Source organism: Haloflavibacter putidus (assembly GCF_006546625.1).
Lineage (GTDB): Bacteria > Bacteroidota > Bacteroidia > Flavobacteriales > Flavobacteriaceae > Mesonia > Mesonia putida.
Genome location: NZ_VIAR01000011.1, coordinates 1 through 57,671, shown reverse-complemented (window position 1 = coordinate 57,671; position 57,671 = coordinate 1). Strand labels below are relative to the sequence as shown.

Sequence of the window (57,671 nt, the reverse complement as noted above, 5' to 3'; positions counted from 1 at the left end):
TTTTGATTCTCTATTTCCAATTCCGTTCGGTAGCTACTTCGTTAATGGTGTTTTCTAGTATTGCCGTAGCTTTTGCCGGTGGCTTTTTAATGATTTGGTTTTACGGACAAGATTGGTTCTTAAACTTTTCTTTCTTCGGTGAAAACCTAAGAGATTTATTTCAAATGCACACTATTAACTTAAGTGTTGCAGTTTGGGTAGGTTTTATTGCTCTTTTTGGAATTGCTACAGACGATGGCGTGGTAATGGCAACCTATCTTACCCAAACTTTCGATAAAAATAAACCGGAAAATATAAATGAAGTTCGCGCCTCTGTTGTAGAAGCAGGAATCAAACGTATACGCCCTTGTTTGATGACCACTGCCACCACTATTCTTGCGCTTCTTCCTATTCTAACTTCCACGGGCCGAGGAAGTGATATTATGATTCCTATGGCAATACCTAGCTTTGGCGGAATGGTGATTGCCTTAATTACTCTTTTTGTAGTTCCCGTATTGTATAGTTGGACGAGAGAAGCAAAATTAAAAAGACGATTAAAAACGCTTAAAGAAAAGTAGAAATGATAAAAGTAAAATTAATAAATGCATTTCGATTACAGAAAACCTGCTTTCCTACAGGAGTAGTATTGCTAGTTATGCTCCTGTTTTTTAGCTGGAATACAAATGGGCAGCACTTAAATAATTATATAGAAAAAGCGGTAAATAACAACCCAGATATTCAAGCAATTAAAAAACAATATGCTATTTCCGCAGAAAAAATAACGGCAAGTAAATCCTTACCAAACACCAAGTTTTCAGGCGGATACATGTTTAGTAAAGAAGATATGCCTATGATGTGGCAAGGAGAATTCTCTGTAATGCAAATGTTTCCTTGGTTTGGAACCCTTTCAGCTCGCGAAAATTATTCTACAGCTTTGGCTGATGCCGATTTCTTAGAAATTGAAATCGCTAAACGAAAAATTGTAAAAGATTTATCGCTGTCGTATTACCGTCTTTATGAAATAATTCAAAAACAAGAAGTTGTAGATGCCAATATTGAGCTTTTGCAGGCTTATGAACAAATGGCCTTAACCTCTGTAGAGGTAGGAAATGCTTCGGCCGTAGCGGTTTTGCGTTTACAAATTCGTCAAAACAAACTTCGGGAAAGAAAACAGGTGTTAGCGCAAAACTATGAAGCAGAGCGTACGGTTTTTAACAAATTACTAAACAGAGAAAAAGATGCAAATATCGCTATTGTAGATAGTTTGATAATTCCTAAAAAAGATACAGAAATAGATTTTGAAAAGCTTCGGCTTCATCCTAAAATAAAAAAAATTAACCAACTCAATAAAATTGTCTCCCAAGCAGATGCACTTAACCAAAAGGAAAGCGGGCCGCAACTTGGCGTGGGTATGGAATATATGTACTTTACGGAAATGCCCGATATGTTTATGCCTATGGTTTCGGTTTCCATTCCCCTATTCAACAAAAAATACAAATCTGTTGCCCGGCAAAACAAATTACGCTACGACGAGCTGGACAAGCAAGAAGAAGCGGTTGAGAATAATTTATTAACACAATTGCAAACAGCCGTCAAGAGTAGAAATGTAGCCCGTATTCGTGTTCAAACGCAAAAAGAAAATTTAAAACAAGCTAAAGATGCAGAAGATATACTGCTTAAAAGTTATGAAACAGGTACAATAAACTTTAACGATGTATTGGATATTCAAGAATTGCAGTTAGAATTTGGCCTTAAGCTAATAGAAGCCGTTCAAGCCTATTATACACAATTGGCTATAATTGCTTATTACACAACCAATTAAATTCGGTAAGCAAATTATATAATATAAAAAACACAAAAGAATTCCGTAAAGTGAAAAATATATAAAAACAAGAAAGAGAGTTTTACGGAAGTGAAAAAATATAAAAACAGAATATTAAATAAGACATAATCAAATGAAAAAGAACAGCATTTATATAATCTTGGCCTTAATAGTGGGGTTGGTCGCGGGCTTTCTGCTTTTTGGTGGCGATGCAACCGGCGATGCACACAACAAAGATAATCACAAGCATTCTAAAGAAGTTGCTACTGAACAACTATGGACTTGCTCTATGCATCCACAAATTATGCAACCGGAACCCGGCGACTGCCCTATTTGCGGAATGGAGCTTATTCCTGCAGGCTCTGAAGCAGATGGCCTTTCTGCCAACGAAATTAAAATGACCAAAAATGCAATGGCATTGGCAAATATTCAGACCAGTGTAGTTGGTAATAGCTCTGGTAAAAGTGACAACGGTATATCGTTATCTGGAAAAATTGTAGAAAACGAAGAAGCAAATACGGTTCAAGCCAGTTATTTTGATGGTAGAATAGAACGCCTTAATATAAATTTTGAAGGACAAGAAGTACAAAAAGGACAACTTTTAGCAACTATTTACTCCCCAGATTTAGTTGCAGCCCAACAAGAACTTCTTACCACTGCAAGACTTAAAGAAAGTCAGCCGGCGCTTTATAAATCTGTACGGAACAAATTAAAGCTCTGGAAACTTTCAGAAAGCCAAATTAAACGTATTGAAGCCTCGGGAGAAGTACGCGAGAATTTTCCTATATATGCTACTGTTTCGGGAACGGTTTCCGAAAAAATGACATCTGAAGGAGATTATGTAAAAAAAGGACAACCTATCTTAAAATTAAATAATCTAAACACGCTTTGGGCAGCGTTTGATGCATACGAAAATCAAATTGCCGAATTTGAAGAAGGGCAAAATATAAAAATTACGGCAAACGCTTATCCTAATAAAGAATTTGATGCCACTATATCTTTTATAGATCCGGTTTTAAACACACAAACCAGGACAGTAACAGTAAGGGCAACTATAAAAAATAAAGACAATTTACTAAAGCCGGGTATGTTTGTAACCGGTAAGGTAAAAGTAGCTGAAATTGCTGGCGAGCAGCAACTTTTAATCCCGGCAAGTGCGGTAATGTGGACGGGAGAACGTTCTTTGGTTTACGTTAAAACAAATCCTAACCATCCTGTTTTTGAAATGCGAGAAGTAAGATTAGGTAACAGAAATGGCGAAAATTATTCAATAACCAGCGGTTTAAAAGACGGCGATGTAATTGTAACCAACGGAACCTTTACCGTAGATGCGGCTGCCCAATTACAGGGTAAAAAATCTATGATGAATCAACCTACGGCGAAAGAAGATGTTTCAAAAATGCAAATGGAATTACCGGAGACATTTCAAAAAGATTTTACCACAGTTTTGGCAACTTATTTCGAATTAAAAGATGCATTTGTAGACAGCAACATAGAGCAAACAAAAACTTTAGCAAACAATATGTTTGAGCGACTTAAAAGCTTAAAAACTTTCAATTTGGGCGCTATGGAAATGCAGCATTTAAACAAAATTGAAAGTATGCTAAAAGCTATTTCCAAAAATGATAATATAGAAAATCAGCGGGATCATTTTATAGTACTATCCGAAAATATAATTGCTTTTGCTTCTAATATGAAAAACTTAGATAAGCCCATTTATTTACAACATTGCCCAATGGTTAATAACAACCAAGGCGCAGATTGGCTAAGTTTAAGTTCGGAAATTAAAAATCCTTATTACGGCGAGAAAATGTTGAATTGTGGCGACACCCAAAGAGAATTATAGAAAGATTGAAAGTTTATTAAAACCATATAAATTTATGCTAGTTGAAGTCTTTATCAAAAACATGGTTTGTAACCGGTGTATTAAAGTAGTAAAAAACGAGCTGCTTGAAGCTGGGGTGGCAGTAATAAAAGTAGAATTAGGCCGAGTTGTTTATAAAAGCAAGGATAAAACTGAAGATGCTAAAAAGTTGAAAAAAGTTCTTCTTGATAATGATTTTGAATTACTGGAAAGCACCGATAAAATTTTAGTCGAAAATGTAAAACTAAATCTTATACGTCTTTTGGAAAACCTACCCATTCAAAAAAACGGCACACTTTCCAGTTATTTATCAAGAGAAACCAATTATGAGTATTCCCGTTTAAGCAGGACGTTTTCTCATATCGAAAATACCACGTTGGAGAAATATTTTATAAAGCTTAAAATAGAAAAAACAAAAGAGCTTATTCAATCAAAACAATATAATTTCACGCAAATAAGTCAGCTATTAGATTATAGCAGTGTAAACCATCTTTCCCGGCAATTTAAAGCGGAAACAGGAATAAATTTAACCGAATACAAAACTTTAGAGAAAAATTTTAGAAATCCTTTAGACCAAATTTTATAGATGCTTAACCAAATTATAACAACATAATTTTTTATTAAACAGTAATTTAGAAATAAATTTGATTATCCGCTTTCATTCCTTTAAGTAGCTTTTGTCACTCCCGAAACTTCGGGAGAGCGCAGTCGAGAGGTTAAACAAAAGCGTCTCGACTTTAGCCTGTCTTGATCAAAGTCGAAAGGCTGGACGCGACATCAGAACTATTATTTAATTCACTTGACACTAAACGGATATACAAAAATAAAATCAATTAAAAAATGAAAAATAGTATTTTAAACTTTGGAGTAATTCTTTTCACCGCGGTTGTAGCAACCTCTTGCTTAGATAATAAAGCAAAACAAGAGGTAGAGATAGACACTCCAAAAGAAGTAAAAAAAGCAGAAAAAAATACTGCAGATATCGCCGATCAAGCTTTTAAAGATGGTATGACCGGAAAAATATGGCATAACTACCTAGAGATTAAAATAGCATTGACAAACGCCGATGCCAATAAGGCGAAAGACGCTGCCAAAAGTATGGCTGAATCTTTTTCTGAAGAACGTGCAGAGATGAAAGCCGTTGCCAAGCAATTGGCAAACACCAATGATCTTGAAAAGCAACGCGAACTTTTTTCAAACTTTACGGAACTGGCCGGCAATATGTTTGAAGATGCACTTTCCGGAGGAACTATTTATAAAAAATTCTGCCCTATGGCTTTCAATAATGAGGGGGCATATTGGTATGCTGATATCGAGGAAATAAATAATCCATATTTTGGCGATAAAATGCTGCGATGCGGTTCCGTAAAGAAAACGATTGAAAAGTAAAATATAGTAACCAACCAAAAACTAAGTAAAATGAATTCAGAAAATAATAAACATAAAAAAAACGGCAGTAATTACGGTAGATTTTTTCTAATGCTTGGTTTATCGTTTATAGCGATGTACATCACGATGTATATGAATACCTATGAGTTTGATCACGTATATTTTAGCCTTACCCGCCTCTATATGACCTGTTTGGGTATTTCTGCCATGGCGGTAATTATGTTGTCTCTTATGCTTAAAATGTATAAAAACAAGATGAAAAATATAGCTATTTATCTTGGTAGTCTTGTCTTGTTTATCTCGGCATTAGGTTTAGTTAGGGCACAACGCCCCATAATTGGAGATGTTCTTTATATGAAAGCGATGATTCCCCACCACTCCATTGCTATTCTTACCAGCAAACGTGCAGACCTAAAAGATCCCGAAACCAAAAAATTGGCTAAAGAAATTATCGAAGCGCAAAAAAGAGAGATCGCTCAGATGAAAAAGATTATCTACCGTTTGGAAAACGAAGGGGAATAACCTGTTTAATAAAACATTAAAACTTTAAAGTTTCCCAATTTCTTGCTTTTGCTTAACTTTCCTATAAAATCAGCCTTATGAATATTTTATACCTTCACGGATTGGGAAGTTCGTTAAAACCCGAAAAGCGCGAAATTTTAGAAAAGCACGGCAAAGTTTACGGACCGGATATTAACTATGAGCAACGCAAAGACACGATAGATTGGCTTTACGAAAGCTATAAAGAACACGAAATAGATGTGGTTATTGGCAGCAGCATGGGCGGATTTACCGGTTATTATTTAAGCAGGTTATTACAAAGTCCGGCTTTGCTTTTTAATCCGGCTTTGGCAGAACGCAAGGTAAAACAAGAAATTCCTGAGAATGCGCCCCCGCATCAGAGTTTGTTGCAAATTATTTTGGGCGCACAAGATACTACTGTCAACCCCAAAGCAACCCTGGAGTTTATTGCCAATCACTTTCCGAAAACACAAGATTATCAAATTTCTATCAAAAAAGATTTGGAACACCAAATTCCGGTAGCGGTTTTTAAAAATGCAACAGATAGCTTTTTTAGAGAAGTAAAGATTTAAGCTTTAGGCTTTAGGCTACCCGTCCTCGGCTGCGCTCGGACTGACGGAAAACTAATCACAAATTAACAAACTCACCAATTAACGAATCACTAATTCATTAATCAACAAATCCCCTAATCCCCAATACACAAATCTTTCTATATTTAATTTTTTACTAAAGAAACAACTCCGCAGCATGCAAATTCTAAATGCACACCAAAACAACCTCAAAAATATTGATATTCGTATTCCTGAAAATCAATTAATTGTACTTACCGGCTTATCCGGTTCGGGAAAATCTTCTTTGGCTATGGATGTAATTGCAAACGAAGGTTACCGGTATTTTTTAGAAAGTTTGCCGGCATACAACCAACAAAATGCACAAGTAATTCCAACTGCCAACGTAGATTCTATACAAAATTTGCCACCGGTTATTAAAGTAGAACAGTCCAAACGTTTCCAATCTATAAAAACTACTTTTGGTACGCTTTCAGAAATTAACACCTATTTCCGAATTTTATTTGCGCGCTATTCCGCCAAGGAAACAATGAGCAAATCGCTTTTTTCTTTTAACCATCCCAAAGGTGCTTGTACAACTTGTAGGGGAATTGGCGAAGCAGAATATATTGATCTTAACAAATTAATAGGAGATGAAAATAAAACGCTTCGAGAAGGTGCCATTACCACTACCCTACCCAACGGTTACATTGTTTATTCGCAAATAACTGTAGAAGAGTTAAACAAAGTATGTAAGGCGCACGACTTTAATGTAGATATCCCGTGGAAAGCACTAACTCCCGCACAAAAAGATGTCGTTTTACACGGAAGTGATAGAACTAAGGTTTTCTTTGGTAAACACGGCTTAGAATCCCGGCTTAGGTGGAAAGGTATTAAAGCAAAACCACGCGAAGAAGGTTTTTATAAAGGAATGCTTCCCGTGATGGAAGACATTTTAAGACGCGACAGAAATCCGAATATTCTAAAATTTGCCAGTTCCAAGATTTGTCCCAGCTGCAAAGGGGCGCGCATAAAAGCAGAAAATCTAAAGTATAAATGGAAAGGATTTAACTTTCACGCTTGGATGAAACTTCCTTTAATCCAACTATATAAACGCTTAGAGACGCAAAATTACCTTAGCGGGGAAAAAGAATTGGTACAAAAGTTACGCCCCAAATTATATGACTTGATAAGACTGGGAATGGCAGATTACCGTTTAAATACTCCCAGCACCCAAATATCGTCGGGAGATGGGCAGCGCATCAAACTCATCAATCAAGTAAACAGCAAATTGCAAGGCATTTTATATGTTTTTGACGAACCTTCTATTGGATTACCTGCAAATTATCAAAAATATCTGCTACATATTTTAAACCGATTGATTAAAAGAGGAAATACGGTAATTGTTGTTGAGCATGATTTAGACTTTATAAAAGCGGCAGATTGGATAGTAGAATTAGGACCAAAAGCAGGAATTAATGGCGGCGAAGTGGTTTTTAACGGAAAACTCCAAGATTTTTTAAAAGCAAAACATCTTAACAGTCCAACGCAATTGGCTCTTCAAGAAGCAAAAAATACTTCCGTACCAAAAAACAAATTCAAAAAAGTAGCTACTGAAGATTTCCAGCCCGTTCTACATAAACTCTGCGTTCTAAGTAAAAAAACACCGCAATTATTAGAAGATATTACTGCTTTTTGCGAAAAAAAAGAATGGACTGTTCTTAGTGTAAACGATCAACCTATAGGAAAAACCCCACGCAGTAATCCGGCGACTTATACGGGTTTAGCAAACTTTATACGTAACCTTCTGGCAAAAACACCAGAAGCAAAAGCTTTAAAACTAACCAAGAGCGCCTTTTCTTTTAACAACAAAACCGGCAGATGTCCGGCTTGCGAAGGTGCCGGAGTTATAAGCCTTTCTATGAGCGCTCTGGGCACGATTAATCAAGTTTGTCCTACCTGCAACGGCAAGCGTTTTAAAGAGGAAGTTTTGCGCGTGCATTGGAAAGATAAAAACATTGCCGAAATTTATAACCTCAGCATCCAAGAAGCGCATACTTTTTTCTCTCCTGAAAAGAAAATTAAAGAAACCTTGGCATTAATGCTGCAATTAGGCTTGGGGTACATCAAACTGGGCCAACCTTCTAACACTTTATCTGGCGGAGAAGCGCAGCGCATAAAACTTACCAAACATTTCGCTAAAAAATCAAAGAAAACGCTTTTATTCCTTGAAGAACCTAGCATTGGCTTGCACCAGCAAAACGTAAAAGAATTATTAACTGCCTTGCACCAATTAAAACTAGAGACAGCAGGTATTATTTGTTTTGAAAACCATAGTCTTTTTCAGGCGAATGCAGATATTTTGGTAGATAATTCCGCAGAAACCGAGAATTTTAAGTTCAAACAAGAAAATCCGCAGCAGCGAAATACTATTTCTATTAAAAATGCGCGAACACACCATCTAAAAGACCTTGATTTAGATTTGCCCAAAAATTCTTTTACAGCGGTTACGGGCATTTCGGGTTCGGGAAAATCTTCTTTGGTAATAGATACTTTACACGGTTTTGGCTTGCAAGAAATGACCAAGCAATTTTCGAGCTACCAACAATCGCGCGTAGGTATAAATTTTCAGTTTGAAGTAGATTATATAGAAGGCCTTACACCAACTATTTGCATTACCCGAAAGCAAAAAAACTACTCGCAGCGAACCGATGTTGCCAAACAAACCGGAATTGATAAGATTTTACGTTTTGCTTTTTCGCGAAAAGCACAGTCTGAAGGAGAAGATTTATCTGCCAGTCATTTTTCTAACAACCACGAATTGGGGAAATGTACGATCTGCGAAGGCATTGGACAAGAACTTTTGCCAGACCTCAACAAATTGGTGTTAGATGCAGAGAAAAGCATCACCAACGGACTTTTTGCCCATAACAAAGTAATTGGTTATTATGGCGATCCGGCCGGTAAACATATGGCCGTCTTAAAAAAAGTAGGGCAAGATTATGGTTTTGATTTGGAAACCCCTTTCGGGGAATTAAACGCAGCGCAAAAAGAGGTTTTGCTTTCCGGAACAGGAGAAAAAGTATGGGAAGCAAACTGGGAGTACACAACAAAAACCAGGAAAGGCACACAAGCTTTATCGATGAAATGGGAAGGTCTTTTTAACTATTTACAAGAGGAATATTTTAAAACTAGAAAAAACAAAAACACCAAACAACTTACTGCGCTATTTTCTTACAGAAAATGTGAAAATTGTCAAGGAAGTGGCTTAAAACCGGAGCGGTTATCTTATACAATAGCGGGGAAATCTATAAATGAAATAAAAGCGCTGAATTTTAAAACATTGGGTCATTTTTTAAGCGCAAATGCTAACAAACAAGATATCGACGGGAAATTACTGGATAAAATTAAAACGCATTTAAGCAACACGATTCAAAGAGCCAAACAACTGCATTTAGATTACCTACAACTCAACCGAAAATCGCCCACATTATCCGGAGGAGAAAATCAGCGGGTAGAGTTGATCAAACAATTAAACAGTCCGTTAAAAGGTATTACCTATTTGTTAGATGAACCTTCGGCGGGCTTATCGCAAGATAACATTCCGGATTTGTTGGCAATCTTACAAGAACTTATTCAAAAAGGAAATACTGTAGTAGTAATTGAGCACAACAAAGAAATTATTCTGGCAGCAGACAAATTGGTTCAGATAGGACCACAAGCCGGTAATTTGGGTGGTTATATTACTTATGAGGGCAAACCGCAAGATTTTTTACAAGAAGCAGCTTGCCATCCGTACTTAAAAAAACCAACTCACAAATTAGAATTCCAAAAAGCAAAAACACAAATTGTAGTAGAAAAAATTGCCAAACACAGCTTGGTAAAAGAGCATTTAAAAATACCCGTAAGCGGTATAACTGCTATAAGTGGGAAATCTGGCGTTGGAAAAACCACTTTGGTAAAAGAGATTTTATTACCAAGTATTAAGAGCGGGCAAGCTATAAATTGCGCCGCTATAAATTTTCCGAAAAGATATACAGAAGCTCATTATTTTGAAACTAAAAAATTACGCAGCCACACCAACACTTTGCTGGTAGATTATTTAAACCTACTAAAAGAAATCTGTAAGATTTTTGCTGACAAAACAAAACTAAAAGCCAAAGCTTTCTCATATAAAACAAAAAGCAGTCAGTGCCCAAATTGTAACGGAAAAGGTTTTATAGAAACCAGTTTAGATGTAACTGCCAATAGTATTGAAACCTGCGAAGTATGCAAAGGCAAACGTTATCTACCAAAAATTTTAGCATCTACCGTAAACGGAAAAAATATTGCAGAAATTCTGATTTTAAATGTCACAGAATTAAACACCTGGTTGATAGAAAACAATTTACCCACTAAAGATTTTCCGTTTTTAAATGAATTGGAAGAAATTGGACTGGGGCATCTTACTTTAGAGCAGCCGGTGCAATCGCTTTCGTCTGGAGAAAAACAACGTTTATTGCTACTGAATTGGCTACAAAACAAAACCACCAGCGCGCTTTATATTTTAGACGAACCAAGTACCGGTTTGCATTATGCAGACATAGATTTGCTGCTGACTATTTTACAAAAACTAAGTAAAAAAAACGATGTTTTGGTAATAGACCATAATTTGTATTTACTGCAAAAAATTGGCGTAGGAATGGTTTTGGAGTAATGTGTTTTTCGAGACAAGACGTTTGGAAACAGGACTTTTGGTTACTATTGAGGTAAATTTATCTTTTAAAAAACTGTAGCATAAAATAGGCTGTTCGCTAAGAACAGCCTACTAAAATGAAAACAAAAACTAACTTTAGTTTATTGCCCAGCTAAAATCGTTTACATTTACAGTTGCTTCAATATCATAGCTTAAAGCAGGATCTGCAATACTACCATTTATCGATATGTTTGAAAGTGGCCCATTGTCTGCCATATCGATAGTGGTATCATAACCATTTAATGATAAACCTGTAATTGTTGCTCCCGATTGTGCTTTAAACTGTAACGCAGTACCTCCTTCTTGAGAAACAGCAGTGAAGTTTACAATTGTAGGATTGTTGTTTGTTCCGTCTGCTTCAATTGCGGTAGAGAATCCTGTGATAGAATGCTTTACATAAGTGTTAGTTAATGTACCGCTCCATCCTTCTGTCCAGTCGATAGCATCATCTTCTAAGTTTTCAACATATACATTCGAAGCGTTTACGGTTCCTCCAAAAAACTCGATACCATCATCTTGCCCATCTATAATTGCAATATTGCTAATTGTAGTTCCAGAACCTACAGCATAAAGTGTAAGACCGTTATACTGCGAATCTGTATTGATCTGGGCTCCAGATTTTCTAATGATCAAGTAATTAATAGACCCTGAGTTATCTTGATTATCACTACCTCCATAAATTAATCCACCAACTTCTGCAGTAGCATCTACTCCTGCTGTTGTTGTAGCATTACCAAGTAGCAATAAACCTCCCCAAGTACCTTCTTCTGTTGGTCCCATAGTTACAGGATTAGAAGCTTCTCCTTCGATAAAAATCTGACCTCCTTTTTGTACAGCGATGTATACATCTGTTCCTGTTCCAGTTTGAATGTTAGTTCCGGCAGGAATAGTTAATGAAGCTCCGTTTTCAATACTAAGAACCCCAGGGAGTTTGTACGTAATGTTAGCATCTAATTCTATATTACCAGTAATACTTCCGTTTAATACATTGTCTATGTTGGCATTTGCAATCCAATCAAAATCGGCTGGATTTACGGTAGAAGGACCTGTATAGGTATTTGCAGGATCTGCAACATCTCCATCAATAGAGATATTAGTAAGCGGACCGTTATCTGCCATTTCTACAGAAGTATCGTATCCATTTAATGATAATCCTGTGATTATTGCTCCAGATTCAGCTTTAAATTGCAACGCAGTTCCTCCAGTTTCAGAAACAGCAGTAAAGTTGATAATGTTTGGATTATTGTTTGTTCCATCAGCTTCTATGGCAGTTGAAAATCCTTCAATGGTATGTAGCACGTAGGTATTTGTCAATGTACCATTCCAACCTTCTGTCCAGTCTATAGCGTCATCTTCTAAGTTTTCAACATATACGTTAGAAACGTTAACAGCGCCACCAAAAAACTCAAGACCATCATCTAATCCGTCAAGAATAGCTACGTTTTCTATAGTCGTTCCTGAACCTACAGCATAAAGTGTAAGACCGTTGTACTGCGAATCTGTATTTATTTGGGCTCCAGATTGTTCAATTACTAAATACTTGATAGAACCTGAATTGTCAGCATTATTGCTACCTCCATAAATTAAGTTTCCAACTTCTGCAATAGCATTAACGCCTGCTGTAGTTTCAGCATTTCCTAAGATTACTAAACCTCCCCAGTTACCTTCTCCTTCTGGAGCCATATGAACTGGTGCTGAAGGAGTACCTTGAATATCAATTTGCGCGCCTTTTTGTACTACCATATAAACATCAGTTCCCGTACCGGTTACAATATTAGTTCCTGCCGGGATAGTTAATTTAGCCCCTTCTTCAACACTAAATGTACCTGTTAATTGGTAGGTAGTGTTAGCATCTAAAGTTAGGTCTTCTGTAATAGACCCGTTAAGTTCTGCGTCTATAGTTGAATCATTATCAGTAGATAAATCATCATCGTTGCTACAACTAACTGTAAAAACAGCTAGAAATAAAATCGAAAATAAAATCGATAATTTTTTAATTGATTTTTTCATTTTTGTTTGATTTAGTTAAAGATTAAAAATTGATTAATAAAATTTTTTGTTTATAAATTATAACTTACCCCAAATGACAAGACGGCTCCTTTTGTGTACGATTGCACCGTATTGGTTTCTACAGTATTCCCATTAATGGGTAATACATCTTGTTCACGTTCTATAGTTGGGTTTAATAGGTTCTTACCTGTAAAACGTAAAGTCCAATTTTCGTTTAATTCTTGGTTTACTACCAAGTTTAAGGTAACAAAGCCTTTTTCTATAATAGCATCATTGTAATAAACATCACTTAAGGATAAGTCTTGTACAGCACGCCCTAGTGCAAATATTTTATCTGAAGAGTAATTAGCCGACAGGTTTGCCGATAATTCATTTTCCCAGGCCGTACTAAAGTTTAAGGCCACATTGAAAATCCAGTCGGAAGCACCTTGCAATCCTTCTTCAGATTTTCCTGCGTAACGGAAGGAGTTGGCAATCATTCCATTTTTATAAACGATTTCTTTTAAATCTTGATTATGCCACATGCGTGTAGCATTAGCGTTTAAGTCTAAGCTGAAACCGGTATTGTCAACAACATCTTTTTCAATTAAATTAAGATTGGCGTCGATCTCTACACCATATACTTCTGCTTTTTTACCAGAGTTAAAGTACGAGAATACACCTGACGATCCGCGACGCTGTACACGATTAATTGGATCTTGAATTTGTTTATAAAACCCGGTGAGTGATAATAATTCTCCGCTAGAAGGAAAAAACTCCCATTTAGCATCTAAGTTGTAATTGGTACTTGCTTCAATTTCCGGATTACCTGCTACAATTTGACCATTGGCCGGTACATATTCAAATGGAGCAATTTCTTTTAACTCCGGTAAGGTGATTGTTTTACTTCCGGCAACTCTAAAGTTATTTTTATCATTCAAAGCATATTTGACACTAAATGTAGGATATATGTTATCGTAAGTTTTGTTAACGGTACCATCACTAATGTTGTTTACATCGTAATTAACATAGATATCGTCCTTTTGATAACGTGCACCTAGGTTAAAATTAAACTTATTAAGTTGGAAATTTGCCGATAAAAAGCCCCCGCTAGACTCTAAATAAGCATCATATAAGTCTTCCGGTAGAAAGTCTACAAAATTTAGTATCCCATTATCGATGTTTTCTTGATTTAAAATAGGATCAAGATTATCTATAGAAGGAGCGCTTAAGGTACGTTTATTCGGTTCCGATAAACCATAAGAGCGAGCTTTAAAATCACGATCTTTTCTACGGTAATTACCACCGGCGGTTAATTTAAGTTTTTTGTTTTCTTCGGTGAGTACTTTAAACTCATCGCTAAGGCGTCCATTGTATTCCGTATCATCTATATATTGATAACTTTTATTATTTTGATATCCTCCAACTTCTCCTAGGTAAACATCTTCTTGGTTTCGAGAAAAGTTCAGTTCATTTCTAATTCGGTTTGGCTGGTCTGCATCTACCATAGTATAACCTACTGCCCAACTTAAGGCGTTTCTCTCTCCTAGTTGGTGTTCTCCTATAAGTTGATTTACCCATAAGCGGGTTTGTAGTGTGTTTTGATCTCTAATAAATTGGGACAAATTATCATCTACGGCAGTCTCTTCAAAAACAAAGCCTTGGCCATTTCTACCCGATTCATATACCCGGTCAGATAATTCATTTACAAGTAAACTCACCGCTCTTATAGAGTGATTATTATTAAATTTATAATCAATGTTTAACAGAGCAGATGTGGTTACATTTTTACGGAATTGCTCTACATCACTAAAATTTTTAACCAACCTGTTGTTTTGGTATTCTTTAAAAAACCCGTCTCTGTATTGGAAGTCTCCCTGATGTGATCCGGTAATAAAAAACTTGAGTTTTTCACCAATTTTTTTCCCACCCCTAAAAGTATAACGGTAATTTATGGGCATACTGGTAGTTCCTGCATTCCAGGTTTGCCCGGTTACCGCATTTTCTGTAGACCTGCTTTTTGAGTAAAAGCCTAAAGAAATATCATTCGTATTAGCTGTTTGCTTAAAATTATTTCCAACTCCAGATTGTATTGCATTAGTATTAACCCCAATACGCATACTGGATTTAAATTCTTCTGTGCCAGCTAAGGAGCGTGAAGTAATATCGATATGCCCGGAAGATTGATCTGCCGAAGAGCTTGGAGAATACGTTTTACTAATAGAAACACTCTCTACCACCCTAGTAGGAAATAGCCCCAAATCTATATTCTTTTTTTCAATATCATTAGAAGGAATTGGCAAACCATTTAAAGTGGTATAGAGGTAACGATCTCCTAAACCACGTACAAAAACGTCTCCGGAAGCCTCACTACTATTAACTCCAGATATTTTTGTAGTTGCCGTTGCAGCATCGCTAATGCCCATTTTCACTAATTCCTGCGCTCCTATGCTTTCTTTAATTTCAATAGCATCTTTCTGTTCAAGCAAAAGAGCAGACTCAGAGTCTCTTCTGCCAACCCCTTGTAGCATTATTGCATCAAGAGCCGCAGCACTACTTCCCAAACTTTCATTAAAGACGGTAGTTTCTCCATCTTTGATAACAACATCCGGAATCTCTTTGGTTTCATAGCCTACAAAACTAAATACTACGGTATAGGATCCCGGTTCGATATTATTGATTTCGTAGAAACCGTCAAAATCTGTAGTAACACCTTTACTTGTTCCCTTAATTACAATATTGGCAAACGGTAAGGGCTGGTTGTTTGTTTCTTTGTCTGTTAAAGATCCTTTTAAAACTCCGGTTTCTTGACTGTAGGATACACCGGTTAACATACTTAAAAATAATAAAGTTAAAATTCTCATTTGGGTCACTTTTCTTTTCGATGTAAAGAAAGCTAACCTTTACCTTATAGATGTTACCTGCCTATTAAGTGTAACTAAACTTATTATCAAGAAAAGATTACTAATGTTAAGCGTATCGAAAGTTTAAAACTTCTAAATTACACCAATATGTGTTTTTTGTATTTTTTAGTTACTTAAGATTTGGCTTATAAAGTGGTAAAAAAAGAATCACCTTTCCTTTAGCAACCAGCGATTGAAGTTGAAATCGAAATTTAGTGCGAAAAAATGTTATGTCTTTAAACTTTTAAAAACAAGCTGTAATTTGTTTAGGATAAGAGTTTAAAATGACGAAATTGCAAGTTGCTATTTAATAATGTAGTTTATGAAATTTGTTGGTAGTCAATTAGCTTATTATGTAAAAGACCGGGAGTTTAAACGCAACTCTAAAATCCTGTTTAAATATCTAATTGTTTTAGCAATTGTAGTGGTTGTTTTCTCCGTTCTTTTTCATTTTATAATGGAAATTGAAGGGCAAAACCACTCTTGGGTTACGGGTTTCTATTGGACACTTACCGTAATGAGTACGTTGGGATTTGGAGACATTACCTTTGCATCTGACCTGGGCCGGGCTTTTAGTATCGTGGTGTTGCTTTCGGGTATTTTTATGCTCTTAATTGTTTTGCCGTTTGCGTTTATACGGCACTTCTATGTTCCGCTTTTAGAATCTAAAAAGAAGAATAAAGTTCCACGTCAAGTGCCTTCCAAAACAAAAGATCATATTTTAATTTGCTCTTACGATATTATAGCCAAAGACCTTACAGAGCGTTTACAACAAGATAACACGCCGTATTATGTTATAGAAAGCGATTTGGAAAAAGCGCTTGAAAACCACGATAATCAGATTCCTGTATTATATGGCGAGTTGGATGATGAAGATTTTTTTAAAGCGGTAAACATAAACGACGCAAGGCTGGTTTTAGTGAATAAAAACGATGTTGTAAATACAAAAATTATTCTCACCATACGTAAAATTGCTCCTACTATTCCAATTGTAGCCATTGCCACCGCCATAGATTCTGTAGATGTACAGCAGTTAAGCGGCGCAGATCACGTTTTACCGCTAAAAAAGTGGTTGGGAGAACAACTGGCCAATCGGGTAAATGCACAATATGCCAAATCGCAACCCATAGGGCAATACGAAGATTTGTTAATTGCAGAATTGCCCATACACAATACGCCTTTAGTCTCTAAATTTATTAGGGAAACCAACTTACGCCAAGATTTTGGAGTTAGTATTGTAGGAATTTGGGAACGCGGAAAACTAGAACCCATAACCGGTAAAGAAGAATTAACCCAAGATAGTGTATTGGTAATTATAGGAAATAAAAACCAACTGGATAAAATAGATGCGCTTTTTCACGATTATAATGTAAATCCCAATCCGGTTTTAGTAATTGGTGCCGGACGCGTTGGTTTGGCTGCCGCCGAATCTTTACACAAAAATGGCGTTATGGTAAATGTCGTAGATAAAGATCCGCTGGTATGTAAAAAAGCACGGCCGTTTTGTAACCAGGTTTTTGCAGGAGACGCCTCTGATTATGAACTCTTAAAAAAAGCAGGAATTCTGGAAGCGCCATCGGTTTTACTTTCTACGCACGACGATACGATGAATATTTATCTTGCCTCCTATTGCAGGCAGTTGAATAAAGAACTGCGCATCGTAAGTAGGATAACCGAAGCCCGAAACATTGATATAATTCATAAAGCCGGAGCCGATTTTGTATTGAGTTATTCTACTTTGGGCGCAGAGGCTGTTTTATCTATTTTTAAAGGCCAAGAATTAACCGTATTGGGCGAAGGTATTACCTTATTTATCCTTCCGATACCGAAATCTTTGGAAGGCAAATCGCTTGCAGAATCGCAGATAGGCGCTAAAACCGGCTTATCTGTTATTGCTATAAAAGAAGATTCGGAAGTAAGTACCCAGCTATCTGCCGATACCCAACTACCAACCGGTGCCGAAATTGTTATGTTGGGCAATGGTAAAATGAAACGGAAGTTTAATAAGATTTATGTGCATGTTGATTAGAGAAACGGCTTTTTGAGGTTGCTGTTACCGCTATAAAGATTAAATCTTCAAAAGCACCGGTTATGCAATCTTCTTTCCCTTATACATTTCATTTTTTTCATTAAAATTTTCAGGATTAAAACTGTCCTTTGTCCATTTTATGGGATTTTGCCATTTTAAATTACGACTCAAGCTTATATCACCGATTCAAACAATATAGTAGCGGTTACTATACAATTGCCTATTTAATAATCAGTAATTTGTATATCCATTTAGTGTCGAGTTAATTAAATAATAGTTCTGATGTCGCGTCGGGCCTTTCGGCTTTGCGCAAGACAGGCTATGTTTAACCTTTCTACTACGCTAGTCTGACGTACAAAACGCATATTTAATTCAGGTTGCGTAATTAGCTACTGAACTCTGTTATATTATTCTAGCTTATAAAGCGTGGTTTCTATAACGCCCTTAAAGTTAGGCGACTTAACCGCTAATAATTTCTTTGCTTCTTTTACCTTAAAATGAAAAGGAGCTGCTAGAAGCTTGACGCCACTTTGTTTTTTTAGTCTAATTCCTTGTCCGGAGATTATATCTATATTCGGTTTAAAATCTTCTTCGGGTATGTGTGCGGTTAACAGGATATACTTATAAGCATATAATTTTTCTACCACCTTTTTTATTTCTGCATTCGATAAATGTTGCAGAACTTGTCTTAGAATAGCACAATCTCCCGGTGGCAAGGTTTCTGTTGCTAGATCGCGCGTTTGAAATTCTAAATTAGCTGCTTTAAAGCTTTTTTGGTTATAGGCTATCAGCTCCGGAACAATGTCTACGGCGATATATCTTTGGGAATATTTGACCAGTTCTTTTCCAATATTAAAATCGCCGCAGCCCAAATCACAAACTACCGGCGGCGTTTTAAAGCTTTTTAAAAAATTGGAAACCACCGCCAAGTAAGCTTGTACTATCTCCGGGTGGTGAGAACCTAAACCGGAATAAAATGCCGATGCACCACCCCACAGATTTTTCTCATAAATCTGTGCCATCGCATCTTTGGTTGGCCAAGGCTTTTTTGGTGGTTTTTTCATGGTTAAGTGGAATTGTAAGCTTCCCAATTTTGTGTTTTCCGTAAGCTAATTAAAATTAAATAGGTTTAAAACGACCCAGTATATAGTTTTCTGTTTGTATAGATTAAAGATTTGGGCAACGGTTGTCGGTAGTGTAGGCAGTTACTTTATTCGGTTTCTTTTTTCGATTCAATCAGCTCGATCAAATTTTTCAATGAGGACTTTATTTGGTTCGATTCACTCTTTTTCAGCATTAATTCCGCCTTGTTCTTCATTCCGCTATAATTTGCATCTGGATAAAGTTTAATTAAAGTAGGAAAGTACTTATCAATTCCATTGGCAAGTTTTGCCTTTCCCTCTTCTGTGAATGATTTTTCATTATTTATCTCATCTAAATAAATCAAATAATTTTTTATTAAAGTACTTACGTTTGAGTTGATATTATTTTTAACTCTTGAAGAATTTGGGTCGTCTGCATTCTCTTTTATTTGGGCATTTCCTAATTTGAAATACTTTAGTTGAAGTCCTAAACCAAAATGCCAAACTGCAAGCATTTCTTTATCGTATAAATATTGGTCTTTTCTATCAAGCGCATCATATATTTTAATCATATTCCTCCATTCGCTGAAGAATTTTTGTGCAACTTCATTTCTGTGCTTAATTCCCAATTCGTTATCATCAAGAACAATATTAAAATTTTGTTGGTCAGTAAGTTTTTCTACGATAATTCTTGTTTGTGGATTGTCAAAAGTTGGAAGTTCTTCGTCTGCTTCATAACCATAATTTAGTTCCAAAACTACTTTGTCGTAGTCATTTAAGTCCCAATAACGTTTGTCGAGTGGAAATTCATGTTTTTCTGTAGTGCAATTCGTCAGTGTTATGCTTATTAAAGCAAAAAGAATAATTCTAATTTTTGTCATTAAATTCAATTTTTGGTTCTTTATATTCAGTCAGTAAATTTAATAAACTATCAACTTCTTTCTCATATCTTTTTTGTTCACTTAAAACGTAACTATGGAAAGTGTTGTAGTCGTATTCAATTTGAAATTTTCGTTCTTCTTTTTCTGCTTGTCTAATTATTCCCTCAATTTTGTTTTCGTCAAATCTAATGAGTTTTGATATTTTTTCTTTTGCTTTTCTTGCAAATAATTCAGTTATTTTAATGTGATATTTCTCGTGCGTTAAAAGTTCCTTGCTATTTGTATTTTTCTTGTAAACAAATGAACGGGCAGGATAAAAAAGCGATTGAACAGTTACTGAATTATCATTTATCTCAGTATCTATTGATGTAACGACATAAGCAAACCTTTCATTTCCATAAAGTGATTTTTTAAAAAACTCTAAACCCCGGAAATTTTCAAACGTTATTTGATCATATTTATCAAAAGTCATAGGTTTTTCATAGTTCAAGAAATTAGTGTGGCTTAAAATTCCGAAACCGATTATAAGGGGAATTATAATCGCAAAGCTATATTTTAAGAATCTTTTAAACTTTTTTAGCCGTATTTTATTTCCTTTTCTATTTTCTTTTATAGCAAGATATATATGATAAAATACTGGTGAAAAATAAACCAAAAAAATTAAAGTAAGTATTAAATATTCATTCATTCGGTAATGTCGGTTATAATTGCCTACAATGTGTTTGTATAACTTGGCAAGTGGTTGGCAAACAAGCGATTTACATTTCGCCATAAAAGAAACCAAAAATCAATTTTTTGGTTTTTCTTTTTCAAATATAAATTAAATAAATTGGTTTTTGGCGACTTCGCAAAAATGCAGGAACTTCCGGTTTATAACCAAACCGTTATTTGCTATATACGGCTTTGTTGCCATTACTACTTTTATGCAACTAATTCTATATTTTTCTCGAATTCTCTTTCAGACCAAAGAATATAATCAGCATTTTTTGATTTTAAAGCATCTAAATATTCACTCTTAATTTCTTTATCAGTGTCATTTATTATGGCAACCGCTTTAACGTTTTTTTGTGTTATTTTTTCTCTTACAGGCTTAATGTCATCCCAAGCAAATAAAAAAGTAGGTAAATTTGATTTATTTATTGTGTTAAAAGACTTTATCACAATTTCACTTTTCAACTTAGCAATTTGAAAATCAAAATTGAACTCTAATCCTGTAGAACCTTTAGAAATAAAGTCGGGAGTATAAATTATTCGTTTTGAATCTAAATAACTTCTTACGTCTTCCTTGAATATTGAAGCAACATTATGTTTAGACAAAATATACAAGTCATTTATTTCAATTATAGCTGATAGGAAATTATGTTTAGCTTGAGAAAATTTTTCTATATTACTTTCTATTATCAGTTCATCGCTATTATTTCTAATACCGTAATTAAGAAGAATTGTATCTAAAATATTTCTTCTTTTTTTTGAACCTTGAATATTTAAACCTTGTAACTCAAGGTTAGCCATAGTTTCTCCGTTATCACTCAAAATTAAATAACTCCCTTTTTTTTGAGCATATATTTCAATACTGTCATTAAATGCTCCTAAAAAAGGAGTATTTATTAAAAACCAATTGGTATTAGTATCCTGTTGGATGTAAGTTTTTTCTCTTAACCAATTATAATAATTATCAACGTATGTATTTACCCAGCTCAAATTATTGCTTGTTGAATATTAATTTTTGATTTTAAATTTATTTCTTTAGCAAAGTTAACAATTAATTTATTTAGATCTGATTGGTGGTTGAGATATTTTGTCGGAAAATCAGTATCTTCTAAAGGAATAGCCCAAGCTAATGGTTTATAACCTTCTACGTAGATGTGCAAATGAGGTTCTGTAGGTTCAAACCATTTCCCAATGTAAGGTTTCAAAAAATCAGGTAAGGTATCCAAAACCTGTGGTGGATTTTGATGAGTCCCTTTAAAGTCTATTCTCATTAAACCAATAAATGACTTACTTTCCATATGATGGATTGATGTTTTGAGAATTATTTTTTGGTTTGAAGTAATATCTAATCTAAAACTATAATCTGAGTCTTCATAAGATATTAGCTCAATCGTATTAGTTTTATTTCTCAAATCAATTATTTGATCTGGCACAACTAATGATTTTTCTAGTTTTATTAAGTATTCTGCCTGTTTGTTAGTTAGCATCATTTTGTATTATTGGCAACGGTATCGGCTATAAGTATTCGCATGGTTTAGTACTTAACTTTGCAAGTACACACCAAACTGAAAATCCGCGAGGATTTTCAGAAGTAGGCGAGAACAAGCAATTACTTATAGCCATTGTTGTACACAGTTATTTTTTAATTCAACATTTTTCCCTTCTCATCAAATAGTTTAAAACTCTTGTAGGAAGTAGATAAGAATGATTTTTTTTCTTTAGTCATTAATTCTTCAAATTTATATTCTAATAATTCAAAATCCTTCGGAATTCCTAACATCAATAAGTTTCCATTATTTAATAATACAAAGCGTACGTATTTTCTTTTTGGAAATGAAACATAAAGAGATATTGCATTTTCAAAGTCCAATTCCTCTACTAATTCCTTGGGCATATCTTTGGTTACTTTGTTTCTGCGATTAACAAACGACTTATCTTTTGTGAATTTTATATGAACTTTACTTTCTTCATTATCATTGATAATTTGTTGTAAAAAAGAGTGAGCTTCAACACGAGATTTCAATTCATTTTTTTTGTCAATAAAATTTTGAAGCGGTGTTATTTTTCCCCCAATAGGCATTGTTAAGTTGTAAATAATCTTTCCGTCAGAATTTTTGTCAATAAGTTCAGCTTGCCAACATTCACCATCATAACTATAAGAACCAATATATGCTATAATTGAAGATTTTATTTCAAAATTATCTAGTTCTTCTTTTTCACGATAAAGTAAATCGTATAGCTGTTTGTTTGGGTTTTCAATTCTAGATTTTATTTCTTTTGGAAGCGATGGAACTAGATCTTGAATAACTTTCTCTAATTCTGTTTTTTTGATGCTATCATTTATGAAGTATTGATAGTTTTTGAGCGTATTATAAAAATGAAGTTTATTAAAAGCATCAATTTTTTTGTCTCTAATTATTTGGCAAATCGTATTCTCAAAGTATTCTTGTTTTTCAGAATTTAAGTTAGCATAAGCTTTTGCAATTTTACTACCATTAGAAAAATAGTGTTTACGGATTGTATCTTTAAATCTTACATTAGAACCTAATAGCATCTTATCCAAATCTAAATTAAGTTTTGCAAGTTCTTCTATATACGTTTTTCTCGCATTTGAAGCAATATTGCTATTTGCATTTCTCGAAACATTATCATTCATTACGTTTAGGAAAGACTTTATAAAAACGTTCCAATTTTGAGTTTTGGCAGCCAAATTTGCAATTCTTTTTTGCTGGATAATAGGTCCGTTGTCAAAGCTACAAGTTCCTACTTGTCTATTTTGCCTCATCAACTCCAAAGCTCGTTTTTGGGAAATTAATTGCGCAGTAAAATCCTCCAAATCCCCGTTTGAAACTTTATTTTTTTCTGCGTAATCTAAAGCTTCTAATAGCAGATTTTTAAAGTTACTGTCATTTTTATAAAGGCTGTCTGCAAATTTTTCTTTTTTAGATTGCCAATCGTTTAATTTCTTTCTTCGCGCTATAAAATTTTGCTCTTTTCTATAAGGTGGTTTGTTGGTTTTTAGTTCATAGTAACGCACTAATGAGTCAATAATAGTTTCCTTACGTGCTCTATATTTATTCAATTTATTATCACTATCGTAAAAAATTGATATTTCCGGTTTAACAATTTTATCTGTGTAGTTAATCCAATCAGAAAGTTTTCTTGTAATTTTAACTGATTTGAATTCAGTATTCAAATAAAAGCCACGAATAGTGGTTATGCTATCTCTTTTACTTGTATAACTAGTATGAAAATATTTTATGTTATTTTGGTTTAAAGAATCATTAGAAGGCAGTTTAACACGGTGGTTTTGATTGTTAGTAATTTCAAAAGATTTTATTTCTAATTGCTTTTCATCATTATAGTCCGCATAAACATTTTTTATTACTAATAAATCCTTGTCCACTTGTAAACCGTAGAATTTATTTTGCAATTCTTCTACGCTCTTTGATTTCTTTAATTCAGCAAGAAAATTAATTGGGTCTTTTGTTATGATTTTGAAGTAACTGGCTGATGCCTGCGGCAATGTGTAAAAATTAGGTGTTTCACTTCGACTGTAATTCTCTTCCAAGTCATTTATAATCGAATTAAGTTTTGGAATATCATTTTCACTAATTATTGAATTTTGACAGTAAATATTTCCTGAGAGCAAAAATATTAGTAGTATGTAAAATGATTTTCTCATAATGGTATACAATAATTTTTGTAAATCAATATCCACTCTTATATCCTAACCAAAACCCGGATATAATACGTTTTAAAAAAGTGCTTTCTCAAAAGCCTATCAATTTCTAAAACCCTAAAAATAACATTTTTTTAAGAATTATTTACGACTATAACGTATTAGTTTAAAAACAACAGAATATTTGTTTATTTCTAACTCAGCCAAAAAAATATTCTGACGCCGTGTTAGGCTATATCCGGAACTTTTCTTTAAAATTGTAGCTATACTATATGGAAAAAATAATTTAATTTTTCTATCGAACCAACATTACTTGCTTTCGCCCGCTTCTTTAGCTTCTAAAAATTCTTTATAATTTTTATCTTGGCGGATAACTTCTTCGCAAAATGGCTCTGATTTTCCGCAAACCGCGTAACCATCTACAGACAAAGGCTCTATACCAAAAGCTTCTCTTTTGCTGTTCATCCGTTTGGTGTATTCCGCAGACATTGGGTTTATACCTCTTGAACGGTCTTTAGCATCGGAGCTGGAATCTAACATAAAATCAGTCTCTTCGCTAAATAAAACCGCGTGTAAAGCTTTTGCTTTAGCGGCAAGCGTACCCGAACTTTGCTGAATCTGTTTGAGTTCTACTATTTCTTTTTCCGAAAAGTATTCTTGATACTCGTTTATAATCTCTCCAAGATTTAATTTTTTGATCATAATGTTTAAAATTTGTTAGGTTAGTTTATTATTTGCAAAGTGAATTTCTCTTCCTTTGCTTTATTTCAAAGCTAAAGTTACGGTTCGCCAAAACGTGACGGACTTAAAAAGTTTTTTGTCTAAACTGACCAAAAAAGAACGGCTGAAATAACCTTCTTCTACCCTAAAAATCAACTACCTATTAAGCTGATACTTCAGAGCAAACTAAAAACACTCAATCTTTTTAGAGTTTTTTTATAAGCTGCAAGTTATTTCCCTCTACTTTATACAGTTTTTGCTCAATATCGCGCGCAGTGCCTTCAGGTTGTGAGAGGATTTGTTTGTTCTTTTTATCCAATTTTTGAATGCGCAAATAATCCCAGTCTTTTTGATATTCAAAAGTATTGGTTTCCGGATTGTATAAATAATAAGCATCATAACATGAATTGCTGCAATTTATTGGAACAGTAAAATCTATATGACCATCCATATTATAATCATAAAAAGTGAATCGTATTTCTCCTAAGGCAATGCCATCTTCTATATTCCTTATGGATTGTAGCTCCTTGTTGTCTTTAGAGATTTTTAATTCTGCAATACCACCGTAGTAACCAATGTTTTCAGAATAGCTTAGTTTATCATCCCATTTTGCTTTAAAAGTGTAGTCTTTCACTTGTTTTGTAGTAGAGCTCGTAAAAACCAATTGGGTTGTGGGTTCATCTTTCAAAAGAGTCCAATTTGCAGTTGTTTGTGCTTGAATGCTGGTTATAAAGCAAAGTAGAAAGAAGGAGGAAAAGTAAATTCTTATGCTATTCATCTGTAAATTTTTTTTAGTTGATTTTTTTAATATGATTGCGCGGCAGAATACGTAAAGTTAGAAACATTTTATAAAAAAACATTTTTCTTTCTTAGCTTGTTATATACTTAGGCGTACTTTTTTATTAACTGAAATAGATGCCCATTAAATAATTTACTGCTTTAACTTTTGTTTTTTGCAAAACCACGCATCACAAAGACTGCATTATTTTACTTTATAAAGCGTGGTTTCTATAACGCCCTTAAAGTTAGGCGACTTAATGCTTAATAATTTCTTTGCTTCTTTTACCTTAAAATGAAAAGGAGCCGCTAAAAGATTGACGCCACTTTGTTTTTTTAGTCTAATTCCTTGTCCGGAGATTATATCTAAATTCGGTTTAAAATCTTCTTCCGGTATATGTTCGGTTAACAGGATATGGTTATAAGCATATAATTTTTCTATTATCTTTTTTATTTCCGCATTCGATAAATGTTGCAAAACTTGTCTTAGAATGGCACAATCTCCCGGTGGCAAGGTTTCTGTTGCTATATTCTGGGTTTGAAATTCTAAATTAGGTGCTTTAAAGGTTTTTTTGTTATAAGCGATCAGCTCCGGAACAATATCTATGGCAATATATTTCCGGCAGAATTTGACCAGTTCTTTTCCAATATTAAAATCGCCACACCCCAAATCACAAACTACCGGGGGCGTTTTAAAACTTTTTAAAAAGCTGGAAACTACCGCCAAGTAAGGTTGTACTACTTCCGTCTGGTGCGAACCTAGACCGGAATAAAATGCCGATGCACCACCCCACAGGTTTTTCTCATAAATCTGCGCCATTGCATCTTTAGTTGGCCAAGGCTTATTTGGCTGTTTTTTCATGTTTAAGTTGAATTGTGGGCTTCCTAATTTTGTGTTTTCCGTAAGCTAACTAAAAATTAAATAGGCTTAAAACGCCTTAAAATAGTTTCCTATTTTTATAAATTATAGCCTTGTGCAGTAGTTGTCGGTGTTGTTGGCAGTTTTTACTTTATTTTGTTCTCCAGACAAGTATAGTTTTTTAATGCTTTTAACCTCTTCATTTTCCCACAAAAGCCTTTATTTGCAATGAATCGTTGTTGGTAAAGTATCTATACCACTTAATTTGACAGGTATTTCGCAATTTTTTTTAATACTTCGCTATCCTTTACAATGTTTAGATGATTCACATTTTGCATAATTTGTATATCGGTATATTCAGCAGCTGGACTATAAACTTCTTTAAATTTATTGGAATAGAAACTCTCATCTTCAGAACCAACTAAAACTAAGCTGTTTGTTCGTACATTAGCAATATCCTTTTCATAGTTTTTAGGCGCAAAATTTACGGCCATACGGTAGGAATAGGATTTATTTTGCAAACTATCTTCGTAAGCTTTAGCCCGGTTAAAAAATAAAACAGGTTTTTCATTATACTTTTCAATACCTATAGTATTTAGCAAAGATAACCCAACCCATCTTTTTATTCCAACCGTTACCCATCCTCCACTTTTGGGCTTTACAGTTGGAGCGTCGTGTCCTAGATAAGGAGCAATCATTATTGCTTTATCAACTTTTGTGAGGGCTGAATTGGCAATATATCTCAAAACTAAACCGCCACCTGAAGAATGTCCCGCCAAAATAATCTTTTTAGCGTGTAAACTATCTTTTGTGTATTTGATAATATCTTCAATATCTTCTTCTAATTGACCAATGTAATTAATGTCTGGTTGGTCTTTAAGGTTACGCCCATGACCTCTTAAATCTGGTGTAATTACTGTGGCAAAGTAATCATGAGAAATATTTCCAGCTAATGTTTCCAAATATCGGCTTTCTGAGCCACTTCCATGTATTAAAATTAAAGCGGTTTTAGATTTACTTGGATAAATTTTACTAAATAACTTATTACCATCACGCATTTTAATCCAATTCTCATTTTTCTTAAAAGATTTTACCGAAAGAGTATCAATAGAACTATAATCATAATTTTTATTTGTTTCTTTTTTGGGAATTGGCCAATTGATAAGTACAAATGCAGTTATAAAGAATAAACATATATTAACTGCTAGAAAAATTAATAGTCCCTTTAAAATTTTATTCATCGTTGTATTTTTGTTTACCTAAAAGTATTTCAAGTGATTAATAATTCTCAAAAAAAATTACTAAGCTGCTGCACTGAAATGGTTACCAAGGTCCCGGTTTACAAGTTGCCAGAGTAAGAAACCGTACTTGTAGGATTAACCATTTTCTTTCCTGGGTTCTAAAAATACACTTTTTCTACAATATTCGTCTTTATTTGTGGTGAACCGTTGTACAAAGTTTTTCTATCTTTATTTTCGTTTAAAAACGATTATTCAAACTTCCAAATCTCTTTAATATGAAATTCTCTATGATTCAAATTAAATCTTATTGCATATTCTTTTTTCTATTTTTCACTAGCATAATTAAAGCTCAGGAAAATGAAAAATTCATATTGGCAGGTACATTTTATGATAGTGAACAAAATATTTTAGTAAAAGACAGAATAATTCGCATAAAAGGAAACAAAATAATTGAAGTTAAAAAAGATATTAGTATTCCAAAGGATGCTAAAATTATAGATCTAACCGATTATACGGTTCTGCCTGGATTGATTGATTCTCATACGCATGTATTATTCGATCAGGAACCACACGATGACTTTGCAAAACATAGCATTAGCACCTTAGTTCTCGAAAATCAAGCTCTCAGAACTCTAAGAGGTGTTAAAAGAGCTCAATCTTATCTTGATGTGGGAATAACCTCTATCAAAGACCTGGGAAATTCTGGCGAGTTCTTAGATATCGCACTAAGAGATGCAATTAATGAAGGCTCTATTGAAGGTCCAAGAATTTTTGCCGCTGGCCAAATTATGTCTGGACCCGGCGGCCAGATTTACGGGGTGCAAAAGAAATATCAGGAAGTTATAAGTGATGAATATCGAATCATTAAAAATCCGGAAGATGCTATAAATGCCGTTCGTGAACATATTAATCAAGGCGTTGATTTAATTAAAATTTGTGCTGACAATCTACCGAATAATACAAAGTTAACGGTGCCGGAAATGGAAGCTATTGTAAAAACAGCCCATAAGAATGGTCTAACGGTAACTGCTCACGCAATTAAAAATGAATCTGCCTGGGATGCAATAAAGGCGGGAGTAGATGGTATTGAACACGGATTTTTTCTGGCCGATTCCACACTTAATCTTATGGCCGAGAAAAATGTTTTTCTAGTTCCAACTGAAAACAGTCTGGATTATATGGAAACTTATTATCAACTACAGGGAAAAAATCCTGACCAGCTTTCTTGGTTAGATAGATATATGACCGACATGGAACGTAGATTGATGAAAGCCATAGAAAAAGGAGTAACGATAGTTGCAGGATCGGATAATTACACTAATATTCAAGTTACGCGTGGAGCCTCCTCACAAGATATGTTTAAGGCTTATTATCAATCCGGTATGAAACCGCTTAATATTCTTCAATCGGCGACATATTTAGCTGCTAAAAATATTAGCAAGGAAAATGAACTTGGAATTTTACAGCCTAAATCCTTTGCTGATATCATTGCACTAAAAGGTAATATAGAGAATGATTTTCTAAACGCTATAAAAAATGTTGTTTTTGTAATGAAGGATGGTAACATCTATATCGATAAATCAATTTAATACCTTACCAAAAACACAATTTTGTCTTCAAAAATTGTTCTTTTCAAATTGCACGCATTGGTTAGGTTTCGCAAGGAGAATCTGGAGTGGTTGGCTTAGAATTCTATTTCCTGGTTTCTAAAATTCCACTTTTTCGGCAATACTCGTTATCTGCGATAAACCTTTTCTTTGTATAGTGTTTTTTACTACTCTTTTACGTGAGTATAACCAGGCAATTCATCAAGGAGATCCCGTTTTTCTGAAATTTGTCTTAAATAACATTTTATTTATCTAAGCAGTGTTCATTCAGTATTTAATTAGAAATCGTTACTTCCAATTTCTAGCTAGAAATCAATTTCTTGCCCATATAGGTTTATGTAGATAAATTTTAGTTTTTAATTACTTCAAATGAAACGGGTCAATTTAAATTTATAAATCTAAACGAAACACTGTATGCAATTACTTTGTTTTCAATGTTCATTTACGTATTTCTTAAGGAACTGTTCTAGTTCGGGCACATCACATTCAAAGCCCATCTCTTCCGCTTGTTGAATTACTTCTTCGCCAGACATGTTTTTTTGACACCCAATATGCATCATCACTAAAGCACCAGAGCGCTTTCCAGATTTGCAATGAATCACAAGAGGCTTGGGCAGGTTTTTAAGCTCCTGTCTAAAATTATCTACCATTGCTTCTGATAATTTATCTTCGGACACTTCTATTTGTCTATAATTCAGATTATTGTTCTTAGCTAGCGCTTTTTCAGTCTCTGAGGAAACATTTTGCGCTTCAGCATCGGTCTGCAAATTAATAACCGACTTAAAACCTTTTTCGGCAAAGGTTTTAAAGCTGTTTTCATCCGGGTCAAAAGCCGCTACCGAAATTTCATCATTTACCTTTTTAATTTCCTTTTCCATAATTTCTTTCTTTTTTAATTTTCTGTATTTTCAATTGGTAAATCCGCAGCCTTCCACGCCATAAAGCTGCCGGGAATGCTGTGAACATTTTTAAATCCTTTTTTTTGTAAATAGCTAGCAGCAATGCTGGCCCTGTAGCCGCTGGCACAATACACAGCTAAATTTTGTTCTTTATCTAGCCTGCTGATCTTATGCCTTATTTCCCCAAGAAATATATGTGTGGCATCAGGAATATAGCCATTTTGCCATTCTTTATCCTTGCGCACATCCAATGGCTGATATTGTCTTTTGTTTTGATTGAGTTCATGCACACTGAGTTGAGGCAATTTTTTAATTGGTTTACCAGATTCTTGCCAGGTGCGCATATTCCCTGCCAGGTAGCCCTTAAAATTAGTATGGCCGGTGCGCCATAGCAAAGTTACGACTCGCTTCAGATCTTTATCTTTGGGGAGCACCAGTAAAATAGGTGCGTTTGTATCTATCAACCAACCGGTCCAAACCGAGAGAATGGGGCGTAGTCCTATGTTTAGAGCACCTTCTATATGTCCGCCTCCAAATGCCAACATATCTCGGGTATCAATAATGATTGTATCTTTATTCTTTATTTCTTTCGTAAACTCTTTTAGACTTAAAGACCGCACTTGTGGTGTATGACCAAAGATTTCCGGTCCCTTAACATTCAATTTTTTCATCTTAGGATAATGGGTCGGTATGGGAGGTGCATTTTCCTGAATGGCTTCTTTAAACTCCCCGTAAGTCGTAAACTGCATGAATGGATTATGTTTCTTCTCGTATCCAATGGTTGTATGCATACGGTCACCTATATCAGGGCCGCAAGCTGAGCCTGCTGCATGGCACGGATAAACAATCACTTCATCCCCAAGCTTGCAGAAAACTTCCCGCATGGTTTTATAAAGAGCCTCGGTCAATTCATCAGTTTTCTCATCACCCAATAAGTCTGGTCGGCCTAAAGAATCTACGAAGAGCGAATCCCCGGTCATTATTCCCCAGGGTTCTTCTTTGTGAGGTTCGCATAATAAATAAGATAAATGTTCGGGGGTGTGACCAGGAGTATGTATAGCCCTTAATTTAATTTGGCCGAATGCAAACTCATCTCCTTCTTTAACCGATTCATGCGCAAAATTATACGTAGCATCGCCTTCAACACTCACAAAAATTTTAGCGCTTCCCTTACACCGATCTTCCAACTCACGAGACCCGCTCATAAAATCTGCATGAATATGGGTTTCAAAAATATGAGTAATAGTTACACCATATTGTCGTGCTTTATCAAGGTAAATATCGGCATCGGGACGAGGATCAATTACTGCTGCGCAGCCTTCACTTTCATCACATAGAAAATAGGAAACCTGGGCAATACCTTCTGCTAAAATGGGTACAAATCTTAAAGCCATAGAGTATGTAAATTAAAAGTTTAGGCTTTCTAAAATAAGAATTTTTATAGATGTAGAAGGTTAAGAAAAAATTAAAACTTTAATGATATAACAAGAGTCTAAACGCACTGTAAAGACTACCCGCTCAAAAACCAATCATTGGCAAAAGCCACGAGAAACGGATTAACATCACCGCTTATCGTGAAGAATATGAGCACAACATTACCCCAATAAATAGCCGTCAAGGCCGATATTTAAAAGGCAAACACCAAAGTACAGTCGAGCCGATTTTTGGCACACTTAAAGAATTTATGGGGTTAAGAAAAATTCTATAGGAATTAAGCAAGCCAACAGGTGTATGCACCTAGCCGCTATAGCCTATAACTTGAAAAAAACTATAGTATTTCACTAAAAAGATAAAAAGTAGGGCAAATAGTCTCGCTTCACGCCAGGCTTTAGAAAATCACTTTAAGCAAGCTATAAACTTGCTTTTAAGCCCTCGATATTTTTTGTTATTAGCTTAATAATCAAAGAGTAAAATCGCTTAAAACGCCTTAAATAGTTTCTTGCTTTTATAAATTATAAACTTGTGCAACGGTTACTGGTGTTGGCAGCAGTTGTCATTTTATTTTTATTGATGTTGAATAAATTTTACTCAAACCATTTGAGTTTTCTGCAATATATTTTTTAAATTCTGAAATATTGCTAAATTTTCTTGGATTAAGATTTCTTCTTTTGCTTGTAAAATATAAGATTTGGTTTTCCTCATCATAGAAAGGGCAATATTCCATATATTTCGTATTAATAGGAGTCCCTAAATTTTTCGCTTTTTGCCATTCTCCACTTTTATCTTTTTTTGAAATGTATAAGTCACCACTTCCTTGTCCATCTTTCTCATTATATTTTGTGAATAACAGAAAATTTTCTTTTCTGGATATAAAAGCATTAAATTCGTATCCATTACTATTTATATTCTTACTTAAAAGGATAGGAGCTAAATACTTATCGTTCTCCCATTTACAAAAATAAATATCATCTTTCCCAAAACCATTTGGAGAATCCATTGTGAAATATAGATTATTGTTGTCGCTAACTGAAGGGTAAAATTCATCTAAATCTGAATTAATAGGTTTTCCAATGTTTTTAGGCTCAGACCATTTATCATCTTTATTATTTCTGTCAACATACCAAATGTCAAAATCTTTTTTATCTTTATTGTTGGCATCTATTGGTTTGTCCGAAACAAAAAATAGGCGGTTTCCATTTGCTGATAAAAAAGGCTCTAAATACCTATACGAATCACAAAAAGGTAATAGTTCAGGTTCTAGCCATTCGTTATTTTCTTTTCTGATACTTGCAATTTGTGAGATTTCTGAAAAAGGACTTTGTATAGTAAAAAAAGCTTCAGTTCCATCGTTAGAAATGCAGAAATCTCGTACATTATTAAATTGATTTAGTTTCTCATTAAATTGAATAATTCCATTTTCATTTTGAGCCAATAATAAATTTGAAATTAAAATTAACAGAATTATTAATCTAGTTTTAATCATAATTATTCTTTCTTAATTTTTTTTCTAATTCTTGCCAACGTTTCGGCTATGATTAGCACGGGGATTAAAAGCGATTAATTCCCGATTAAGCACTTGGCCAAAACTTTTTATTTTGTTTTATCTTTTTTATTCTAAAGCCAAATCAAAAAATTTGGCGGACTCTATAAAAATACACTAAACTTTTGGTTAAGCACCAAACCCGTATTAATTATACCCCTTGTTGTAGCCAATTTTTTATTCTTTTTGTCGTTCAAATATTTTCTCAAACGCATTATAAACGGCAATATGTAATGCGTCTCCGTGTGTTTTGTCCTCTAAAAACTCGTAAAGTAGATTCGTATTCGGTTTTTGCTCTTTTTTGAGCTTATCATACAATTCCTTTGCTATCCGTTCCATTACTTCCCCTTCTTTTCCACCAGCGATATAAATCGATTTAGTTGAGTTATAGGATGTCGATTGAAAGTCTAAAAGTTTTTCGTCATCCCACCATAAACTCGGACTTACAATAATATAATTATCAAAGAGGTCAGGTTTTTTTAATAGAATTTCTGTCGCCAATAGCCCACCTAATGATTGTCCAATAATCGTTTTTGTTTCCGTTGTTTTGTATGTAGAATCAATAAAGGGTTGAAGTTCTTTTTCAATATAAGCGATGAAGTTTTCTGATTTTCCAGATGTGGGAAATTCTTTTTGGTCAAGTTCATTTTGAGAAGGATAAGTAAAATCTCTTTTTCTGTCCACATTACCAATACCCACAACTATTGATTCAGGAATCATATTAATCCAAGAAAAAGAACCAAATTGAACAATCCCAGAAATATGTATAAAATCTTCATTTTTTGAGCCGTCCAGTAAATATATCACTGGATAAGTTTTTAAACTGTCCTGCGAATAATCTAGAGGCAGATAAATATTTAAATCTCTCGTTTCATTTAGTAGTTGTGATTTAATTTTTAGTGCTTTGCCAATTGTAAATTCCGTTTCGCTAATTTTTTCGACTAATTCTTGACCGTAGGAAATTTGTACTGTCAGCGTTAGAATTAGACTTAATATTATTTGTCTCATAATTTTTTGCTCAAATTGGCTACTTTAAACTAACCAACGGCTGGATATAAGTAGTTTTATAGAATTAAGTTTTTAACGGCTTGCTAATTAACAAGCCTAAAAATAACATTATTTTAAAAACCGTAGGAGGTTACTTTTACTAATTCTCCGAATTGGTCAAAATATTTAAGTATTATTTTTAATATCTTTATTTGAGAAGTGTTTTTTGAATTTCGGTCGGCTTACAACATCAATAAACTCTTCACGTAATTCGTTAAAAAAAATCAATACGATACTTTTGTTTTCAATCCACTACCCGTTATTTGCGGTGAACCGTTGTTGTGCTTAGTATTTTACTTCGAAATTAAGTTGTCTACCTTCCTCTAAAGCTTTTTTATCTTTATTAGTTCCGATAGCTATTCCAATTGCCATTCCTATTGGTAATCCTATACCTATAAAGGCCATATTTCCCATACTGGTTCCAAATGCAATCCCCATAGGTATACCAAAAGCAGCCATACCAATGGCTAACCAGGTATTTCTGTAATGATTTTTTGGTACAATCTTACTTTCTTTCTCTACTTGTTGAATAATTTTTGATTGATTTTTCTTGATTTTATTTTTTAATCTTTTTTTCGAGTCATCTATTGAATTTATTTCTTCAATTTTAAAATTAATTAATAGGACTAAATTTTCAGGTAACTTTTTTTTCTTCAGCTCGTTGATAAGATCTTCAAATTGATTCAGAAGTTTAGAGAGCTTATTATCCTTTTGAAAACTCTTATTATATTTTACATCCTTGATTGTCATTATTTTTGTTCTAAAACATTAAACACAACGAGTTTATGTATGATTTCGTTGCGTGTTTAAGCAACTAATTTAGCAAATAAAAACCAAATAGAAAATCCGCGTTCCGTTAGCTATCGGGATTCGTAAGTAGGCTAGAACTAGCCATAAATTATTTACGGTGGTGTGCTTAGTAGGTCTATAAATTTTTATTAAACCAATTTGCAATAAAATTGTTTAGTTCTTTATTCTTACCGCTGAATTTATGGTCTGCCTCAAATTCTTTTAAGGTGAAATTATAGTTTATTTCCGCTAACTTTTCGGCTATTAGATGTGCCTGTTTAGGGTTGACACGTTTATCCTGAGTGCCACATACAACAAGCAGATTAGCATTTTTATCTAGCTCTTCTGCCCAATATACAACCGAGCGTTTTTCTAATTCCTCTTTCTTGTTGTCTTTGTAATTTGGTATGAGTTTTGCGCAAACCCTCCAATCCATTTCCGGCCTTTCTTTAATTAATTCTGATAAATTCGTTGGACCATTTATAACCACTGCTGTTTTAATCTTATCAGAATTTTTAAGCGCTAAATATGTCATCATTCCTCCTCTAGACCATCCAGCCATCCCAATTCTTTCTGAGTCGGCTTTTGGCAAGTATTTGGTAGTTTTTATTAGATTCAGAACATCGTTAATATCGCTACCTCCAAATTCATCCTTTTCCCTGTAGCAAGGTGCCAAAATTATATATCCTTCTTCAACTAAATTGGAGACTTGAAGTAATGAAAAAAGTGTTTTGCCTTTTGAAGACTTGCCAACTTTTTTATTACCCCCTCGGTTAAAAATAACCACAGGGAGTATACCATTTTGTTTAGGCTCGGCAATTATCCCACTTACTAATAATGAATCGCTTTTATATACTATTAGAGAGAAATTTATTTTATCTAGATGTTGATACTTTTTTAGCAACGAATCATTCGCTGATATTTTATTCCAAATTGGGGGTATTTCTGATAGCTGAAATAATTCCTTGGATACAATTTGTCCATCTTTTAAACTTTTTGCTTTTAGATAAGCACTAGATTCTATCTCTTGATCAAAGACCGTGTTTGTTAGTGATTTTTCGAACTGATATTTGTTATACAACTTTTCTCCAATTGGAAGCCCAAATTTAACAATAGCTACTATTAAAATTATTCCTATAAAAATTGCTATTACTTTAAATACTTTCATTTCTGTATCTTCTCTCTTTCTATAGGACGACTCAATAAGATTTTTGTTTCAGCCGCAGCATTAAGTACAACAGTTACGGTTAAGGGGAAGTAGTAAGTTAGAAAAATATTTTCGGATTAAGTACAAGCTAGATTTTTAAATTGAACTATTTATGTTTTTATTGAAAATCAACCGCCGAAGGACTACTGCTACCACAATAGAAAATAAAAAGGACAGTAAATTTAAAAATTTGGCGACTTTCCAAATCTGCCTTAACTTCGATTAAGCAACTAATAAGCGATGAGCTATATATATTGTTAGCCACTGGCTTTTCCCACGTTTAATACCTCTGTCCAATTTAGTTTTGGCCTGTCAATTGGATAGCCAATTTCCGTTCTATATTTTTTTCTATCATTAGTAAAATCCCACCATTTTTTTGAGTAATCTTTATTTTTGGCAAAATCAACTACTAATCTAAATTGGTCTTCTACACAAGGGTCAGTTTTATAACCTTTCTTTTTTTCATAATGGTCGACTAATTCCGAACCACTTTTTCCATTCAATTCCTCAACGCTATAATAGCCTAAAAAAATTAAATCTTTCGCAAACTCAATTCCGATTGATGGAATTTGCTGAAAATTAGCTAAAGCATAAATTTCCTTTGCTCTAATCTCAGAAATATTTAACAAAACTGATAGCTCATCAGACGCATATTCTAATATTTCGGATTTCTTTATTTTGTTCTTCCGTAGATTTTTTCTTTCGTCATCAGAAAGCTCTAATTTTATATTGGTATTACTTTTCATTGTTCTAAAAAATCTATTCTTTTAGTTTGAAATATGGATTGTATATAAGTCCGATAACGTTTCCAAATGGGTCTTTTAGTGTTGCAGTCATCATTTCACCACCAGTATTATATGGTTTTTCATTTTCCGTGGCTCCCAATGATATAAGGCGGTCATAAACCTCTTGAATTTTCTCAACTCCCCAATAGGAAACAACACTTTCTATTTTTTCTGCTTTTTTTCCCTCTTCTCGCTGAAGTCCTAATTCGTATCCGCCAATATTAAATCCAACATAATATGGCTCGTCAAAATAGGCTTTCGTTTCAAATGCTCTTTCATACCAATCTCTTGCCTTTTCTATATCAGCTACTTTGTAAATGGTCGTTCTTAAACCTAAAATCGATTTTTGCCCCATATTTTTCTGTGTTTGATTCGATTCAGATTTTTCTTGAGAATAACTGAATTGACTAAATAAGACTAAAATTCCGATAATTACTGTTCTTCGCATAATGGTTTTTACCGCTTTTTGCCAACGAGTTTGTATATGAAAAGTAGCGTAGGTACAAACGCATACTCTTAAGATTAATAATGATTTTAAAAATACACAAAATCTTCGAGTAAGCAATTAATAGCTATTTTTTATACCCATTGTTAGCGGTAGTTTTTTTAAATCAATTAAATTTGTATTTTAGTTTAAACAAGTGGAAGAGCAAGGTTACATAGAAATAAGAGTCACAAACAGAGATAATTCGCTGTCTCCTAAAGATGTCGATATAAACGAGGTTAAAGATTTTATATCAGATGTTGAAACTTTCTTGTACCCAAATAGAAAAGAAAAGCGTAATCGTCCACATATTTCATATGATATAGAAAAAGGTTCTGCAAAACATAAATTTTTCTTGCCTATAACAGCAGTAATCCTATTCAATGGTCTCACTAGTGAAATAAGAAATAGAAGTAATTTAGATTTTTTGGATTATAAGAGACAGTCAATTATTGATAAATTTCAAAAAAGAGCTTTAAAAGAAGGCTATAAAATTGAGTTTAACAATTCCATGTCTAATAACCCTACTTTAGTCATTGATGAGTCCACAAGCTATGAAATGATTGCTCCTAGATATTTTGAAAGTGAATTTTATCTATATGGAGAAATTTATCAAGAAGGCGGAAAAAATCCAAACCTTCACATAAGCACCAACAAGTATGGTAATATCACAGTTTCAGCCACTAAGGAACAAATTATGAATGGCGAGAAAAAAACTTACAAACCTTATGGTATTAAAGTGCGAGGTAAAAAAAATCTAGAAGATGAAAGTTTGTCTGATTTAGTTCTTTTAGAATTTATACAATATAAACCTGTTTTCAATAAGTCACTTTTAGATAAAGTTATAGATAAAGCTTCTGAAAATCTAAGTAAGATAACTAATGTCGATACGTGGTTAAACGACATAAAAGCTGAAGAAGCATGAATGGAATAACTAGTGTTCTATTAGATTGTTCTTTTTGTATTCGTTTACTCAAAAGAGATGATGAGTTTCATCAAAACTGTGTTGATTATTTTAAATATTTTATTGAGAATAATATAGAAATGTATTTGTCAACAATTGTAATAAGTGAATACTCAGTTGGTGATAATCCTGAAAATTTACTTTCCTTAAATTCCTTTAGATTATTAGAATTTGATTTTAATGACGCTAAATTTTCCGGAGAATTTTTAGCCTTACTTAAAGAAATAGGTAAATTTGGTGATTTTGGGGAGAGAAAAGTTGTTATCAATGATATAAAACTTTTTGCTCAAATTCATAACAGAAAAATTGATGCTTACATAACAAAAGATAGAAAGTCGTTTAGAAAGATGATCGAACCTTTAAAACAAGAATTTAATTTTAAGTTTGAAGTTATTGACTTAACTACCCCATTAAATTCTAAATTGGGACGATTGTTTTAAATTACCGCCAACTCCCATCCTAAACCCACAACCAAACCTTTAAACTAACCAACGGCTGGATATAAGTAGTTTTATAAAATTAAGTTTTTAACGGATTGCTAATTAACAAGCCTAAAAATAATATTATTTTAAGAACCAACAGTGGTTTTTTTACAATTTATAGTATTGAGCTAATTAGTACAGCAAAAATTAAGCTTATTTTTTATTCCAGATTTATTTTTTCTTTTCCTGCACCACCTGCAAACCTGCCTTAAGCCATTTTTTAAGCTGCTTACTGGGTTGGTAGTTTATATAAAACTTTTTAATACTTTGTACCGACAGCTGCTGCGGCTTTTCTTTAGCTGTAGCTTGAAAACCTATTTTAAACCTGCCAAGATTATCCAGGTTTACCACTTTGCCTTCTTCCAGATAAAACTTTGTTTTTTCGCCCAGGGCGTGCAAAACTGCAATAACATCGGTTTGCGATAAGGTACACTCGTTGCTTATTTCTTTGGCTAAGTTTTCTAAATTAATTTCGCCCGTATGCACGGCTTGCATGATGTACTGGGTTTCTGCGGCTTGTTTTATATTATTTTGTCGTTTTGTATGTCGGTATTGTATAGGCATTGTAGTTGTTTTAAAGAGGAGTTTTTATAATTCGCTTAGCTTTTTGCTAAAACTGCTAAGCAATTTATATAAATATTGTAGAATAAAAATAAAAAAGTTGTACAATTTTTCAGATTAAATTGTACAACTTTTTTAGCTCGGCTTAAAAACCTAAGTAAGCCGCTTTATTTGTAGGTGATTTCTTAAGGTTTAGTATATAAAGATATAAAAATCTAGATATAATTGCGTAATTATTTGCTTAATAAGCAACAGTTTAAAGTCATTACGAATGTTTGTTTGAACGCAGTCAAGAACTTTTAGCGGTAGAAAGTGGACTTCGAATGCGCTATCATTGACGTTTTTTCAACAACTATTTATTTACCCACCTTTTAACTTAGTATTCTAAATTGTGTTCTTTCATTTTCTTTGCTTTGTATTCCTCTCGTTTCACTCGTCGGATACAATAGAAAACTCTTCGTCTGCGCTCAGGATAAACCATGCCAATCCCCAAATAGATTTGAAAACAAGATTTTTTACCGCAAAACAAACCTTATACTGAAGAAAAAGATTGCAAAGCGCTGCTTTGAAACGGCAATTACAGTATCTTCTAAATTTTAAATTTAGTCTCAGTTTGACATACAGAACCAATATGCGCTTAAAGCTAAGTATCTACTAACCTCTACAAAGTTAAACTTTTTCCTTCAATAAAACAGAAAACGCAAAACTTTTTTGATACAGTAATTCTTTCCGGAAGTTTAGCTTTACAGAAAAAAAGACTAAAAACATCATAAAGTTTTATTTACCGGGTCGACTGGCTTTGCTTAACGGCAAGCCGTTATTCTTATTTCCAATTTTGTTCCAATAAAGTTATATATTGACTATACCTCGAGTTTTCTTTTGCATAGTTACGGGTTATTTCCGCCCATTCTTTGAACTTTTCTTTGTTCTTTAACTGAAAATAAGCTTGCGCCATATTTACCGCCATTTCACTTTTTTGAAATGTATCTTCGGTAAGTGCAATTCCGTTTCTGTAAATTTTTTCAGCCTCGTCAAATCTTTGTAGGTTTAGGGAAGCAAAACCAAGTTCTCTGTAAAACCGGTAATTATCGGGATCGTTTTCTAATGCTTTTTTTAAAACAGGAACAGCTTTCTCAAATTTCCGTAAAGCATTATAAGCAAAGCTTAATTCAAACTCTAATCCGTTAAAATGCGGTTCTTTTTTATAGGCCTTTTTTAAAGGTTCTAAAGCTTGGTGACTAGCTCCAACGCTGTTATAAAAATAACCGATGTTTTTTAAATAGGAAGCGCTTTCAGAATTTTCCTTATAAACGTCCATAGATTCCGGTTGTTCCGGCAAGCCCATTTCCGCAACTTTGTCTTTGGGAATAATAGCTAGTGGCTTCCAGTTTTTATCAATTCGGTATATGCTTCTATTGGTCTTACTGGGCGGTTTAGCTATAAATTTATTATCATTGGTAATGGTAAACGTGTTTCCTATTTCAAAAGTAAAACCAGCATCTTCGTCAATGTAAATGTAGCCATAATTAAAGATGGAGTCACTTTTCTGGGATGGAAAAGCCACCCAATTATCAACAGCATCATAAAATTTGGTATCAAACTTTAATGCCGGAGTCTCATTTTGTGCAAATACTGTATTTGCCAGTAGAAAAAAGCTTAGTAGTAATAATCTCATAGTTTATTGTTTAAGTTGTGAATCAACGTATTTATTTAGGATACTGAAAGAAAACGCTGTTTTCCCCCTTATATAGGCGGCTCGTTTTCTAGGTTAATTTTCTTGGTATTAATTCTTTTTGAAAATATAGCTGAAACGATAAAGATAGAAAATAATTCAAATTATTGCTGCTGCAAAAGATGGAATAACGGCTATAGTTTGAAAACATATTCTGTTGAAGTTGAGTAAGCAACTACTGATCTCTCTCTACTTAACTTTTACCTTAAGCCATAAAAGAGACACAATTCCGTGCGAATTTTAAAAAATTAGGAGCTTAGGTAAGGATTGTTGGTGTTGGTGAGTTTTTTATAGTTCTCTTTTAGCTTTTTCGATTATATTGGAACGTTATCCTATTCTTTTGCAATTTCAGGAAGGTCATCATTTAGCCATGCCATTACTTAAAAAATTGTATTCTGCATATCTTCAAGCCTGCTTAAATTCCAAGAAATCGGTACGTGATGGAAAACACGATTTCCAAAATTCCAAAACTTATTTTCTTTGCCTTTTACTTTTCTCTAAAAAAAGAAGGCTCTTCTCAAGGATTTCCAAAGTACTAATTCGTATTCAACATTTAATAATATTACCCAGAATTTAAATTTTAGCTCTGCAACAACTTTATATTCTATGGCAAGCTGAATACGGTGTTCGGTATTACTTTTCCCGATTACCTTGATTTTTGATCTTTATTATTTAATTTGGGTTTAGTCTTGGACTAAAGCAAACAAATTTCGAATATTCGATTAATCCATTATAAACTTAAATCCTGCTGTAATAATACTAGAACTAAAAGATGTATCTCTATCGTACTGATAAAATTTTAAGTCAATACTTTTTAAACCAAGTTTCCATATATGTGTTTTTGCAAAAATATCTGTGTACGATACTCCAAAACCAATTTGGTTGGCAGCATATTCCGAAAGGTCATAATCAGAAGTATAAAACTCATCGGTAGATAATGCACTTTCATAAGGATTAAAATAGTCGGCTGCTGTTTGGTTATAAAATCTATACGATGGATACAACGTAAACTTATCTGTTATTTTAATTGGCACTTCAATACTTGCAGTATGGGAAGAGATTCCCCAATCATCAAAATAATAACGATAGAATGTTCTTACTGTAAATGTTTCATTTAAATACCAATTCAAACGTCCGCCAACAGCTATTTTAAATCTTGAATCTGGCAAACGCTCAACTGCATCTGCAAGTTGAAAATTATCTATAAATGAATCTGCTACATCATTAAAATACACGCGTTGAAATGGTGTAGATAATAAACCTTGTTGTTGCACAAAATCTAATGCTAACGAACCTTGTACATTCTTATGAAGAATTTGAGAGAACCCGAAACCTAAAGAATAAGAATTACGCCCTTCATCTTTAAACTCACTAAATCTAGGATTATAATTTGTGTTTCCTGTAATTGTGTTTTGCGTAAATAAATTATTGTTTAAACCATTACCATTTTCTCCAAACGGTCTTAATTCGGTTGGGTAAATAGCATTCCAAGTATCTATATAAACATTTGCGTTTACACTTAATTCTGTATTTTTTTCGTTAAATAATTTTGTGTAACTACCACCAACGCCAGCAGAAAAGTAATCGTATTCTGATGAAATAGATATTTTTGCAGACCAAATATCGTTTCTATCGTCAGAGCTATGGCTATAGCTTCCCGTTAAATTTGCCCAAAGGTCACTACTTGATGCACCAGAAGATGCTTGAAATGGGTCTGCTGGTCCATCATCAAAAGGTCCAACGTTACTTGAAGATGCTGATGTGTAGGCGGAAACTCCTGCATCAATGGTTAATACGTCATCGTCATTTAGAGGTATAGAAACTACAAAAGTTCCAGTAACATCTGTTAATTCTTCAGTACCAATACCGCCACTTACCGCAGCATTATCTCCATCTTGAGAATAATAACTTGTTAGAAAATCTACTTCGGTAGTTTCTAATACACGTTTTTTATAAACTTGGGTTGAGTCTTGTCCTGTTTGCGAATAGGTTTTGGCAAAAGCAAATACGCAGAATATTAAAATTAATTTTTTCAAAATTTCTTGTTTTATTAATTACAGCCGCAGCCTCCACCAGTTTTTCCTCCATTTGCTCCTACAGCAGCTTCTCGATAAGAATGCATTGTAGAAACATTTCGGTCAACCTTTTTTTCAGACAAGGCCATATCTGGGTCATTTATATTTACTTTTTCGTATTCTTTAACTACAACACAACTACTAAAACAAGTTGTTATTAATGCAGCGCATATAAACTTCTTGATCATAATTTATCTATTTCTATATTCTTTGACTTCATAATTTTCCCGTTATCATCTATGATGATACATTCTATTTTTGGCAATTGGTTAATGCGATCTAAACCAGTCTCTTTTCCCATAACAAATACTGAAGTTGCTAGTGCATCTGCCAATTCTGCTTTTGGCGCAAATACGGTTACACTTATAATTCCGGAAGAAGGATAGCCTGTTCTTGGGTCGATAATATGAGTGTAGCGTTTACCATTAAAGTTTACAAACTTTTCATAATTTCCAGAAGTAACTACAGCTCCATTTGTAATTGGTAGTAATGCAAAGACTTTGTTTTTATTCATCGGGTTTGTAATAGCAACTTTCCATTCATTTCCCTTTGGTTGTTTTCCCCAAGTATTCATATCGCCAGAAGCATTAATAATTCCTGAAGTTATACCTTTTGAAATAAGAAGTTTTTTGGCCTTATCTGCTGCATAACCTTTCCCAATAGCGCCAAAGCCTATTTTCATCCCTTTTAACTTAAGAAATACAGTGCTTTTACTCTTATCTAAAACAATGTTTTGATAGCCAACTTTTTCTACGGAAGCTGTTATTTCCTCTTTTGAAGGCATTTTGGTCATACTGCCATCAAACTTCCAAATCCTGTCCATTGAGGCATAGCTAATGTCAAAAGCACCATCGGTCAATTTTGAAATACCTATTGCTCTTTCAATTAAATCAAAGAGTTCTTTGTCAACTTTCACAGGCTTAATTCCTGCATTACGATTAATTTCTGATGTTTGAGAATTATCATCCCAAGATGAAATCAATTTTTCAACCCTTGTAATTTCTGCTATAGCAGTAGCAATATATTGGTTTGCTTGTATAGAATCGTTTGCTACAACAGTAATGTCAAATCGACTACCCATTAGTTTGAGTGTTCTCTTATAAGGTTGTTGTGCTATACAATCTATAATTGAGAAAAAAAGTAATAAAGTGATTAGATGTTTCAAATTACTTCGTAAAAGTGTTTAATTCTTTAATATACTTTTCTGGCGTAGTTTTTTTATAACCACTTTTTCCTAACACTTTGCCATTAGAATCAAGTACCACAACAAAAGGAAAAAAACCTTGTTTGTTATATTTTTCAGCAAGTAATGCGTTTGCCTTTGTTTGTGTTTCTGACAATTTGTTTTTCTTTCTTCTTGGAAAATCTGCCTTTAGCATCACATAATTTTCTTTTGCATACTTTTTAAAAGCATCAGTACTCCAAATTTCTCGGTCTAGTTTTATACAAGGCGCACACCAATCAGAACCTTGAAACACTAGAATAATAGGCTTACTTTCTTTAGTTGCAATTTCTTTAGCAACGTTAATATCTGTTTGCCATTCTTGAGCAATAGCTGCGCTCACGCTTACAACCATTACTACTAATACCACAATTATTTTTTTCATTCTCATTCTTATTTAATATTTATATAATCAGCAAGTAGATTATTACTTATTAACGTTTCTATTATTTTTTTAGTATATCAATAGTTATTTTTGTTGCAATTAAAGCCGGTTGAAGCGTGAGGTTATTTAAAGCACTTTTAGATCTCCCCGAACATTTGTTTATCACATCTCCATTGCTATTTAACAAGTTCGCTTTATATATATATTGAACATTAATGGCTATAACTTTACCATAGTTTTCTCTAACTGCCGCTAGAATAAACTCAATACCAAAACTAAATAGTTATAAAATTAAATCTGAATCTCTATTATTTTCAGTAATTACATGAAAATTGTGAAAACCATTTTTGATTCCATTTTTTATAATGCATCTCGTCTGAGACCTTTTTTGACTAGTTATCTGAAACGATTAAATCGGTTAAAATTAAGGCGTTTTGTCTTATCTTTCGACTGTGCATCAAGATGACAAAAAAACTAATTTTAGGTAGTTAAGTACGTTTTTTCTTTACGGAAATTTTCTATGGATGACTTAGTCCACCACCCGTTGTACGGCTTGAATAAAATTACGCCTGCTTTGCACTAACTTTTTAGAACTGGCTTTTGGCCAAGCGGCCAATTGTACAATAACCAACTCTTTTTGCGGATCTACATACAACATTTGTCCAAAAATACCCACCGCGGCGTAGCTTCCGTTTTTAAAACGCCACCACAAATAGCCATAACCGCTGCCATTGCCGTCGGTTTCGTATAAAAGCGAAGTAGCATCTTTTATATAAGCTTTAGAAAAAAGCTGTTCTCCGCCCAATTTAGATTGTTCTAACATCAACCTGCCCAAACGCGCATAATCGCCTAAGCTGGCCGAAAGTCCGCTGCCGCCAATGTTTAAATTACTGCATTCGTCTGCCAGCCAATAAGCACAGTTTTCCATTCCGTAAGCCTGCCAAATCTTTTCGGAAAGGTATTCTGCCAGACTTTTTCCGGTTGCTTTTTGTATTAAAATTCCGACTAAATCGGTTTCGCCGGTGTTATAATTCCAATGCGTTCCCGGCTCGTGCGCACTTTTTAAAGTTTTTATATAGGTAAGAATGTGCGACTCGTCATTCTCACACAGATTTTGATACATTTGCGCTACATCTGCATTTGGATCTTCGTAATCTTCATTCCACGCAATGCCCGAAGTCATCGTGAGCAATTGCCGCACGCTTACTTTTCCGTAATCGTAACCTTTAAGTTCCGGAATATACTTTTCTAGCGAATCGTCCAGACTTTCAATAGCGCCTTCTTGTAAAGCCACGCCCAACAACATAGAAGAAACAGATTTTGCCATAGAAAAGGACGTCCATAAGTTTTCTTTTTTAAATCCGTTGGCATATTTCTCTAAACGAATGGTATCGCCTTGCAGCACCAGTAAACCAACAATATGATTCTCTTTTATATACGAATTTAGTGTAGTTTTATCTTGCCATTGCGGTACAATTTCTTCGGCATTTTTAAGGTTTAGCGTTTTTGAGCCCGGCTTTACCGCAATACTCGGAAAAATCTCGTGCATCATAGAAAAGCGCTTTTCTTTTTCAGCTTGCGACCAAAAAAGCAAACTTTCTAATTTTTGCCCCATGGTTTCCCCGGATATAATGGCGCGTTCTTTTTCGCCTTGAGCGGTAGAAATTTGTTTGCAGTCTTGTGCGTTTACGCTTAACGCGGAAAAGATTAAAAGTAGAAGAATTACAAATTTTTGTTGAAGATGCATATACCGAATGTTTTGGGGGTGCAAATATAAAGATATATGCTTTGAAAAAAAGAAAGTTACTTTTTACCTGTCTTGTTTTTATCAATAGAATAGAAATGCTGGTAAATATGTATATTTGAGAGCAACATTTTTAAAATTATGAAAAAAGCAATTGTTTTTCTAATTGGATTTATTTTTGTTAATGTAGGCTCTGCTCAAATTATCCCTATTTCAAACCTAAAGTCAGATACTATTATTGAACCCTTTCAACTGGTAAAAAAACATTATGGCGAGAAACACTTGTATATTTTGTTTGAAGAAAATGATAATGCAAGTATTTATAGGTCAAAAAATCAGAATTTTTCAACAATCTATTTTCAACTTAGTAAATTTATACCGGAAGAAGATTTTAAATATTTTATTGGCTATTATAGTAGCGGAGAGTTATATAAAGCAATCCCTGGAGTTTCCAGCTGTATGGGAGATGATAACAAAATATCATTAGTATGGCTTTCTTTACAATGTGAAGAACGAAGTATGCGTCTGTCTCAAAATTTAAAAGAGAATATGAATATATTGCACACAAAAGAAATAGAAAAAATAAGATTCTCTTCTTTAAGAAATTTAATTAGAAATTCAGATATTATAGATATACTACTGCACGAAAGAGAAAATAAATTTTCTGTTTATAGGGTTAAAGGTTGTAAAGAATAATATCTAAAACTCATTAATTTAACCCAATCAATCAAAAAACGTTTTATTTCACTAATCTTGTGCACGCACCGAAATCGAAATCCAAGTTGCAATCAAAAAGCTAAGCTATTTCTTTCCCCCTGAACTACCGGAAATTAAATGCTGAGAGTTTTCCGAGTAATCGTATCTTTCCAAATTAGTTTAAACAGATATTTTTTGTGAAAAAATCATACAAAACCATTGCTCTAATCGGTTTTACGTCCAAAGGCATTATTTATATCGTAATTGGTATGCTTTCTTTATTGGCTGCCTTGCAAATGGGCGGCGAAAGCTCCGGCACCAATCAAGCCTTGGCTTTTTTAAAACGACAGGTTTTCGGACAGATAATGCTTTTGCTTCTTGGGGCCGGCCTCTTGTGTTACTCTGCTTGGATGTTTTTACAGAGTATAAAAGACCCGGAAAATTTAGGTTCTGACCGCAAGGCAAAATTTCACCGCTTCGGACTTTTTACCACTGGCTTGGTTTATACCGTTGTGGCTATCTTGGCGTTTTATCATTTGTTTACAAGTTCTTATTCCGGCGACTACCAAACGCGTTATCTCAGTTTTATTGATCCGTTGGTCTTGTCTTATCTATTTATTGGGATTGGTATTATACTGCTTGTACAAGGTATTATTCTTATTGTTGGAGCATTTAAAGGAGGTTTGTTAGATCAGTTTAATTTAGAAGGCCAAAAATACCATCAAATAATTAGATCTGTAGGGAGGTTTGGTTTTTATGCCCGGGCCTTTGTGGTGCTTATTATTGCCTATTTCTTTTTACGTGCAGGCATTTATACGGGCAACCACGATATAAAAGGTATGCAAGATGCTTTTGCCTTTTTAGAGCAATCTACACTCGGCCGAATGTTAATGGGGGTAACCGCTATCGGCTTTATCTCCTATGGTGTCTTTTATATTTTTCTAACGCGGTTTAGAAGTTTTGAAACGGAAGATTGAGTTATTGCTTGGCGTTGAATACTGCCTAAGCATAATTATACATTCCTGAAAAGGTAGGAATCTCTATAATTACCATAAATCTCACGAAGTTTTTGTCTGTTAAAAAACTATTTTTGAGTAATGTGCGCCAGGGTTTAAAATATTTCTATGCAGTAAAGAAATTTAGAGTGGGAAATAAGATAAAAGCAAATAAAGATAGTTTATATCGAGATGTAGAATTTCTAACATCCATATATCCGTTCAGAAATTATAAAAATCCTGAAAGTCTTAAGAAGGCGGCAAATTTTATTGAAAATGAATTCAAGAAAACCGGTTTACACACCGCGCGACAAGAATGGTTGGTTGGGAAGGAAACCTACGAGAATATTATCGCAAAATATCAGCCCGAGAAAACAAAACGCTTTATTATTGGGGCGCATTATGATGTGTATAAGAACCAGCCCGGGGCAGATGATAATGCCAGTAGTGTGGCAGGATTGCTTGAAATAGCAAGAATGCTAACAAAGAAGGGAGTAGCACTAGATTACGGAATCGATTTTGTTTCCTTTTGTTTGGAAGAGCCCCCGTTTTTTAAAAAGAAAGAAATGGGAAGTTATATTCACGCAAAATCTATTAGAGATCAAAACATAGAATATATTGGAATGGTTGCGCTGGAGATGATTGGCTATTATCATGAAGAACCGGAGCATACTGCTGAGAATAAGTCTAATAAAAACTTTTTAATAGTCTCTGGCATTAAGCGTTTTGATGGGTTCAATAAGAATATATCTAAGTTGCTGAAAGCTTACGGAGCAATTGATTCCCGACGATTATCTTATGCCGATAATTACCGAAACAACGGTCCCTCCGATTATCGCAATTATTGGAAATATGGAATTCCGGCCGTAATGGTGATTGGTACCGGCGGACACGGGAATCCGCATTACCACAAAGCTACCGATACCATTGAAACTTTAGACTTCGAAATTATGAGTCGTGCAGTAAATAGTTTGGTGTACGCGTTGATTAATTTCTAAAGCATAGATTTGCCGGAATAAAAAATTGAACTCCGAAACAAAAGATGCCGATGCAATATCTTAAAATGCTTTATTTATACGGAGCCAGAAGAGATGTGGGGTACAAATTAAGATTTTAAAGGCAAACTAATAGCAAGTAAAAGGTTTAAAATAATATTTTATAAAGTGCATTATGCATCTTATTTGTATTTATAAACAGTATAGGGCTTGATCACTTGTTATATCTTGAATTATATATTTATGATTAAAAATTATAGTACTTAATTCTTTTAGTGGATTATTAGTATAATCATGAATATCTTTAGCAAAAGCCTTATCTATTTGGAGCATTTATTTGATTTAATCTTTTAATCCAGAATTTCTTATCGAGAATAATTTTTATTACCCCTCTACTAAAAAAAGAATACAAAAAGAAAAACTGCATGCAAAGCTTGTTTTCTAAGGTTAAAGAGTTCACAATTGCGCTATTCTTAATACATAGAATAAATATTGGTTTTCAGACTTTTAAAAGTTTACTCCCTCCCCCAAAATGACTTTTAGAAATTCTCGCCACTAACAATGCTTTTCAAAATTTTTGTATTCTATAGATACGGCTAATCTTAGCAATATAAAATAAAAAGTCCCTCTAATAATAAGAGAGACTTTTATTAAACAAACGCTTAGATTTTTTCTAAAGCGGTTATTATTTCTTTATTTTCTTAACTCCAACATACCCGCCTACTATAAGTCCTACCCAAACTAAATTTCCTATAGGAGCTGCGGGAGTTTCATCGTCAACATCATCTATCCCACCGGGTAAAGTGACTTGAGCATTTGCAGTGGCGCTGATCAATAAAATAAAAATTAAAATGCTTATAATCTGAAGTGGAAAATATTTTGGTTTTTTCATTGTTTCTATAATTTTCATTATTGCTTTACAATTTTTTGGGTAGTTATTACTTGCCCGTTATTCTTAAGATGTAGAATATATATTCCGCTCGGCAAGCCCGCAGTATCTATTGAAACTTCTGCTTTCTTAAAAGTTTTTAAAGAGGTAAAAACTTCTCTTCCTAACATATCTACGAGGCTCACTTTAACAGTTTGACCCAGCATACTTGCAGTAGTAATGTAAAGTTGATCGTCGTTTAACGGATTTGGATATACCATAAATTTATCTATACTATTTGCGGTAACATCTAAAGATTGCTCTGCAAATACAATCTTAAAACGGTCCGCGTTTATACTGTTAGGATTAGTCGGGTCTACTGAAAAAACAAATACATTCTCTCCGTCGTTTAAGGCAGTTAAGCTTTGATTATTAGTATCTTTCAAGTAAATTTCGTAATCTTCTAAGCCATTTAGGCTAAGAACCAAACTATAATTAGTATGAGCATAGCCATCAGAAAAAAGCAGAACCTCCTCTTCTTCCGTAGGGAGCTTGCGCTTCTCGATACTTACTAACTGATCGTCAACCTGAATACCCATATTTTCTCCAAAATTGTATGGCTTAGCAGCGTCTTCTTCCGTAAAAGAATTAGAAAAATTATGATGAAAGAAAACCCCGAAACTATCGTGGAGACTTTCGCCATTATTATACCTACTGGTAGTATACAGCTGTCCGGTTATAGAAGCTAATTCGCTAGCGTTTATTTGCTCTCTATTAGTGCTTGTAAATTGTGCTGCCCCGGGTTTTTTACTTTCTTCCTTAAACAATATAGAAACTAATCCGGCATTAAGCGTAGCTATCTGCGCTCCTTGCCCGGGTTGTAAATATTGATTTGCAGAAGAAGATCCCGAAGTAGTATTTAAACCATCAGGCAAACTCACCGTTACATAAGCCCCGTGATCGCCTAAACTTGGATCATAGACATAATATTCATTTGCGTCTAAATTGTTGGAGTTTGAAATAACATTATTTATATCCACGCTTGCTTGATACGGATTTCCTATCATCACAAAATCTCCTGGATTGGTCACATTAAAATTTTGCACCTGATTACCGGTAAGCAGCGTACCGCTTGCTCTTAAACGCGTGGCAGTAGGTGTTGCTTGATTACTGGTAACATCTATACCTCTGTCTCCTCTTACAAATAACAGATAAGGATTGCCGGCTATTAAAGTGTTAGAATTTGTATTGGCAATAGCCTCAAATTGCTGATTGGCAACATCTATAGTATACATAGAAGAATTTCCGGACGGGGTGGCATCAAAACCGTTTTCTTGATCTATTAAGGTACCGGTTATATGCGTACCAAACCCGTTTGCAGGATTGGCAGCAGCACTAGTAGCGCCTTCTTGCCAATTGGCATGAATACTTGTTGAAGTTGTAACCGCACTAGAGACCATTCTATAAGAACGCTTTGCAAGCATATAGCGCTGTACGGTAATATCTCCGGTTATAGAAGAATTCTCCGGCACCGGCCCTAACTCTCCATTGCCGCTAGCATCACTACTAAATATAAACTCCCCATTGTTTACAATGTCGCCGTTAATATATAAAACCGACTCGATAGTTAAACTTGCTCCGGAATTTACCGTAATATCATTGATTTCTGTAATTCCTGCTAAACTAACGCTCCCGTTAATTACAGAAATATTATCAGAAAAAGTAGCGTTTCCAACAGGGCTGGCAGGAGTCCATACATTATTTTCCCAAACATATTCTACCGGTTCGTTTTTAGCAAGACTAATATACATACCATCTTCTACAAGTGTGTGTAAAAGTTTTCCATCAGTAGTTAAATCTCCTAACAAAAAGCTACCCGAAGTAAAATCGCCATCCATATCTGCATATACACTCCAAGTTTCGTCAAAGCCATCAAATTTCAAATGGATAGTTTGCGAAAAGTTGGTGGTTTTTTCTACTTTCCATTCTTTAGCGATGCGCTTGTTAAATCTACCGAATTCTACCTCGTTGCTAGTAGTATAAATTCCTTCTCCGTTATTAGAAAAGAATAAAAATTGCAAATCATTTAAATGTTGGGTAGTCCTTGAACTTGCATGGTTTACAGAAACAAAATCGTTATCCAACGCAATGGTTAAAATATCATCAGACGATGTAGAAACACGTTGGTCTAGACCACTGGCTACATCTCTACCAATTCCAAAAATACCGGTAGCATAGGTGCTATTTGCAGAGGCATCCCAAATCGCACTTCCGTTAGAAGCTACATAATTGGTTACTGTACTTTGATCTAGTGATTTCCCGTATTTTATAGCTAAATAAGATTCTATTTTTTGACGCTCTAAGGCGGAAAGTTTATGGTTATAGAAAAAGATTTCGCCTATGTCTCCCTTTAAATGGTTACCACCATCTTGGGTTTCATAAGAGTCACAATCTAAACCAACCATAAAACCTCCCGCTCCATTTAATGCTGCCGGTTGCCCTGCATGGGTGCTTATATTTTCGGCATCTAAATAAATTTCAGTAGAATTACTATCGGCAGTATACCCGAATATATGCGTTATATTATCATCTAAATTAGGAGATGTAATTGTTACGTCCCTAGCATTGTTAACATTTAAATTGAACTCATCTGAATCGACAAAGAAATTAAAAGTATTTCTACCCTTATCGGTATATGTCCATACCGCTTGTGCAGAGCTTGACGGGTTTATAGGCGGTATTTGCTGCACAGAATAAATAGACCATTGGTTAAACCCAAAATCTACTTGGTTTATTTGTGTGGAGAGGGCCGTATTATTACCATCAAAATACAAAGCAGAATGAAAATTTAAAGTATTGCTGGAAATATTTGGAGCTAAATCGCCGGGAGTAGGCTCATAGACATAGCTAGATTTAAGAACAAAAGCGTTGGCAGATTGATCTAGCCATTCTGCGTTCATTGCATTGGTATAAGTAAAGCCTTCTTCCGCATTTAGCCACAGTTCTAAACCGGCAAAAACGCCACCCGGAGATTTATCAATTTTAACCAAGGTAAGCACATCGCCATCATTAAGTTGTACATTGGCAGCTTCTCCATTGGCGTTTAAAGAGGCAATTTGAACCGCCCCGAAGCTAAAATCACCATCGCTATCTTTATACAACTTCCAATTTTCATCAAATCCATCAAATTTCAAATGTACATTTTGATTAAAATTTGCTGTTTTTTCTACCCGCCATTCTCTAGCAACACGCGCGAAAAAATTCCCCGTGGGCAGCTCGGCAGTGGTTTCCGAAATGCTGCCGTTATTATTAGACAGCATTAAAAATTGTAAATTGTTTATATGATTGCTAGTTCTATTTACATCATTATTTAAAGAAGTAAAATCAAGATCTAAAGCAATGCTTACTATATCATTAACAGATTTGGAAACCCGCTGGTCTAATCCACTGGCATCGTCTCTTCCAATTCCAAACACAGTTTGGTTATAAGCCGTATTTGCAGAAGCATCCCAAACCGCACTCCCATTAGAAACTACATAATCTGTTGCCGTATTTTGGTCTAATGTTTTTCCATATTTTATAGCCAAATAGGTTTCTACTTTACTGCGCTCCAAAGCCGTAAGTTTCCGATTATAGAAAAAGATTTCGCTTACATCTCCTTTTAAATGATTATCCCCATCTACAGCTTGACCACCATCGGCATCTAATCCTACCATAAAAGCTCCGGGGCCGGTTAAAGGGGAAGCTTGCCCACCGTGCGTATTTATATTTTTTGCATCTAAATAAAGCTCTGTAGAGCCGGAATCTGCAGTATACCCAAAAATATGGGTGACATTATCATCTAAGACAGGATTAGAAAGAATAATATCTTTGGTTCCGTTTACAGTCACATTAAATTCTGTAGGGTCAATAAAAAAACTGAGTGTATTGTTAAAATTATTGTTATCATCGGCATACGTCCATATACACGGAGAAGGACCATTTCCTATATCCGGTACTTTTTGAACAGAATAAATAGACCATTCGCTAAAGCTAAAATCTACTTCATTAACTTGCGTTGAAAGGCCGGTATGATTGCCATCAAAATATAAAGCAGCATTAAAATTTAAAGTAGTACTTGAAATATTGGGAGACGCATTACCATCCGGATTTAGCACATAGGCCGAATTAAGTACGAATGCGTTGTTAGATTGATCCAACCATTCTGCATAAGTAGCATCGGTATACGTAAAGTCTTCGCCTGCTTTTAACCAAAGCTCTAAACCATCAGAAACTCCGCCCGGAGCTTCCTGCGCATTAAGTTTTATGGTGGTTATAAAAAATAATATACAAAATGCGGTGATGAAATACTTCTCGGCAAATAGCCGGAGATTATAGTTCTGTTTCATTAATTTTGAATGTAAGAAGGTTGTTTTTAAAAAAAATTTTGACAAAAATATCTAAAAAATTCATTTAAATACACTTTAAACTAAAAAAAATCCTTTTAATCGAATATGATGTTAAAGACCTACAAACAATTAATAGGATACAGCACACAAGAGAAAATAAAAAATCTCAAAAACAACATTACGGTAAACTACTACTGACGTAATTAAATCTCTTTTTAAACTTTTCAAAGTTCTCTCCTTTCCCTCGGGGAAGGGCTGGGGATGGGACGAAAGCTTATTATTGTAACAGATCTCAGTACGTATATCTAGGATAACCAAAACTACATATGCACATGAGGCGAATACTGTTTCAAAGTGCAACTCCCATCACACAAAAGATCCCGAAGCGACACTTCGGTAAACTCAGTGCAGCGTTTCGGGATAAGCAAAACTGCGCATTCGCTTAAGGCGAATGCTGTTTTGCTTACTTCCCGATACAGAAATTAGCAAAAATATTACCTAGTAAATCATCATTTGTGATTTCTCCTGTTATTTCGCCAAAATAATATAAGGCTTGCCGAATGTCTATGGCCAGCAAATCGCCGGTGAGACCCATATTTAAACCTTCTTGTACTTTGTTTATTTCTTCTTGTGCTTTTAGCAGAGAATCGTAATGTCGCGAGTTGGTAACAATGGTATCGTTACTTTTTAATGCCCCGGTGTTTACAAAGTTTAAAAGTTTATCTTGTAATACCTCAACCCCCTGTTTTTCTTTGGCCGAAATTAAGTGTAAATCGGTTATGGCTTCTTGATAAGCAGTTTGCTCTTCTTTGGTTAAACTGTCTTTTTTATTGGCAATAATTAATAAAGGTTTTCCCGGAAAACGGTTTTTAATCTTTTCAATTTCGGTTTTTACTTGCTCCAAACTAAGCTGTTGAGTTTTTATTTTTTCGGCATCGAATAAGTATAAAACCACCTGGGCCTGTTCCATTTTTTGAAAGGTCTTTTTTATGCCCAAACCTTCAATGGTGTCTGTGGTTTCCCTAATCCCGGCCGTATCTATAAAGCGGAATCCCACTCCCCCAATGGCAATTTCATCTTCTATACTATCTCTGGTCGTGCCGGCAATATCGCTAACAATAGCGCGATCTTCATTCAGTAAAGCATTGAGTAGAGTTGATTTCCCTACGTTGGGTTCGCCTACAATAGCAACGGGAATTCCGTTTTTTAAAACATTCCCCACCGCAAACGAGTCGATTAAGCGACTTAAAACCTTTTGTATCCTTGTTACCAGTTCTTGAAACTGCTCCCTATTGGCAAACTCTACGTCTTCTTCGGCAAAATCCAATTCTAATTCAATGAGCGATGCAAAATTTAATAACTCTTCTCGTAGTTTCTGAATTTCGGTAGCAAAACCGCCACGCATTTGCTGCATTGCCATTTGGTGACTGGCAGCATTATCGCTCGCAATCAAATCGGCTACAGCCTCTGCTTGACTTAAATCCATTTTTCCGTTAAGAAAAGCTCGCATCGTAAATTCGCCGGGTTTGGCAGACCTACAGCCTTGTTTTAATAACAAATTGATGATTTCCTGCTGAATAAACGGACTCCCGTGACAAGAGATTTCTACCGTAGGTTCTCCCGTATAAGAGCGCGTGCCTTTAAAAACACTTACCAAACTTTCGTCTATAATGCGAATGTCATCTACAATATTACCTAATTGAACAGTATGGGATGCTTGTTCTTGTAAAGTTTTTTTATTTCTGGCTTTAAAAACAGGACTGGTGTAGGCAATTGCATCTGGTCCGGAAACACGAATTACCGCTATGGCTCCGGCTCCGGGGGCGCTGGCTAAGGCAACTATAGTATCGTTTAAAATCATTTTGCAAAGGTAAGAAAGCCAAAATTATACACCTAATAATGTAACAAATTAGTAACTTTAAGCGTCACAATAGAAAAGCCTTACTTATGGAAGTTATAAACCAAAAGAAACAAGATCGCGAAATGCTACTGGTTATGCACCTTAGCCAACTTTTAAATTTAATAACCGGCTTCGGTGGCATTATTGTTCCTGTTATTTTATGGCAACTCAAAAAAGATGAAATAGAACAAATGGATGAACAAGGCAAAGAGGTGGTTAATTTTCAAATAAGCTTATTTATTTATTTGCTTGTGGGCGGAGTTTTAGCCGTTATTTTAATCGGATTTTTAGTATTGGCCGTAGTTGCAATCATCGGTTTGATCTTTCCTATAATTAATGGCATTAAAGCTAAAGATGGCAATCCAATAAATTACCCGTTTACCATAAAATTCATTCAGTAGCTTCTTTTATTTCTTAAAAAATCTTTACGGAAAGCAATTTCTAAGACTATATTATTTATAGAAAAACAACTATTTTTGCCTTTAAAATCATTACTTTGAATACAGCAAACAACTCTCTAAAAGAAGATAAAGATTTCCTGTTTTGGATGCATATTTCGCAATTATTAAATTTGGTAACCGGTTTTGGTGGTTTTATCGTACCATTGGTACTTTGGCTTCTTAAAAAAGACGAAATAGCAAACGTAGATCACGAAGGCAAGGAAATTATAAACTTTCAAATAAGTTTGTTGCTCTACACTATTGGCAGTGTGATACTAATTATTTTCTTGGTTGGATTTGTGTTTTTAGGTTTTGTACTAATCGTGAGTATCGTAACCCCAATTTTACAAGCACAAAAATCTAAACGCCAAGAGCAAGTGCGATATCCGCTTACGATTAGGTTTATAAAGTAAATGTTTTGTAAAAAGCTTAACGAACACACGAATTAACCAAACCCCAATTAACTAGTTACCAATTAACTTTCTCGAAAATGCTCCTCAGCAGCAGTTTAAGCTAATAAATTGATTGCTTTCTGTAAGACATTTCGACTGCACTATTAGTTTTACATTTTATATTTACAAGAAGTTTAACCTTATTAAATTTCTGAAAAACCAGAGGGCAAGGTGAACTATTTCGACTCTTGAAATTTAAGTTTCATCTTGAGCATTAGTCCTTGCCCTCTTTTAGGTTTTA

The 57,671-nt window shown here is 34.3% G+C and carries 47 protein-coding genes (1 of these 47 running past the window's edge); 17 read left to right on the top strand and 30 right to left on the bottom strand.

Going from position 1 to position 57,671, the window contains the following annotated elements; translation table 11 throughout:
• The 8 genes from FKR84_RS10660 to FKR84_RS10625 form a co-directional block, all read left to right on the top strand.
• On the top strand, positions 1 to 557 hold the 3' portion of the coding sequence (locus tag FKR84_RS10660; RefSeq protein WP_141422295.1) for an efflux RND transporter permease subunit. The gene continues 3,244 nt to the left of window position 1, outside the view; only the last 557 of its 3,801 coding nucleotides appear in the window; the start codon falls outside the window, past its left edge; it ends in the stop codon at positions 555 to 557.
• A 2-nt stretch (positions 558 to 559) separates the two neighbouring features.
• Positions 560 to 1,801: a TolC family protein gene (locus FKR84_RS10655; RefSeq protein ID WP_141422294.1), complete on the top strand. Its 1,242-nt coding sequence runs from the start codon at positions 560 to 562 to the stop codon at positions 1,799 to 1,801.
• Between the two features lie 133 nt (positions 1,802 to 1,934).
• A complete protein-coding gene (locus FKR84_RS10650; protein ID WP_141422293.1) occupies positions 1,935 to 3,647 on the top strand; it encodes an efflux RND transporter periplasmic adaptor subunit in 1,713 nt (570 codons plus the stop codon).
• A 34-nt stretch (positions 3,648 to 3,681) separates the two neighbouring features.
• Complete coding sequence (locus FKR84_RS10645) at positions 3,682 to 4,251, top strand: helix-turn-helix domain-containing protein (RefSeq protein WP_141422292.1); 570 nt, start codon at positions 3,682 to 3,684, stop codon at positions 4,249 to 4,251.
• 254 nt (positions 4,252 to 4,505) lie between these two features.
• Positions 4,506 to 5,054 (top strand): DUF3347 domain-containing protein, encoded by a 549-nt coding sequence (locus FKR84_RS10640; protein WP_141422291.1) that lies wholly within the window; start codon positions 4,506 to 4,508, stop codon positions 5,052 to 5,054.
• A 30-nt stretch (positions 5,055 to 5,084) separates the two neighbouring features.
• The gene (locus FKR84_RS10635) at positions 5,085 to 5,576 is read left to right on the top strand and encodes a DUF305 domain-containing protein (protein ID WP_141422290.1); all 492 of its coding nucleotides are present in this window, start codon (positions 5,085 to 5,087) and stop codon (positions 5,574 to 5,576) included.
• Between the two features lie 77 nt (positions 5,577 to 5,653).
• Positions 5,654 to 6,148 (top strand): YqiA/YcfP family alpha/beta fold hydrolase, encoded by a 495-nt coding sequence (locus FKR84_RS10630; RefSeq protein ID WP_141422289.1) that lies wholly within the window; start codon positions 5,654 to 5,656, stop codon positions 6,146 to 6,148.
• A 175-nt stretch (positions 6,149 to 6,323) separates the two neighbouring features.
• Positions 6,324 to 10,820 carry an excinuclease ABC subunit UvrA gene (locus tag FKR84_RS10625; protein WP_141422288.1) on the top strand — a complete coding sequence of 1,499 codons (4,497 nt, stop codon included), beginning with the start codon at positions 6,324 to 6,326 and terminating at the stop codon, positions 10,818 to 10,820.
• A gap of 135 nt (positions 10,821 to 10,955) precedes the next feature.
• Here FKR84_RS10625 and FKR84_RS10620 read toward each other — a convergent pair whose 3' ends face one another.
• Both FKR84_RS10620 and FKR84_RS10615 read right to left on the bottom strand, forming a co-directional pair.
• Positions 10,956 to 12,542, bottom strand: a complete 1,587-nt coding sequence (locus FKR84_RS10620) for a hypothetical protein (protein ID WP_317129112.1) — start codon at positions 12,540 to 12,542, stop codon at positions 10,956 to 10,958.
• A gap of 377 nt (positions 12,543 to 12,919) precedes the next feature.
• Entirely contained in the window at positions 12,920 to 15,712 is a 2,793-nt protein-coding gene (locus FKR84_RS10615) for a TonB-dependent receptor (protein ID WP_141422286.1), read from the bottom strand.
• 361 nt (positions 15,713 to 16,073) lie between these two features.
• Here FKR84_RS10615 and FKR84_RS10610 point away from each other — a divergent pair, with 361 nt between their 5' ends.
• Positions 16,074 to 17,780: a potassium channel family protein gene (locus FKR84_RS10610; RefSeq protein WP_141422285.1), complete on the top strand. Its 1,707-nt coding sequence runs from the start codon at positions 16,074 to 16,076 to the stop codon at positions 17,778 to 17,780.
• Between the two features lie 407 nt (positions 17,781 to 18,187).
• Here FKR84_RS10610 and FKR84_RS10605 read toward each other — a convergent pair whose 3' ends face one another.
• From FKR84_RS10605 to FKR84_RS10560, 10 genes are all read right to left on the bottom strand, one after another.
• Positions 18,188 to 18,844: a class I SAM-dependent methyltransferase gene (locus FKR84_RS10605; protein WP_141422284.1), complete on the bottom strand. Its 657-nt coding sequence runs from the start codon at positions 18,842 to 18,844 to the stop codon at positions 18,188 to 18,190.
• Between the two features lie 146 nt (positions 18,845 to 18,990).
• Positions 18,991 to 19,743 carry a hypothetical protein gene (locus tag FKR84_RS10600; RefSeq protein WP_141422283.1) on the bottom strand — a complete coding sequence of 251 codons (753 nt, stop codon included), beginning with the start codon at positions 19,741 to 19,743 and terminating at the stop codon, positions 18,991 to 18,993.
• Complete coding sequence (locus FKR84_RS10595; RefSeq protein WP_141422282.1) at positions 19,730 to 20,431, bottom strand: hypothetical protein; 702 nt, start codon at positions 20,429 to 20,431, stop codon at positions 19,730 to 19,732. Before FKR84_RS10595 ends, FKR84_RS10600 begins: the two co-directional genes overlap by 14 nt.
• Before the next feature lie 233 nt (positions 20,432 to 20,664).
• Positions 20,665 to 21,444, bottom strand: coding sequence for a DUF1829 domain-containing protein (locus FKR84_RS10590; protein WP_141422281.1), 780 nt, complete (start codon positions 21,442 to 21,444; stop codon positions 20,665 to 20,667).
• Entirely contained in the window at positions 21,441 to 21,944 is a 504-nt protein-coding gene (locus tag FKR84_RS10585) for a DUF6978 family protein (RefSeq protein ID WP_141422280.1), read from the bottom strand. Before FKR84_RS10585 ends, FKR84_RS10590 begins: the two co-directional genes overlap by 4 nt.
• Positions 21,945 to 22,096: 152 nt before the next feature.
• Entirely contained in the window at positions 22,097 to 24,139 is a 2,043-nt protein-coding gene (locus FKR84_RS10580; RefSeq protein ID WP_141422279.1) for a hypothetical protein, read from the bottom strand.
• A gap of 306 nt (positions 24,140 to 24,445) precedes the next feature.
• Positions 24,446 to 24,838 carry a hypothetical protein gene (locus FKR84_RS10575; RefSeq protein WP_141422278.1) on the bottom strand — a complete coding sequence of 131 codons (393 nt, stop codon included), beginning with the start codon at positions 24,836 to 24,838 and terminating at the stop codon, positions 24,446 to 24,448.
• 223 nt (positions 24,839 to 25,061) lie between these two features.
• Positions 25,062 to 25,634 carry an XAC2610-related protein gene (locus FKR84_RS10570; RefSeq protein ID WP_141422277.1) on the bottom strand — a complete coding sequence of 191 codons (573 nt, stop codon included), beginning with the start codon at positions 25,632 to 25,634 and terminating at the stop codon, positions 25,062 to 25,064.
• 204 nt (positions 25,635 to 25,838) lie between these two features.
• Positions 25,839 to 26,495, bottom strand: a complete 657-nt coding sequence (locus FKR84_RS10565) for a class I SAM-dependent methyltransferase (protein WP_141422276.1) — start codon at positions 26,493 to 26,495, stop codon at positions 25,839 to 25,841.
• Between the two features lie 257 nt (positions 26,496 to 26,752).
• Positions 26,753 to 27,733, bottom strand: a complete 981-nt coding sequence (locus FKR84_RS10560; protein ID WP_141422275.1) for an alpha/beta hydrolase — start codon at positions 27,731 to 27,733, stop codon at positions 26,753 to 26,755.
• Between the two features lie 287 nt (positions 27,734 to 28,020).
• On the opposite strand from FKR84_RS10560, the gene FKR84_RS10555 reads away from it, so the two are divergent.
• A complete protein-coding gene (locus FKR84_RS10555; RefSeq protein WP_141422274.1) occupies positions 28,021 to 29,322 on the top strand; it encodes an amidohydrolase family protein in 1,302 nt (433 codons plus the stop codon).
• 449 nt (positions 29,323 to 29,771) lie between these two features.
• On the opposite strand, the gene FKR84_RS10550 is transcribed toward FKR84_RS10555, so the two are convergent.
• The 8 genes from FKR84_RS10550 to FKR84_RS10510 form a co-directional block, all read right to left on the bottom strand.
• Positions 29,772 to 30,218 carry a beta-lactamase hydrolase domain-containing protein gene (locus FKR84_RS10550; protein WP_141422273.1) on the bottom strand — a complete coding sequence of 149 codons (447 nt, stop codon included), beginning with the start codon at positions 30,216 to 30,218 and terminating at the stop codon, positions 29,772 to 29,774.
• Positions 30,219 to 30,232: 14 nt separating this feature from the next.
• Positions 30,233 to 31,633 (bottom strand): MBL fold metallo-hydrolase, encoded by a 1,401-nt coding sequence (locus FKR84_RS10545; protein WP_141422272.1) that lies wholly within the window; start codon positions 31,631 to 31,633, stop codon positions 30,233 to 30,235.
• 599 nt (positions 31,634 to 32,232) lie between these two features.
• Entirely contained in the window at positions 32,233 to 33,162 is a 930-nt protein-coding gene (locus FKR84_RS10535) for a TolB-like translocation protein (RefSeq protein ID WP_141422271.1), read from the bottom strand.
• Positions 33,163 to 33,396: 234 nt separating this feature from the next.
• A complete protein-coding gene (locus FKR84_RS10530; RefSeq protein ID WP_141422270.1) occupies positions 33,397 to 34,227 on the bottom strand; it encodes an alpha/beta hydrolase in 831 nt (276 codons plus the stop codon).
• 324 nt (positions 34,228 to 34,551) lie between these two features.
• On the bottom strand, positions 34,552 to 35,016 hold the full coding sequence (locus tag FKR84_RS10525; protein WP_233357748.1) for a hypothetical protein: 465 nt from the start codon (positions 35,014 to 35,016) through the stop codon (positions 34,552 to 34,554).
• 175 nt (positions 35,017 to 35,191) lie between these two features.
• Positions 35,192 to 36,223 carry an alpha/beta hydrolase family protein gene (locus FKR84_RS10520; RefSeq protein WP_141422269.1) on the bottom strand — a complete coding sequence of 344 codons (1,032 nt, stop codon included), beginning with the start codon at positions 36,221 to 36,223 and terminating at the stop codon, positions 35,192 to 35,194.
• A gap of 296 nt (positions 36,224 to 36,519) precedes the next feature.
• Positions 36,520 to 37,008 (bottom strand): helix-hairpin-helix domain-containing protein, encoded by a 489-nt coding sequence (locus FKR84_RS10515; RefSeq protein ID WP_141422268.1) that lies wholly within the window; start codon positions 37,006 to 37,008, stop codon positions 36,520 to 36,522.
• 13 nt (positions 37,009 to 37,021) lie between these two features.
• The gene (locus FKR84_RS10510) at positions 37,022 to 37,495 is read right to left on the bottom strand and encodes a VOC family protein (RefSeq protein WP_233357747.1); all 474 of its coding nucleotides are present in this window, start codon (positions 37,493 to 37,495) and stop codon (positions 37,022 to 37,024) included.
• Positions 37,496 to 37,688: 193 nt separating this feature from the next.
• Between FKR84_RS10510 and FKR84_RS10505 the strand changes: the two genes are divergently transcribed.
• Both FKR84_RS10505 and FKR84_RS10500 read left to right on the top strand, forming a co-directional pair.
• Positions 37,689 to 38,456, top strand: a complete 768-nt coding sequence (locus FKR84_RS10505; protein ID WP_141422267.1) for a hypothetical protein — start codon at positions 37,689 to 37,691, stop codon at positions 38,454 to 38,456.
• On the top strand, positions 38,453 to 38,935 hold the full coding sequence (locus tag FKR84_RS10500; RefSeq protein ID WP_141422266.1) for a PIN domain-containing protein: 483 nt from the start codon (positions 38,453 to 38,455) through the stop codon (positions 38,933 to 38,935). Before FKR84_RS10505 ends, FKR84_RS10500 begins: the two co-directional genes overlap by 4 nt.
• Before the next feature lie 213 nt (positions 38,936 to 39,148).
• Here FKR84_RS10500 and FKR84_RS10495 read toward each other — a convergent pair whose 3' ends face one another.
• The 7 genes from FKR84_RS10495 to FKR84_RS10465 form a co-directional block, all read right to left on the bottom strand.
• The gene (locus FKR84_RS10495) at positions 39,149 to 39,541 is read right to left on the bottom strand and encodes an HU family DNA-binding protein (protein ID WP_141422265.1); all 393 of its coding nucleotides are present in this window, start codon (positions 39,539 to 39,541) and stop codon (positions 39,149 to 39,151) included.
• 820 nt (positions 39,542 to 40,361) lie between these two features.
• Complete coding sequence (locus FKR84_RS10490; protein ID WP_141422264.1) at positions 40,362 to 41,213, bottom strand: tetratricopeptide repeat protein; 852 nt, start codon at positions 41,211 to 41,213, stop codon at positions 40,362 to 40,364.
• A gap of 779 nt (positions 41,214 to 41,992) precedes the next feature.
• Positions 41,993 to 43,306 carry a DUF3570 domain-containing protein gene (locus FKR84_RS10485; RefSeq protein WP_233357746.1) on the bottom strand — a complete coding sequence of 438 codons (1,314 nt, stop codon included), beginning with the start codon at positions 43,304 to 43,306 and terminating at the stop codon, positions 41,993 to 41,995.
• Positions 43,307 to 43,320: 14 nt separating this feature from the next.
• Entirely contained in the window at positions 43,321 to 43,533 is a 213-nt protein-coding gene (locus FKR84_RS10480; protein WP_141422263.1) for a DUF4266 domain-containing protein, read from the bottom strand.
• Positions 43,530 to 44,426 carry an FAD:protein FMN transferase gene (locus FKR84_RS10475; protein WP_394348484.1) on the bottom strand — a complete coding sequence of 299 codons (897 nt, stop codon included), beginning with the start codon at positions 44,424 to 44,426 and terminating at the stop codon, positions 43,530 to 43,532. The genes FKR84_RS10480 and FKR84_RS10475 overlap by 4 nt, the downstream gene beginning before the upstream one ends.
• Before the next feature lie 85 nt (positions 44,427 to 44,511).
• Entirely contained in the window at positions 44,512 to 44,952 is a 441-nt protein-coding gene (locus FKR84_RS10470; protein ID WP_141422261.1) for a thioredoxin family protein, read from the bottom strand.
• A gap of 529 nt (positions 44,953 to 45,481) precedes the next feature.
• Entirely contained in the window at positions 45,482 to 46,699 is a 1,218-nt protein-coding gene (locus FKR84_RS10465; protein ID WP_141422260.1) for a serine hydrolase, read from the bottom strand.
• A gap of 138 nt (positions 46,700 to 46,837) precedes the next feature.
• Between FKR84_RS10465 and FKR84_RS10460 the strand changes: the two genes are divergently transcribed.
• From FKR84_RS10460 to FKR84_RS10450, 3 genes are all read left to right on the top strand, one after another.
• Positions 46,838 to 47,392, top strand: a complete 555-nt coding sequence (locus tag FKR84_RS10460; protein ID WP_141422259.1) for a hypothetical protein — start codon at positions 46,838 to 46,840, stop codon at positions 47,390 to 47,392.
• A 197-nt stretch (positions 47,393 to 47,589) separates the two neighbouring features.
• Entirely contained in the window at positions 47,590 to 48,369 is a 780-nt protein-coding gene (locus tag FKR84_RS10455) for a DUF1206 domain-containing protein (protein ID WP_141422258.1), read from the top strand.
• A 122-nt stretch (positions 48,370 to 48,491) separates the two neighbouring features.
• On the top strand, positions 48,492 to 49,385 hold the full coding sequence (locus tag FKR84_RS10450) for a M28 family peptidase (RefSeq protein ID WP_233357752.1): 894 nt from the start codon (positions 48,492 to 48,494) through the stop codon (positions 49,383 to 49,385).
• A 682-nt stretch (positions 49,386 to 50,067) separates the two neighbouring features.
• Here the strand turns inward: FKR84_RS10450 and FKR84_RS10445 are convergent.
• From FKR84_RS10445 to mnmE, 3 genes are all read right to left on the bottom strand, one after another.
• Positions 50,068 to 50,292 carry a hypothetical protein gene (locus tag FKR84_RS10445; RefSeq protein ID WP_233357745.1) on the bottom strand — a complete coding sequence of 75 codons (225 nt, stop codon included), beginning with the start codon at positions 50,290 to 50,292 and terminating at the stop codon, positions 50,068 to 50,070.
• A complete protein-coding gene (locus tag FKR84_RS10440) occupies positions 50,292 to 54,638 on the bottom strand; it encodes a T9SS type A sorting domain-containing protein (RefSeq protein ID WP_141422256.1) in 4,347 nt (1,448 codons plus the stop codon). The genes FKR84_RS10445 and FKR84_RS10440 overlap by 1 nt, the downstream gene beginning before the upstream one ends.
• A gap of 463 nt (positions 54,639 to 55,101) precedes the next feature.
• The gene (gene mnmE / locus FKR84_RS10435; protein ID WP_141422255.1) at positions 55,102 to 56,499 is read right to left on the bottom strand and encodes a tRNA uridine-5-carboxymethylaminomethyl(34) synthesis GTPase MnmE; all 1,398 of its coding nucleotides are present in this window, start codon (positions 56,497 to 56,499) and stop codon (positions 55,102 to 55,104) included.
• An 86-nt stretch (positions 56,500 to 56,585) separates the two neighbouring features.
• Between mnmE and FKR84_RS10430 the strand changes: the two genes are divergently transcribed.
• Positions 56,586 to 56,939 (top strand): DUF4870 domain-containing protein, encoded by a 354-nt coding sequence (locus tag FKR84_RS10430; RefSeq protein WP_141422254.1) that lies wholly within the window; start codon positions 56,586 to 56,588, stop codon positions 56,937 to 56,939.
• Between the two features lie 95 nt (positions 56,940 to 57,034).
• The gene (locus tag FKR84_RS10425; protein WP_233357744.1) at positions 57,035 to 57,391 is read left to right on the top strand and encodes a DUF4870 domain-containing protein; all 357 of its coding nucleotides are present in this window, start codon (positions 57,035 to 57,037) and stop codon (positions 57,389 to 57,391) included.
• Positions 57,392 to 57,671: the final 280 nt, after the last annotated feature.

Excerpts from the sequence above, each read along its gene's own strand:
- FKR84_RS10585 (WP_141422280.1), bottom strand. The coding sequence starts at position 21,944 with ATGATGCTAACTAACAAACAGGCAGAATACTTAATAAAACTAGAAAAA.
- FKR84_RS10440 (WP_141422256.1), bottom strand. The coding sequence starts at position 54,638 with ATGAAACAGAACTATAATCTCCGGCTATTTGCCGAGAAGTATTTCATC.
- FKR84_RS10445 (WP_233357745.1), bottom strand. The coding sequence starts at position 50,292 with ATGAAAATTATAGAAACAATGAAAAAACCAAAATATTTTCCACTTCAG.
- FKR84_RS10515 (WP_141422268.1), bottom strand. The coding sequence starts at position 37,008 with ATGAAAAGTAATACCAATATAAAATTAGAGCTTTCTGATGACGAAAGA.
- FKR84_RS10600 (WP_141422283.1), bottom strand. The coding sequence starts at position 19,743 with ATGACAAAAATTAGAATTATTCTTTTTGCTTTAATAAGCATAACACTG.
- FKR84_RS10510 (WP_233357747.1), bottom strand. The coding sequence starts at position 37,495 with ATGCGAAGAACAGTAATTATCGGAATTTTAGTCTTATTTAGTCAATTC.
- FKR84_RS10475 (WP_394348484.1), bottom strand. The coding sequence starts at position 44,426 with ATGGGTAGTCGATTTGACATTACTGTTGTAGCAAACGATTCTATACAA.
- FKR84_RS10535 (WP_141422271.1), bottom strand. The coding sequence starts at position 33,162 with ATGATTAAAACTAGATTAATAATTCTGTTAATTTTAATTTCAAATTTA.
- FKR84_RS10580 (WP_141422279.1), bottom strand. The coding sequence starts at position 24,139 with ATGAGAAAATCATTTTACATACTACTAATATTTTTGCTCTCAGGAAAT.
- FKR84_RS10560 (WP_141422275.1), bottom strand. The coding sequence starts at position 27,733 with ATGAATAAAATTTTAAAGGGACTATTAATTTTTCTAGCAGTTAATATA.
- FKR84_RS10595 (WP_141422282.1), bottom strand. The coding sequence starts at position 20,431 with ATGAATGAATATTTAATACTTACTTTAATTTTTTTGGTTTATTTTTCA.
- FKR84_RS10655 (WP_141422294.1), top strand. The coding sequence starts at position 560 with ATGATAAAAGTAAAATTAATAAATGCATTTCGATTACAGAAAACCTGC.
- FKR84_RS10460 (WP_141422259.1), top strand. The coding sequence starts at position 46,838 with ATGAAAAAAGCAATTGTTTTTCTAATTGGATTTATTTTTGTTAATGTA.
- FKR84_RS10470 (WP_141422261.1), bottom strand. The coding sequence starts at position 44,952 with ATGAAAAAAATAATTGTGGTATTAGTAGTAATGGTTGTAAGCGTGAGC.
- mnmE (WP_141422255.1), bottom strand. The coding sequence starts at position 56,499 with ATGATTTTAAACGATACTATAGTTGCCTTAGCCAGCGCCCCCGGAGCC.
- FKR84_RS10570 (WP_141422277.1), bottom strand. The coding sequence starts at position 25,634 with ATGAATAGCATAAGAATTTACTTTTCCTCCTTCTTTCTACTTTGCTTT.
- FKR84_RS10430 (WP_141422254.1), top strand. The coding sequence starts at position 56,586 with ATGGAAGTTATAAACCAAAAGAAACAAGATCGCGAAATGCTACTGGTT.
- FKR84_RS10465 (WP_141422260.1), bottom strand. The coding sequence starts at position 46,699 with ATGCATCTTCAACAAAAATTTGTAATTCTTCTACTTTTAATCTTTTCC.
- FKR84_RS10640 (WP_141422291.1), top strand. The coding sequence starts at position 4,506 with ATGAAAAATAGTATTTTAAACTTTGGAGTAATTCTTTTCACCGCGGTT.
- FKR84_RS10610 (WP_141422285.1), top strand. The coding sequence starts at position 16,074 with ATGAAATTTGTTGGTAGTCAATTAGCTTATTATGTAAAAGACCGGGAG.
- FKR84_RS10615 (WP_141422286.1), bottom strand. The coding sequence starts at position 15,712 with ATGAGAATTTTAACTTTATTATTTTTAAGTATGTTAACCGGTGTATCC.
- FKR84_RS10575 (WP_141422278.1), bottom strand. The coding sequence starts at position 24,838 with ATGATCAAAAAATTAAATCTTGGAGAGATTATAAACGAGTATCAAGAA.
- FKR84_RS10630 (WP_141422289.1), top strand. The coding sequence starts at position 5,654 with ATGAATATTTTATACCTTCACGGATTGGGAAGTTCGTTAAAACCCGAA.
- FKR84_RS10480 (WP_141422263.1), bottom strand. The coding sequence starts at position 43,533 with ATGATCAAGAAGTTTATATGCGCTGCATTAATAACAACTTGTTTTAGT.
- FKR84_RS10525 (WP_233357748.1), bottom strand. The coding sequence starts at position 35,016 with ATGACAATCAAGGATGTAAAATATAATAAGAGTTTTCAAAAGGATAAT.
- FKR84_RS10550 (WP_141422273.1), bottom strand. The coding sequence starts at position 30,218 with ATGGAAAAGGAAATTAAAAAGGTAAATGATGAAATTTCGGTAGCGGCT.
- FKR84_RS10620 (WP_317129112.1), bottom strand. The coding sequence starts at position 12,542 with ATGGCTCCAGAAGGAGAAGGTAACTGGGGAGGTTTAGTAATCTTAGGA.
- FKR84_RS10635 (WP_141422290.1), top strand. The coding sequence starts at position 5,085 with ATGAATTCAGAAAATAATAAACATAAAAAAAACGGCAGTAATTACGGT.
- FKR84_RS10490 (WP_141422264.1), bottom strand. The coding sequence starts at position 41,213 with ATGAGATTATTACTACTAAGCTTTTTTCTACTGGCAAATACAGTATTT.
- FKR84_RS10520 (WP_141422269.1), bottom strand. The coding sequence starts at position 36,223 with ATGAAAGTATTTAAAGTAATAGCAATTTTTATAGGAATAATTTTAATA.
- FKR84_RS10530 (WP_141422270.1), bottom strand. The coding sequence starts at position 34,227 with ATGAGACAAATAATATTAAGTCTAATTCTAACGCTGACAGTACAAATT.
- FKR84_RS10605 (WP_141422284.1), bottom strand. The coding sequence starts at position 18,844 with ATGAAAAAACCACCAAAAAAGCCTTGGCCAACCAAAGATGCGATGGCA.
- FKR84_RS10625 (WP_141422288.1), top strand. The coding sequence starts at position 6,324 with ATGCAAATTCTAAATGCACACCAAAACAACCTCAAAAATATTGATATT.
- FKR84_RS10555 (WP_141422274.1), top strand. The coding sequence starts at position 28,021 with ATGATTCAAATTAAATCTTATTGCATATTCTTTTTTCTATTTTTCACT.
- FKR84_RS10495 (WP_141422265.1), bottom strand. The coding sequence starts at position 39,541 with ATGCCTATACAATACCGACATACAAAACGACAAAATAATATAAAACAA.
- FKR84_RS10645 (WP_141422292.1), top strand. The coding sequence starts at position 3,682 with ATGCTAGTTGAAGTCTTTATCAAAAACATGGTTTGTAACCGGTGTATT.
- FKR84_RS10545 (WP_141422272.1), bottom strand. The coding sequence starts at position 31,633 with ATGGCTTTAAGATTTGTACCCATTTTAGCAGAAGGTATTGCCCAGGTT.
- FKR84_RS10500 (WP_141422266.1), top strand. The coding sequence starts at position 38,453 with ATGAATGGAATAACTAGTGTTCTATTAGATTGTTCTTTTTGTATTCGT.
- FKR84_RS10565 (WP_141422276.1), bottom strand. The coding sequence starts at position 26,495 with ATGAAAAAACAGCCAAATAAGCCTTGGCCAACTAAAGATGCAATGGCG.
- FKR84_RS10650 (WP_141422293.1), top strand. The coding sequence starts at position 1,935 with ATGAAAAAGAACAGCATTTATATAATCTTGGCCTTAATAGTGGGGTTG.